Annotated in this window: 55 protein-coding genes (2 of these 55 only partly in view); 20 read left to right on the top strand and 35 right to left on the bottom strand. The window is 64.1% G+C overall.

Annotated elements, in window-relative coordinates:
- Window positions 1-686: the 3' portion of a sigma-54 dependent transcriptional regulator gene (locus GV001_RS04395; RefSeq protein WP_160078434.1), read on the top strand. The gene continues 655 nt to the left of window position 1, outside the view; the window shows 686 of its 1341 coding nt (coding positions 656-1341); its start codon lies off the left edge, out of view; it ends in the stop codon at window positions 684-686.
- Window positions 687-689: 3 nt separating this feature from the next.
- On the opposite strand, the gene thiO is transcribed toward GV001_RS04395, so the two are convergent.
- From thiO to GV001_RS20045, 7 genes are all read right to left on the bottom strand, one after another.
- Window positions 690-1781: a glycine oxidase ThiO gene (gene thiO / locus GV001_RS04390; protein WP_256664864.1), complete on the bottom strand. Its 1092-nt coding sequence runs from the start codon at window positions 1779-1781 to the stop codon at window positions 690-692.
- Window positions 1782-1989: 208 nt separating this feature from the next.
- Complete coding sequence (locus GV001_RS04385) at window positions 1990-2415, bottom strand: type IV pilin protein (RefSeq protein WP_306108810.1); 426 nt, start codon at window positions 2413-2415, stop codon at window positions 1990-1992.
- Window positions 2397-5615, bottom strand: a complete 3219-nt coding sequence (locus tag GV001_RS04380; RefSeq protein WP_160078433.1) for a pilus assembly protein — start codon at window positions 5613-5615, stop codon at window positions 2397-2399. The genes GV001_RS04385 and GV001_RS04380 overlap by 19 nt, the downstream gene beginning before the upstream one ends.
- Before the next feature lie 3 nt (window positions 5616-5618).
- A complete protein-coding gene (locus GV001_RS04375; protein ID WP_256664863.1) occupies window positions 5619-6158 on the bottom strand; it encodes a PilX N-terminal domain-containing pilus assembly protein in 540 nt (179 codons plus the stop codon).
- Window positions 6155-7234, bottom strand: coding sequence for a PilW family protein (locus GV001_RS04370; RefSeq protein WP_160083164.1), 1080 nt, complete (start codon window positions 7232-7234; stop codon window positions 6155-6157). Before GV001_RS04370 ends, GV001_RS04375 begins: the two co-directional genes overlap by 4 nt.
- Before the next feature lie 10 nt (window positions 7235-7244).
- Window positions 7245-7655: a type IV pilus modification protein PilV gene (pilV, locus tag GV001_RS04365; RefSeq protein WP_160078432.1), complete on the bottom strand. Its 411-nt coding sequence runs from the start codon at window positions 7653-7655 to the stop codon at window positions 7245-7247.
- Between the two features lie 9 nt (window positions 7656-7664).
- A complete protein-coding gene (locus tag GV001_RS20045) occupies window positions 7665-8174 on the bottom strand; it encodes a GspH/FimT family pseudopilin (protein ID WP_256664862.1) in 510 nt (169 codons plus the stop codon).
- Between the two features lie 159 nt (window positions 8175-8333).
- Between GV001_RS20045 and GV001_RS04355 the strand changes: the two genes are divergently transcribed.
- The gene (locus GV001_RS04355; protein WP_160078431.1) at window positions 8334-8825 is read left to right on the top strand and encodes a GspH/FimT family protein; all 492 of its coding nucleotides are present in this window, start codon (window positions 8334-8336) and stop codon (window positions 8823-8825) included.
- On the opposite strand, the gene ispH is transcribed toward GV001_RS04355, so the two are convergent.
- The 6 genes from ispH to murJ all read right to left on the bottom strand — a co-directional run bounded on the left by ispH (window position 8820) and on the right by murJ (window position 16214).
- Complete coding sequence (gene ispH / locus GV001_RS04350; RefSeq protein WP_160078430.1) at window positions 8820-9767, bottom strand: 4-hydroxy-3-methylbut-2-enyl diphosphate reductase; 948 nt, start codon at window positions 9765-9767, stop codon at window positions 8820-8822. The genes GV001_RS04355 and ispH overlap by 6 nt on opposite strands.
- An 82-nt stretch (window positions 9768-9849) precedes the next feature.
- The gene (locus tag GV001_RS04345) at window positions 9850-10287 is read right to left on the bottom strand and encodes a peptidylprolyl isomerase (protein ID WP_160078429.1); all 438 of its coding nucleotides are present in this window, start codon (window positions 10285-10287) and stop codon (window positions 9850-9852) included.
- Window positions 10280-10789, bottom strand: coding sequence for a signal peptidase II (gene lspA / locus GV001_RS04340; protein ID WP_160078428.1), 510 nt, complete (start codon window positions 10787-10789; stop codon window positions 10280-10282). The genes GV001_RS04345 and lspA overlap by 8 nt, the downstream gene beginning before the upstream one ends.
- Window positions 10782-13613 carry an isoleucine--tRNA ligase gene (gene ileS, locus GV001_RS04335; protein ID WP_160078427.1) on the bottom strand — a complete coding sequence of 944 codons (2832 nt, stop codon included), beginning with the start codon at window positions 13611-13613 and terminating at the stop codon, window positions 10782-10784. The genes lspA and ileS overlap by 8 nt, the downstream gene beginning before the upstream one ends.
- A 35-nt stretch (window positions 13614-13648) precedes the next feature.
- Window positions 13649-14587 (bottom strand): bifunctional riboflavin kinase/FAD synthetase, encoded by a 939-nt coding sequence (ribF, locus tag GV001_RS04330; RefSeq protein WP_160078426.1) that lies wholly within the window; start codon window positions 14585-14587, stop codon window positions 13649-13651.
- A gap of 82 nt (window positions 14588-14669) precedes the next feature.
- Window positions 14670-16214, bottom strand: a complete 1545-nt coding sequence (gene murJ, locus GV001_RS04325; RefSeq protein WP_160078425.1) for a murein biosynthesis integral membrane protein MurJ — start codon at window positions 16212-16214, stop codon at window positions 14670-14672.
- A gap of 194 nt (window positions 16215-16408) precedes the next feature.
- Between murJ and rpsT the strand changes: the two genes are divergently transcribed.
- Window positions 16409-16681 (top strand): 30S ribosomal protein S20, encoded by a 273-nt coding sequence (gene rpsT, locus GV001_RS04320; protein WP_160078424.1) that lies wholly within the window; start codon window positions 16409-16411, stop codon window positions 16679-16681.
- Window positions 16682-16780: 99 nt separating this feature from the next.
- On the opposite strand, the gene GV001_RS04315 is transcribed toward rpsT, so the two are convergent.
- The 5 genes from GV001_RS04315 to rplU all read right to left on the bottom strand — a co-directional run bounded on the left by GV001_RS04315 (window position 16781) and on the right by rplU (window position 20359).
- Window positions 16781-17242: a CreA family protein gene (locus tag GV001_RS04315; protein ID WP_160078423.1), complete on the bottom strand. Its 462-nt coding sequence runs from the start codon at window positions 17240-17242 to the stop codon at window positions 16781-16783.
- 11 nt (window positions 17243-17253) lie between these two features.
- Entirely contained in the window at window positions 17254-18372 is a 1119-nt protein-coding gene (gene proB, locus GV001_RS04310; RefSeq protein WP_160078422.1) for a glutamate 5-kinase, read from the bottom strand.
- 61 nt (window positions 18373-18433) lie between these two features.
- Complete coding sequence (gene cgtA, locus GV001_RS04305) at window positions 18434-19660, bottom strand: Obg family GTPase CgtA (RefSeq protein WP_160078421.1); 1227 nt, start codon at window positions 19658-19660, stop codon at window positions 18434-18436.
- Window positions 19661-19766: 106 nt separating this feature from the next.
- Window positions 19767-20024: a 50S ribosomal protein L27 gene (gene rpmA / locus GV001_RS04300; RefSeq protein WP_160078420.1), complete on the bottom strand. Its 258-nt coding sequence runs from the start codon at window positions 20022-20024 to the stop codon at window positions 19767-19769.
- A gap of 23 nt (window positions 20025-20047) precedes the next feature.
- Complete coding sequence (rplU, locus tag GV001_RS04295; RefSeq protein ID WP_160078419.1) at window positions 20048-20359, bottom strand: 50S ribosomal protein L21; 312 nt, start codon at window positions 20357-20359, stop codon at window positions 20048-20050.
- 313 nt (window positions 20360-20672) lie between these two features.
- On the opposite strand from rplU, the gene GV001_RS04290 reads away from it, so the two are divergent.
- Entirely contained in the window at window positions 20673-21641 is a 969-nt protein-coding gene (locus tag GV001_RS04290) for a polyprenyl synthetase family protein (protein ID WP_160078418.1), read from the top strand.
- Window positions 21642-21774: 133 nt separating this feature from the next.
- Window positions 21775-22029 carry a hypothetical protein gene (locus tag GV001_RS04285; RefSeq protein WP_160078417.1) on the top strand — a complete coding sequence of 85 codons (255 nt, stop codon included), beginning with the start codon at window positions 21775-21777 and terminating at the stop codon, window positions 22027-22029.
- Between the two features lie 91 nt (window positions 22030-22120).
- On the opposite strand, the gene GV001_RS04280 is transcribed toward GV001_RS04285, so the two are convergent.
- The 8 genes from GV001_RS04280 to GV001_RS04245 all read right to left on the bottom strand — a co-directional run bounded on the left by GV001_RS04280 (window position 22121) and on the right by GV001_RS04245 (window position 29010).
- Window positions 22121-22738, bottom strand: a complete 618-nt coding sequence (locus GV001_RS04280) for an FKBP-type peptidyl-prolyl cis-trans isomerase (RefSeq protein WP_160078416.1) — start codon at window positions 22736-22738, stop codon at window positions 22121-22123.
- Between the two features lie 55 nt (window positions 22739-22793).
- On the bottom strand, window positions 22794-22940 hold the full coding sequence (locus GV001_RS04275; RefSeq protein WP_160078415.1) for a DUF2256 domain-containing protein: 147 nt from the start codon (window positions 22938-22940) through the stop codon (window positions 22794-22796).
- On the bottom strand, window positions 22937-24499 hold the full coding sequence (locus GV001_RS04270; RefSeq protein ID WP_160078414.1) for a cryptochrome/photolyase family protein: 1563 nt from the start codon (window positions 24497-24499) through the stop codon (window positions 22937-22939). Before GV001_RS04270 ends, GV001_RS04275 begins: the two co-directional genes overlap by 4 nt.
- Window positions 24489-24794 (bottom strand): DUF6482 family protein, encoded by a 306-nt coding sequence (locus GV001_RS04265; protein WP_160078413.1) that lies wholly within the window; start codon window positions 24792-24794, stop codon window positions 24489-24491. Before GV001_RS04265 ends, GV001_RS04270 begins: the two co-directional genes overlap by 11 nt.
- A 137-nt stretch (window positions 24795-24931) precedes the next feature.
- The gene (locus GV001_RS04260; RefSeq protein WP_160078412.1) at window positions 24932-25426 is read right to left on the bottom strand and encodes a TIGR00645 family protein; all 495 of its coding nucleotides are present in this window, start codon (window positions 25424-25426) and stop codon (window positions 24932-24934) included.
- A gap of 193 nt (window positions 25427-25619) precedes the next feature.
- On the bottom strand, window positions 25620-25961 hold the full coding sequence (locus tag GV001_RS04255; RefSeq protein ID WP_160078411.1) for a hypothetical protein: 342 nt from the start codon (window positions 25959-25961) through the stop codon (window positions 25620-25622).
- Window positions 25962-26150: 189 nt separating this feature from the next.
- Window positions 26151-28604, bottom strand: a complete 2454-nt coding sequence (locus GV001_RS04250) for a Lon protease family protein (protein WP_160078410.1) — start codon at window positions 28602-28604, stop codon at window positions 26151-26153.
- Between the two features lie 79 nt (window positions 28605-28683).
- Window positions 28684-29010 carry a TraR/DksA C4-type zinc finger protein gene (locus GV001_RS04245; RefSeq protein ID WP_160078409.1) on the bottom strand — a complete coding sequence of 109 codons (327 nt, stop codon included), beginning with the start codon at window positions 29008-29010 and terminating at the stop codon, window positions 28684-28686.
- 280 nt (window positions 29011-29290) lie between these two features.
- Between GV001_RS04245 and GV001_RS04240 the strand changes: the two genes are divergently transcribed.
- The 7 genes from GV001_RS04240 to arcC all read left to right on the top strand — a co-directional run bounded on the left by GV001_RS04240 (window position 29291) and on the right by arcC (window position 36220).
- On the top strand, window positions 29291-29962 hold the full coding sequence (locus GV001_RS04240) for a DUF3313 domain-containing protein (RefSeq protein WP_160078408.1): 672 nt from the start codon (window positions 29291-29293) through the stop codon (window positions 29960-29962).
- Between the two features lie 62 nt (window positions 29963-30024).
- The gene (locus GV001_RS04235; RefSeq protein ID WP_160078407.1) at window positions 30025-30336 is read left to right on the top strand and encodes a DUF2388 domain-containing protein; all 312 of its coding nucleotides are present in this window, start codon (window positions 30025-30027) and stop codon (window positions 30334-30336) included.
- A 471-nt stretch (window positions 30337-30807) separates the two neighbouring features.
- Window positions 30808-31176 carry a DUF5064 family protein gene (locus GV001_RS04230; protein WP_160078406.1) on the top strand — a complete coding sequence of 123 codons (369 nt, stop codon included), beginning with the start codon at window positions 30808-30810 and terminating at the stop codon, window positions 31174-31176.
- A gap of 212 nt (window positions 31177-31388) precedes the next feature.
- The gene (gene arcD, locus GV001_RS04225; protein ID WP_160078405.1) at window positions 31389-32816 is read left to right on the top strand and encodes an arginine-ornithine antiporter; all 1428 of its coding nucleotides are present in this window, start codon (window positions 31389-31391) and stop codon (window positions 32814-32816) included.
- Window positions 32817-32834: 18 nt separating this feature from the next.
- Window positions 32835-34088, top strand: coding sequence for an arginine deiminase (gene arcA, locus GV001_RS04220; protein WP_160078404.1), 1254 nt, complete (start codon window positions 32835-32837; stop codon window positions 34086-34088).
- Between the two features lie 97 nt (window positions 34089-34185).
- Window positions 34186-35196 (top strand): ornithine carbamoyltransferase, encoded by a 1011-nt coding sequence (locus GV001_RS04215; protein WP_160078403.1) that lies wholly within the window; start codon window positions 34186-34188, stop codon window positions 35194-35196.
- Between the two features lie 97 nt (window positions 35197-35293).
- Complete coding sequence (gene arcC, locus GV001_RS04210; RefSeq protein WP_160078402.1) at window positions 35294-36220, top strand: carbamate kinase; 927 nt, start codon at window positions 35294-35296, stop codon at window positions 36218-36220.
- Between the two features lie 102 nt (window positions 36221-36322).
- Here the strand turns inward: arcC and GV001_RS04205 are convergent, their stop codons facing one another.
- Window positions 36323-36922, bottom strand: a complete 600-nt coding sequence (locus GV001_RS04205; RefSeq protein WP_218582984.1) for a YiiX family permuted papain-like enzyme — start codon at window positions 36920-36922, stop codon at window positions 36323-36325.
- Between the two features lie 159 nt (window positions 36923-37081).
- Complete coding sequence (gene ettA, locus GV001_RS04200; RefSeq protein ID WP_160078400.1) at window positions 37082-38749, bottom strand: energy-dependent translational throttle protein EttA; 1668 nt, start codon at window positions 38747-38749, stop codon at window positions 37082-37084.
- A gap of 511 nt (window positions 38750-39260) precedes the next feature.
- On the opposite strand from ettA, the gene GV001_RS04195 reads away from it, so the two are divergent.
- The 3 genes from GV001_RS04195 (at window position 39261) to glyA (ending at window position 46187) form a co-directional block, all read left to right on the top strand.
- The gene (locus GV001_RS04195; RefSeq protein ID WP_160078399.1) at window positions 39261-40265 is read left to right on the top strand and encodes a DUF2860 family protein; all 1005 of its coding nucleotides are present in this window, start codon (window positions 39261-39263) and stop codon (window positions 40263-40265) included.
- Between the two features lie 421 nt (window positions 40266-40686).
- Window positions 40687-44793, top strand: a complete 4107-nt coding sequence (locus GV001_RS04190; protein WP_160083161.1) for an EAL domain-containing protein — start codon at window positions 40687-40689, stop codon at window positions 44791-44793.
- A 140-nt stretch (window positions 44794-44933) separates the two neighbouring features.
- Complete coding sequence (glyA, locus tag GV001_RS04185; RefSeq protein ID WP_160078398.1) at window positions 44934-46187, top strand: serine hydroxymethyltransferase; 1254 nt, start codon at window positions 44934-44936, stop codon at window positions 46185-46187.
- Between the two features lie 60 nt (window positions 46188-46247).
- On the opposite strand, the gene yjiA is transcribed toward glyA, so the two are convergent.
- The 3 genes from yjiA to GV001_RS04170 form a co-directional block, all read right to left on the bottom strand.
- Window positions 46248-47225 (bottom strand): GTPase, encoded by a 978-nt coding sequence (gene yjiA / locus GV001_RS04180; protein ID WP_160078397.1) that lies wholly within the window; start codon window positions 47223-47225, stop codon window positions 46248-46250.
- A gap of 196 nt (window positions 47226-47421) precedes the next feature.
- A complete protein-coding gene (locus GV001_RS04175; protein WP_160078396.1) occupies window positions 47422-47625 on the bottom strand; it encodes a YbdD/YjiX family protein in 204 nt (67 codons plus the stop codon).
- A gap of 56 nt (window positions 47626-47681) precedes the next feature.
- Window positions 47682-49739 (bottom strand): carbon starvation CstA family protein, encoded by a 2058-nt coding sequence (locus GV001_RS04170; RefSeq protein ID WP_160078395.1) that lies wholly within the window; start codon window positions 49737-49739, stop codon window positions 47682-47684.
- 219 nt (window positions 49740-49958) lie between these two features.
- Between GV001_RS04170 and GV001_RS04165 the strand changes: the two genes are divergently transcribed.
- The 3 genes from GV001_RS04165 (at window position 49959) to GV001_RS04155 (ending at window position 52419) form a co-directional block, all read left to right on the top strand.
- Window positions 49959-51335, top strand: coding sequence for a cache domain-containing protein (locus GV001_RS04165; RefSeq protein WP_160078394.1), 1377 nt, complete (start codon window positions 49959-49961; stop codon window positions 51333-51335).
- Window positions 51336-51345: 10 nt separating this feature from the next.
- Window positions 51346-51972, top strand: a complete 627-nt coding sequence (locus GV001_RS04160) for a response regulator transcription factor (RefSeq protein ID WP_160078393.1) — start codon at window positions 51346-51348, stop codon at window positions 51970-51972.
- A gap of 75 nt (window positions 51973-52047) precedes the next feature.
- Window positions 52048-52419, top strand: coding sequence for a PilZ domain-containing protein (locus GV001_RS04155; RefSeq protein WP_160078392.1), 372 nt, complete (start codon window positions 52048-52050; stop codon window positions 52417-52419).
- Between the two features lie 76 nt (window positions 52420-52495).
- Here GV001_RS04155 and GV001_RS04150 read toward each other — a convergent pair whose 3' ends face one another.
- From GV001_RS04150 to GV001_RS04140, 3 genes are all read right to left on the bottom strand, one after another.
- Window positions 52496-52654 (bottom strand): hypothetical protein, encoded by a 159-nt coding sequence (locus GV001_RS04150; RefSeq protein ID WP_160078391.1) that lies wholly within the window; start codon window positions 52652-52654, stop codon window positions 52496-52498.
- Between the two features lie 112 nt (window positions 52655-52766).
- Window positions 52767-54131 carry a DNA repair protein RadA gene (radA, locus tag GV001_RS04145; RefSeq protein ID WP_160078390.1) on the bottom strand — a complete coding sequence of 455 codons (1365 nt, stop codon included), beginning with the start codon at window positions 54129-54131 and terminating at the stop codon, window positions 52767-52769.
- A 60-nt stretch (window positions 54132-54191) separates the two neighbouring features.
- Window positions 54192-55673 (bottom strand): lytic transglycosylase F, encoded by a 1482-nt coding sequence (locus tag GV001_RS04140; protein WP_160078389.1) that lies wholly within the window; start codon window positions 55671-55673, stop codon window positions 54192-54194.
- Window positions 55674-55736: 63 nt separating this feature from the next.
- Between GV001_RS04140 and GV001_RS04135 the strand changes: the two genes are divergently transcribed.
- On the top strand, window positions 55737-56234 hold the full coding sequence (locus GV001_RS04135; RefSeq protein ID WP_160078388.1) for a GNAT family N-acetyltransferase: 498 nt from the start codon (window positions 55737-55739) through the stop codon (window positions 56232-56234).
- A 9-nt stretch (window positions 56235-56243) separates the two neighbouring features.
- Here GV001_RS04135 and GV001_RS04130 read toward each other — a convergent pair whose 3' ends face one another.
- On the bottom strand, window positions 56244-56522 hold the full coding sequence (locus GV001_RS04130; protein WP_160078387.1) for a YdcH family protein: 279 nt from the start codon (window positions 56520-56522) through the stop codon (window positions 56244-56246).
- Between the two features lie 160 nt (window positions 56523-56682).
- Between GV001_RS04130 and GV001_RS04125 the strand changes: the two genes are divergently transcribed.
- Window positions 56683-56931, top strand: the 5' portion of a protein-coding gene (locus GV001_RS04125) for a YdcH family protein (protein WP_160078386.1). 6 nt of this gene lie beyond the right edge of the window; only the first 249 of its 255 coding nucleotides appear in the window; its start codon is at window positions 56683-56685; its stop codon lies beyond the right edge, outside the window.

The raw sequence follows: 56931 nt of genomic DNA, 5'->3' as shown, positions 1-56931 counted from the left end.
ACAAGCAGGGGCTGTTCCAGGCCGCCAATGGCGGCACCCTGTTCCTCGACGAAGTCGCCGACCTGCCGCTGGCGATGCAGGTCAAGCTGCTGCGCGCCATTCAGGAAAAGGCCGTGCGTGCCGTCGGCGGCCAGCAGGAACTGGTGGTGGATGTGCGTATCCTCTGCGCCACACACAAGGACCTGGCCGCGGAAGTCGCAGCCGGACGCTTCCGCCAGGACCTGTTCTACCGCCTAAACGTCATCGAGCTGCGCGTGCCGCCACTGCGCGAACGCCGCGAGGACATCCCGCTGCTGGCCGACACCATGCTGCGCCGGCTCGGCGAAGGAACCGGCCTGGCCCAGCCCCAACTGGCAGCCGAGGCGCTGGAAAAACTCAAGAGCTACCGCTTCCCCGGCAACGTGCGCGAACTGGAGAACATGCTGGAACGCGCCTACACCCTGTGCGAGGACGAACAGATCAAGGCCAGCGACCTGCGCCTGGCCGACGCCAGCGGCGCGGCGGAAGCCGGCGAGGCATCGCTGGCGCAGATCGACAACCTGGAGGACTATCTGGAAGACATCGAGCGCAAGCTGATCATGCAGGCACTCGAGGAAACCCGCTGGAACCGCACCGCGGCGGCCCAGCGCCTGGGCCTGACCTTCCGCTCGATGCGCTATCGCCTGAAAAAGCTGGGGCTCGACTGAGCCTCAGCCCAGCCGGCCAACCGGCGAGTAAGGCGCGGGATCGACTATCGGCTCACGCCCCAGCATCAGATCCGCCAGCAACCGGCAGGAGGCCGGGGCCAGCACCAGACCGTTGCGGTAGTGCCCGCAATTCAGCCACAGCCCCGGGAACTCCGGCACTTCGCCAATAAACGGAATGCCCTCCGGAGAACCCGGGCGCAACCCGGCCCAATGCCCCACCACCTCGGCCTCCGCCAAGGCGGGCAGCAACTGCTGCGCAGAAGCCTGCAGGCTGGCCAGCGCCTCTGCAGTAGGCGTCTTGTCGAAACCGACATGCTCAAGGGTGCTGCCGACCAGCACATGGCCATCCCGCCGCGGGATCGCATAGCGCCCATGGGCCAGAACCATGGCCGGCAGAAAGTCCTCGGCACATTTGTAGAGGATCATCTGCCCCTTCACCGGCTCAACCGGAAGACTCAGCCCCAACCCAGCCAGCAATTCACCACTCCAGGCACCGGCCGACAACACCACCCTATCTGCCGGCAGTTCGCCGTTGGTCGTCAGCAGCCCCACGACCTGCTGGCCACGGCGCAGGAAACCATTGACCCGGACGTGCTCATGCAATTGCACATTCGGCATCGCCTGCAACTCGGCCTGAAGCGCCTGCACCAGGCGTGGATTACGAACATTGGCCAAACCCGGCCAATGAATGGCACTGGTAAAGCCCGCACCCAATGCCGGAACCGCGTCATGAACCTGCGCCATATCGACCCGGGACAAGCCTGCTTTCTGCCGTTGCGCCCAGGCCAATGCATCCGCCTCATCCTGCAGATCCAGCCAATACAAGCCAGTGGCATGGACCTCGGGATCGATACCTGTCGAAGCGAGCAGCTGCCGCCCAAGGTCGGGATAGAAGCTTTGCGACCAGTGCGCCAAAGCAGTGATCGCCGCACTGTAGCGCCACGGATAGAGCGGCGAAACGATGCCACCTCCAGCCCAGGATGACTCGCGCCCTAGGGCGCTGGAGTCCAGCACAGTTACCTGGATGCCCACACGAGCCAACTGCAAAGCGCTCAGCAAACCAATAACACCACCACCAATACAGACTACTTTCACCCGCCGCCCCTCTACAGATAGCGCATACAGCCCCCAAAGGGCATCACCCCAAGCGCCCACAATCAGTCTCTGCTGGAGTCGCGAGTTCCACGCTCCGCCACTTAGGCCAGTCAGTTTACATTCCCAACCGACGGCATGGCCCTCCTATGCGTCAGGAAAAAGCAAGGCAAATAAGAAGGGCCAGATAAGCTGGCCCTTGACTAACAAACTATTTCCAACACTCCCCGGCAGATGTCCCGGTCGCCCCCCTGGCACCCATATTATTGAGGGTCAGGGTCGCGCACTTGGCATCGCCCGCCTGGACTTTTCCAGCAACCGGAGATGCGGTAAGGGTATAGGTGGTCGCGTCGCTTACCACCCCCACCGTATACAGCCCGTCAGACGAGTTGACCGTACCATTGTTCTGCACCGTACAGCCTGCATTGTTGTAGGCGCTGTACTGGGTGAAGCACCGCTCCAGAACCTGGCTAGTCTGCAGCAAGGTTGTTTTGGCATCGGTGCGATTGCCCTTGCGCACGTAATCCATATAGCTAGGATAAGCAATAGCCGCCAATATTCCGACTATGGCCACGACAACCATGAGCTCGATCAGGGTAAACCCCGCCAGGCGCCGACTCATCGCAACTGCCGCCATGACATCCTTCCTTCTTTGGCTGAACCTTTCTCTGTAATCACCAGGATATTACCCGACGACCCCCCTGAGTACTTGTATTCGGTATCACCGGCCGAAACGATACCAGGCGTCTTGATGATCCCCTCACGCGAACGCATGCCACCAGGAGGACAGGTAAGACCATTGCCACAAGAGACATTGTCGGCGCTGTTGAACTCACCATCACCATTGGTATCGAGTACCGCATAGTTGAGATTGCCTCCGGTGAAGGCATCCAGCTCCATCAACCAACTGGTACCGCCAGCCAGGCAAGGATCGGCAGACGGAATTACTGTGGTAAAAATGATTCGCCCAGCCCTCAACAAAGGTAGGCTGACTGCTCGCTCGCCAGAGGCAACGTTACTGCTCCCTGATGGAGAACCCAAGTCCATATACCATCCACGCTTATTCGCCCCTAGCGCTGTCTTACTGAAAGTCCGGTAGTCGCCCGACTCGTACTCAATTCGCTGCATCTGCAACTCACTCCGAGCGCTAACCTCCCAGCCATTCAGGCTATTGCCAGAAGGTACCTTGTCCCAGATGCCATAGAAGCTCTGCATCTGCGGGCTGCTACCAACGGTATTGTCACTGGTTTCGAAATACTTGCCGGTACCAAAGTAAATCATCAACCCACCACTTGGGTTCGAACCAATTTCGAGACCTGAAGTTATAGGCTGAACTTGGTTTGACTCGTTCTTTGCAGTGAACAGTGGCACACTGACTGCACTAGCATTATTCCCAGAAGTCTTGAATACCGCCCAGTTATTCGGATTACTATCGGAAAGATTGAATTTCCACAAATTACCCTTCAAGTCGCCGGCATATACATAGGTAATATAGCGATTGGCATCCACCATAACTGCCGGCGCAGAAAGCCCATTATCGGTATCGGCAGTAGTGTCGGTATCGACGACTATTTTTCGAATAAACTCACCGTTCGCCGCATCCACCACATAGAGAGCTGCACGACCAGAGTTGCTGTCATAACCATTACTGAAGATGGCCACCCAGCGACCGGCTCTGGTGCGGGCAATCACTGGCAGCCCATAGGTATAGCCGAGATCATTCCAGTTATTGCTAGTGTCGCTGGTATCCGGCGCAGTGATTTCCCACAACACATTACTGGCAGAAAAACTCGTCGGCGTGCTGATATCTAGGCCGTAGATGCCCCGCCCGCCAGCCCCAAGGCCACCAACGGCATAGGTTTTCCAGGCTCCGCCCACGTAGACATCGCCCACCCCAATCGGACCGTCCACATAGTATCGATGGGAATAGTTGGCCTTGGTCAGATGACGTAAGCCGGGGGTATCACCCGGAGTGCCGGTACGCTGTTTGAAAATCGATTTCGGCACATAGGCAAACAACTCACGACCGGTTTCCGCATTGAAAGCATGCAACATGCCATCGTTGGCACCGACCATCACCAACTTGGTGGCACCACTGGCACTCTTGCTGTCCAGATACGCCTGATAAGTATCGGCCGGCTCGGTAGCCACAGCTACATCGTTGGGCACGGTGTAGCCGTAGTTCTGCGCACCAACAAAAACCGGGTCCGAGTTGACTATATCGCCAAGCACCGTAGTACGGGCACGCAGTACCTCATTGGTAGACAAGACAGCGCCGGAGCTACCGCCACGTAGCCAGTCAACTACTAGAGCGCCATCCGCGGCATTGGAAACGGCCAAGTCGGTTTGCTGGGTAGAGGCCAGGTTATCCCAGAGGAATACAGCGCCCGCGCTACCTGTGTGGGTAAACACGTTCCGGCTCGCCGCCGCGGGAATGAGACCAGCGGTATTAGTTTGCCAGCGTGCCGAGCCGACCGTGCCATTGCTGTTGATGCCATAAGCGATCAGTTCACCACTCCAGTTACCGCTGTTGAACTTGGCCTGATAGATCAACGTGTCGGTATCGAGACGAGTGGAGTTGGTTGCGATGGCGGCGGCCGAACTGGTCTGGTTCCGGATCGACTGCATCGCTTGGTTTAAGACATTGCTTAACTGCGTTGCGTTGTTGGCCGTAAAGTACTGACCATGGCCATAGGCCGCGGCATCTTGCAGCATCTGGTTGGCTACCGAAAAGCCTACCGTGAAGGTCTGCATGTTCTGTTTGGCAAAGGCCGGATCGCTGTAACTGGCATAACCATCATCACCTGTACGCTTGAAGTCTATGTCGTAGGCAAACTTGGCCACATCGTCCAAATACAACGTATACCCCTCGACAGTCTGATCGGAGCCGGCGGGACGCCATCCATCTGAATGCTGCGGAGCAGGTGTAACCGACGTGGTCTCTGGTGACAGACCATCCCAATCCGGAAGCGCCTTGCTGGTATCCCGAACATCCTCTGGATCATCACTGGGGAATTCCGTGTCATACGTTGGCAGACCATCGGTAATCACCACGCCAAAGTTCTTCTGGCAGCGGTACTGCTGTGGACTGGTATAGCTATCGAGACCGCGCATATAGCGGGTTACTTCATAATAGGCTTCGGCCAATGGCGTAGAGCTGTTCGCACTCAACCCATCAATACTCGACGTTAGCGTTGACTGCGTGGAGCCGACGTCCGCCTCCAGCTCACCCCCAGCCTGGTCATTGAAACTGAACACACCGAGGCGCATTCCAGAGTTATTAGCAACGATACTCTTGGCTGCAGCCTTAAGAACACGCATCCGATAATCATTGGGGACTGCCGCCACTTGGGTCAGATCGGTTCCATCGGCATAGGTTCTGGCTAGATAAGCGGCGTAGTTTTGAACAAACCACGTCCCCCCACTCCCATAAGGATCAGGGAATTTCAAACACTTCTCCGTGACGCTATCAATGCGAAATTTTGAAAACCCTGCCGCACAATCCCCCGCACCCAACCCATTCTTTGTTATATATGTACCACTCTCTTGGGAAAGATCTGCATAGCTATATGTATAGTTACCCCACCAATCCCTGGATGAAGACATGTACTCGACCAGACCGCTACCACCATTCAAGAAATAGTTATAATTATTATTGTAACCATCCGCCCAGATAGCATGTTTCATACTACCGGAGTCATCCAGCAGCAGCATCACGTTGGGGGCCACCGTAGTCGACTGAAACAGTGGCACATCGGCGATATCGAGAGCCCACACGGGAGAGGCCGCATAACCGGCCAGCAATGCTCCCAGCGCAAAAGATTTAACCCTGTTCACGGTCTAGCCTCCCTGCCGACGATAGGTCGACTGCAGAATCACCACCGCATCGGTCGTGCCGCCTTGGGCGCGCGCCGTTACGCGATAGCTCTTGATTTCCTTGAGAGCGCCGAATTTCATACTCTCGCCTGGAGCAGCAAACACCGTAGGCACCTCTTCAACCACATAGCGCGGCGCCGCACTCAGTTCACTGTACGTTGCCGTCGAGGAGTAAGTCCGTGAGTTGGATGGCCAAGGATAAGCCTCCCAAAAGGCCGGATCCCCGGAGCGCAGCCCGGTATAGTTCTTGTTAATCAATCCGGCAGAATTGTTGAATGCCGGCAAGGTAGCCGCCTGCAGATATTTTTCGCCGCCACGCAGGGCCGCTTCAGCCGCTTGGAAGGCCAAGTTACGGTCACGCATATTACCGACCATTTTCTCTTGCAGCGTGGTGTCCTGCATACCTGCCACGCCAATCAGGGTCATGATCAACAGCAACACCAAGGCAACAATTAACGTAGCGCCACGCTCACGACCATAAAGCATTGCGACAGATTGACTCATGGCATCTTCGCCCTCACGCCGATGGTAGAAACAAAAACGTGGCGCAGGCGCTTGTCCGTTGGCGCCACGCTATTAACACTGCCACCATTGAAACTGACGACTTGCGCTGTATCCGTCACATTGTTCTCGACACTACGAACAAGCAACTGTACACGAACAGCCCCCACCTTATCCCAGGCAGCCGCGCTAGTGACTGCTGTGGCGGTATCATATTGATCCGGAACAAAGTCCGTCCCGGTATCCCGGCCATAGAGCAACTGCAGATTCTCCACGCCTTCGAGAATTTCCTGGGCCGTACCAGGCACTATCGCCTGCCAGAGTGCCGGCTGCCCACTTCCCCCGGCACTAGTGGCGATGTAGTAATAAACCGTATTCATCTTGATGATTTCCGAGTCGGTACCAAATTTCTCGGAGTCTGGAGCACTTGCCCCCCCCCAAGAGCTTATGGCGTTCCCTGGCGTCCCAGAAGCGGGGTGGGTCAAGTTGAACTCATTGGGCTGCCCGGTCACCTGAATATTGCCGGTCTGGAAAATCCTGGCCTTGTTGCAGTCCGCCACCATCAAAATATCGCCCTGACAGATACCACTGATCCTGTCAGTACTGTCCGCGCACGCCCCCGCCTCGACGCCCTTTTCTTCGGCAAACAACTGCGCCGAGTTATTGTTCTGGACGACCTTCACACCATCACCCACCGGCCCTTTGAGTATCAAAACATCGGTATTGGGAAGAGGTGCCGGACTCAAGGCAGAGAGATCCGTCGGCACACTGGCACCGACATCATAGCCACGCACCCCCCGGGAAAAGTCGTAATTAATCGTGGCGGCATTATTCAGTGTATTGGTGGTCGAAGAGTAATCGCCGCTGGCACAGCCGGTATAACCAGCCATGCGAATATCACGACCGAGAAACTCCAAGGCCATACGGCCATTTTCCTGGATACGGGCCAACGACTGTTGAAAGCTGTAGGTCTTCTTGCTGTCGACAAATATCTTACCGACACCAGCAATGAGGATCAGCCCGACAACCATGGCCACCATTAATTCAACCAGAGACAAGCCTTTCTGTAGTCTGTACATGGCCCTGTCCTTAGATTTGTGTCTTGTAGGTGAAGCTGTCGTTGGCATCTCGCCCCGCTTCACGCCATTGGATGGTCAAGGTGCAGATATTCGAGGCACAACTCACCGCGCCATCACCCGCCGGCAGTGTTGCCGCAATCAGCGTCAGCCACTGATTCTGATCTGTGGTCACTGTGCTGACCGCCGTTGGTACTCCGTCCGAAATGCTGATGTTGTACAGGTTCGCGCGCGCATCATCCTTGTTCAGGCGCATGCGATCGGCCATGTCATAGGCGAGAATATTGGCCTGCGAACGCAGATAGGCGCCATGGTTGAACTGCAATGAACGCCCCTGCAAAGCAGCCAGACCGAGCAACCCCACCGAAGTAATCAGCAAGGTCACCAGCACCTCGATCAGGGATAAGCCTCTTTCGTGCTTCATTTCGTCTCCTCAGGTGCAGTTCACTTTCTGCACGGAAATCCTGCCTGATGCCGAAAACGAGATAGTCCTGGCATTGGGCCCAGTACAACCGGTGACCTGAACGGTGATGGTCGAGTTTTTCGGGGCAAAGCCCAGACCAGAGAAACGGATAAAGCTCGCGGTACCTGTGGCGGTCGCTCCACCGGACATGCCAGTACGCCGACTGAGAGTTGCCCCGAGCGCCGGAGAAGCAGCCGTGTCGCTTGCTGCCGTGTCAACAAAGACAATCCAGCCGGTTTGCCACGAAGTACCCGAACAGGTGGCACCATCCGAACTAGGACATAGGCTGACACGCGAGCCCCGCTTGACCGCCTCTGTACGAGCCGTATTCAGCGCTGAAACCAGTTCGTTGGCAGCAGCCTGAGAGCGGTTGTTGCGCATCATGTCACTGAAGCCTGGCGCCGCAATCGCCAGCAACACGCCCAAAACGGCGACTGTGACCATCAACTCCACCAAGGAGAACCCTCTGTAAAGCCTCACCCTGCACCTCCAGTCTTCTGTGGCCCGCAGCCTAATCAGCCGCGTCTGGCCTGTCGCCAGGCGACCGACGGCCGCACCATTTTGCTGACAGCAGGTCACTGGCGAGAAAGAACCCGGTGATCTAACGTGAATCACTCCCAGTGCACATGGATGTGTCTTATGGAAAACGGAACCAGCCTGGCCGAATGCCTCGTCGCCTTGGTGATTTTGTCTATCGCTGCCGCAGCGGCCACTCCTGCAGTCGACTCATGGGTCACACAGAGCCGGCTGAATACAGCCACCCAACAGCTCAGGCAGGATCTCGCCTATGCCCGCCATCTGGCAGTCATGCGCCAGCAACCCATAGGCATTCAGCCACTCACGATTAATTGTTGGGGTTGCGGCTGGCGGGTAACCACCAATCCCGCCACCCCTGATATGCGCGTGCTGACGCAGCGCGCCGCAGCAGCCGAGCCACTACGGATACTGAGCAGCAGCACTTGGCGAGCGGGCGCGACCTTCATGCCGGACGGCGCCGCAGTGCAAAACGGCGGGGCTTTTGCCGCGGGGAGTTTTAGTGTTTGTGCGGCGGACAGCGACTACTACTTCAAGGTCATCGTCAGCAAGTCCGGGCGCGCACGCATCACGCGCGAAACGGCGCGCTGCTTATGAAATGGGGGTCAGACGCAGCTCTTTGGGCATCGAGAAGGTCACATTCTCCAGGCGCCCTTCCACTTCCATGACGGCATTAGCCCCCCAGGCCTTGAGCTGCTCGATGACCCCCCGCACCAGCACTTCCGGGGCGGAAGCACCGGCCGTGATGCCGATCAGCGACTTACCGGCAAACCATTCCTGGCGCAGGTCTTCGGCGCCATCGATGAGATAGGCCGGAGTCTCCAGGCGCTCGGCCAGTTCGCGCAGGCGATTGGAGTTGGAGCTGTTTGGACTGCCCACCACCAGCACCACATCGCATTCGGCTGCCAGCTGCTTGACCGCATCCTGGCGATTCTGGGTGGCGTAGCAGATGTCGTCCTTGCGCGGGCCGCCGATGCTCGGGTACTTGGCCCGCAACGCGTCGATGACCCGGCTGGTGTCATCCATCGACAAGGTGGTCTGGGTGACGAAGGCCAGTTGTTCGGGGTTGCGCACCTGCAGCCTGGCAACGTCCGCCTCATCCTCAACCAGGTAGATGGCGCCGCCGTTGGCCGCGTCGTACTGGCCCATGGTGCCCTCGACTTCCGGGTGCCCGGCATGGCCGATGAGGATGCACTCGCGGCCGTCACGGCTGTAGCGCGCCACTTCCATGTGCACCTTGGTCACCAGCGGGCAGGTCGCATCGAACACCTTGAGGCCGCGCGCCTCGGCTTCCTGACGCACCGCCTGGGACACGCCATGGGCACTGAAGATGACGATGACGTCGTCCGGGACCTGCTCCAGCTCCTCGACGAAGATGGCGCCGCGCGCGCGCAAATCCTCGACCACGAACTTGTTGTGCACCACTTCATGACGCACGTAGATCGGCGGACCAAACACTTCCAGGGCGCGGTTGACGATCTCGATCGCGCGATCGACACCGGCGCAGAAGCCGCGGGGGTTGGCGAGTTTGATTTGCATGCTGGCGATCTCGGGAAGTGCGCAAAAAAGGGATGTGGATGCGGAGCCTACGGCCGCACCATGGCGGCGCGGCCAGCCGGCATCAGACCAGGCGAACCTCGATGATTTCCACCTCGAAGTTCAGCGTCTTGCCGGCCAGCGGGTGATTGAAGTCGATGGTCACCTGGGTGTCGTCAAAAGCTTTGACCACCCCAGGCAGCTCGGCGTTGGCCGCATCGTTGAAAATCACCAGCAGCCCTTCGGACAGCTCCATATCCTGGAACTGCGCACGCGGCATCACCTGCACATTCTGCGGATTGGGCTGGCCGAAGGCGTTTTCCGGCTCGACCTGTACCACGCGCTTGTCGCCGGCCTTGAAGCCGAACAAGGCCGCCTCGAAACCCGGCAGCAGATTGCCATCGCCGACCTTGAAGGTCGCCGGCTGCTTGTCGAAGGTACTGTCGACCACGTCGCCATTAGCCAGCTTGAGGGCGAAATGCAGGGTGACTTCCCTGTCCGGGCCAATACGTTGCTCAGTCATGTGCAGGTTCTCCGGACTTCTTGCTCTTGAACATATCCAGCGCCAGCATCACGGCGCCGACGGTAATGCCGCTGTCCGCCAGATTGAAGGCGGGGAAGTAATACTGGCTCTGCCAGTGCACGAGGATGAAGTCGACCACATGACCGAGCACGATACGGTCATACAGATTGCCCAGCGCCCCGCCCAGCACCAGGGCCAGGGCGATGGCCAGCCAGGTTTCATCGGCCTTCAGGCGCTTCATCCAGACCACCAGCACCGCGCTGACGCCCAGGGCGATGGCAGCAAAGAACCAGCGCTGCCAGCCGGACTCGCCGGCCAGGAAACTGAAGGCGGCGCCGCGGTTGTACACATGGATCCAGTCGAAATAGCCATCGAGTACGACCACGCGCTGGCCATACTCGAGTACCTGCAGCACCACCTGCTTGCTGCCCTGGTCGAGGACGAACACCAGCAGCGCCAGCCACAGCCAGGCCAGGCGCCCGAAACGGCTGACCTCAGGCATGCTCACGCACCTCGCCGGCGCCTTCGATGTTGCTCACGCAACGCTCGCACAGCTCGGGATGCGCGGCATGGCTGCCAACATCGGCGCGGAAGTGCCAGCAACGCCCGCACTTGGCATGGGCCGACTTGACGATCTTCAGCTTCAGCCCGGCGACTTCGGTCACCACCGCATCGGCCGGCGCATCGGCCAGTGGTGCCAGCGAGGCAGCCGAGGTGATCAGGGCGAAACGCAGCTCGTCGCCCAGCTTGGCCAGTGCGCCCTGCAGCGCCTCTTCGCCGTACAGGGTGACTTCCGCCTGCAGGCTGCCGCCAATGGCCTTGGCCGCGCGCAGGTTTTCCAGCTCCTTGTTCACCGCGGCTTTCACCGCCATGACCTGATCCCAGTAGGCGCGATCCAGCGCGAAGCCTTCCGGCAGGCGCTGCAGGCCGGTGTACCAGGTATTGAGCATCACCGACTCGTTGCGCTCGCCCGGCAGGAACTGCCAGATCTCATCGGCGGTAAAGGCCAGGATCGGCGCGATCCAGCGCACCAGCGCCTCGGCGATGTGGAACAGCGCGGTCTGGCAGGAGCGCCGCGCCACGCTATTGGCCGCGGTGGTGTACTGGCGGTCCTTGATGATGTCGAGATAGAAGCCGCCCAGCTCCTGCACGCAGAAGTTGTGCACCTTCTGGTAGACGTTCCAGAAGCGGTATTCGCCGTAGGCTTCGATCACTTCGTCCTGCAGACGCGCCGCGGCATCCAGGGCCCAGCGATCCAGATCGAGCATCTGCTCGACCGGCAGCAGGTCCTTGGCCGGGTCGAAGCCGTTCAGGTTGGAAAGCAGGAAGCGCGTGGTGTTGCGGATACGCCGATAGGCATCGGCGCTGCGCTGCAGGATGACCTTGGACACGGCCATCTCGCCCGAGTAGTCGGTGGACGATACCCACAGGCGCATGATGTCGGCACCCAGGCTGTCGTTGACCTCCTGCGGGGCGACCACGTTGCCCAGCGACTTGGACATCTTGCGGCCGTTCTCGTCGACCACGAAGCCGTGGGTCAGCAGGGCCTTGTACGGCGCATGGCCGTCGATGGCACTGCCGGTCAGCAGGGACGAATGGAACCAGCCGCGGTGCTGGTCGGAACCTTCCAGGTAGAGGTCGGCGCGCGGGCCGTGCTCGTGCCCCATCGGGTGCGAGCCACGCATCACGTGCCAGTGGGTGGTGCCGGAGTCGAACCAGACGTCCAGGGTATCGCTGATCTTGTCGTACTGCGCCGCCTCGGCACCCAGCAGCTCCGCGGCATCCAGCTTGAACCAAGCCTCGATGCCTTGCTCCTCGACGCGCCTGGCCACTTCTTCCATCAGCTCGACGGTACGCGGGTGCAGCTCGCCGCTTTCCTTGTGCAGGAAGAACGGGATCGGCACGCCCCAGTTGCGCTGGCGCGAGATGCACCAGTCCGGGCGCCCGGCGATCATGCTGTGCAGGCGCGCCTGGCCCCAGCCCGGGACGAATTCGGTCTGCTCGATAGCGGCCAGGGCGCGCTCGCGCAGGGTCGCACCGTCATTCGGGGTCTTGTCCATGCCGACGAACCACTGCGCGGTGGCGCGGTAGATCAGCGGGGTCTTGTGCCGCCAGCAGTGCATATAGCTGTGCTGGATCGCCTCGTGCTTGAGCAGCGCGCCGACTTCGTCGAGCTTGGCGACGATGGCCGGGTTGGCCTTCCAGATGAACTGGCCGCCGAAGAACGGCAGGTCGCTGACATATACGCCGTTGCTCTGCACCGGGCTGAGGATGTCGTCGTTGCTCATGCCGTACTGCTTGCACGAACGGAAGTCGTCCTCGCCGTAGGCCGGCGCCGAGTGGACGATGCCGGTACCGGCGCCCAGCTCGACGTATTCGGCCAGGTAGACCGGCGCGAAACGCTCATAGAAGGGGTGACGGAAGCGGATGTGCTCCAGCTTCGCGCCCTGGGTGGTGGCCAGCACCTCGCCTTGCAGGCCGTAGCGCGCCAGGCAGCTTTCGACCAGTTCTTCGGCCAGCAGCAGCAGGCGTTCGCCGGTATCGACCAGGGCGTAGGTGAATTCGGGGTGGACGTTGAGCGCCTGGTTGGCCGGAATGGTCCAGGGCGTGGTGGTCCAGATCACGATGCTGGCCGGCTTGCTCAAGTCGGTCAGACTGAAGGCAGCAGCCAGCTTGGCGGCATCCTCGACGACGAACGCCACGTCGATGGCATCGGACTTCTTGTCCTGGTACTCGACTTCCGCTTCGGCCAGCGCCGAACCGCAATCGAAGCACCAGTTGACCGGCTTCAGGCCCTTGAACACGAAGCCCTGCTTGACCATCTCGGCCAGGGCGCGGATTTCCCCGGCCTCGTTGGCGAAGGCCATGGTCTTGTACGGATTGTCCCAGTCGCCCAGCACACCGAGACGGATGAAGTCGGCCTTCTGCCCTTCGATCTGCTCGCCGGCATAGGTACGGCAGCGCTCGCGGGTCAGGTCGGACGGCTGGTTCTTGCCGAAAGTGGTCTCGACCTTGTGCTCGATCGGCAGGCCGTGGCAGTCCCAGCCCGGCACATAGGGGGCGTCGAAACCGGACAGGGTCTTGGAGCGGACGATCATGTCCTTGAGGATCTTGTTGACCGCGTGACCGATGTGGATGCTGCCGTTGGCATAGGGCGGGCCGTCGTGCAGGACGAACTTCGGCCGGTTCGCGCCGAGCTGCCGCAGCTTCTGGTACAGGCCAATGCTGTCCCAGCGCGCCAGGGTTTCCGGCTCGCGCTGCGGCAGGCCGGCTTTCATCGGGAAGGCAGTATCCGGGAGGTTCAGCGTGGCTTTGTAGTCGGTCATCTCAGGCTCTTGGGCTCAATTCAGTCAAGCGGTGATCAATCAAGCGGCTGACCCAGCCAGTAGGCCCGGGCGGCAGCGACATCCGCGTCTATCGCTGCCTTCAGCGCCTCCAGCGAGGCGAAACGCTGCTCATCGCGCAGCTTGTGGTGGAAAATCACCGTCAGGCGCCGGCCATACAGGTCGCCGGCGAAATCCAGCAGATGCACTTCCAGGTGGGGGCGACCATCGCCGGCGACCGTCGGTCGCTGGCCGATATTGGCCACTCCCCGGTAACGCCGGCCATCGACCAGCGCACTGACCAGAAACACCCCGCGCAGCGGCGGCTGGCGCCGCTTGAGCTGCACATTGGCAGTCGGCGTGCCGAGCTGGCGCGCCAGTTTCTGCCCGTGCAGCACCCGCCCGCTCAAGGCGAAGGGGCGGCCGAGCAGACGTTCCGCCAGCTCCAGCTCGCCAGCCTGCAGCGCCTGGCGCACCCGGGTGCTGCTGACCCGATCGGCATCCAGCTCGACGGTCAACGCCGCTTCGACGCTGAACCCCTGCTGCTCGCCAGCCTGCACCAGGAAGGCGAAATCGCCCGAACGATCGCAACCGAAGCGGAAATCGTCGCCGACTTCCAGATGTTTGACGCCCAGGCCGTCGACCAGCACCTGGCGCACGAACTCGGCCGCCGACAGTTCGCGCAGACGCCGGTTGAACGCCAGGCACAGCACCAGATCGACACCCTGCCCGGCCAGCAGTTCGAGCTTCTCACGCAGACGGGTCAGACGCGCCGGCGCCGTATCGGGGCCGAAGAACTCGCGCGGCTGGGGCTCGAAGATCACCACGCAACTGGGCACGCCGAGCTCGATCGCACGCTCGCGCAAGCGCGCCAGGATGGCCTGGTGGCCCCGGTGCACGCCGTCGAAATTGCCGATCGTGGCAACGCATCCCTGGCTCAGGGGTAGCAGATTGTGAAGACCGCGGACCAGCTGCATAGCGCGCTTCTTGCTTACAAAGTGGTCGATTATACGCACAGGCGGCGACGGACAACAGGCAGTGCGTCCGTCATCCGCGCCGTCAGCGCACTGCGCGCCGGGCGAAATCGCGCAAACGGAAGCCCAGCAGCACCAGCACACAGAAATAGACCAGCCCCCCGCCCAGCACCAGCGCCGCAAGACGCAGCAGACGCCAGAGCATGCCGTCATCAGCCCATGGCGGCATGAAATGCATGGCCAGCAGCAGCGCCACGACCATTACCAATAGCGCAAGCGACAACTTGCCGAGGAATAACAGCCAGCCAGCCTGCGGCTGGTACAACCCGCCCTTGCACAACCGCCAATACAGCAGCGCAGCATTCAGGCAGGCGGCCAAGCTGATGGACAGCGCCAGGCCGGCATGCGCCAGGGGAATCACGAAGACGAACAGCACGTTCATCAACTGCGTGGCAAGCAGACTGACAACGGCAATCTTCACCGGCGTCTTGATGTTCTGCTGGGCATAGAAGCCGGGCGCCAGGATTTTGATCAGGGTAATACCAAGCAAACCGACCGAATAGGCGATCAACGCCCTCTGAGTCATATCAGCATCGCTGGCCGTGAACTTGCCGTACTGGAACAGCGAAACGGTTAGCGGCTCGGCCAGCACCGCCAACGCCAGCGCAGACGGCAGCACCAACAGAAAGCACAGGCGCAGCCCCCAATCGAGCAAACGAGAATAATCCTCACGATTGGCACTGGAATAGGTTTTCGACAAGGCTGGCAACAGGATGGTGCCCAGCGCCACCCCCAGCACCCCGGACGGCAGCTCCATCAGACGGTCGGCGTAGTACATCCAGGACACCGAACCGGCGACCAGGAAGGAGGCGAAGATCGTATTGATGATCAGCGAGATCTGGCTGACCGACACGCCGAAGATCGCCGGCCCCATCTGCTTGAGCACACGCCACACGCCGGTATCGCGAAAGCTCAGGCGCGGCAGCACGAGCATGCCGATCTTCTTCAGGTGCGGCAGCTGGTAAAGCATCTGCAGCAGGCCGCCAACCAGCACAGCCCAGGCCAGCGCCATGATCGGCGGGTCGAAATAAGGCGCGAGGAACAGCATGAAGATGATCATGCTGACATTCAGCAAGGTCGGCACAAAGGCCGGCACCGAGAAGCGGTTCCAGGTGTTCAGCACCGCGCCGGCCAGCGATGACAACGAGATCAGCAGGATGTAAGGAAAGGTCACCTGCAACAGATCGACCGTCAGGCCGAAGCGATCAGCCTCATCGGCAAAGCCTGGCGCGGAAATCCATACGATCCAGGGCGCCGCCAGTATGCCGAGCAAGGTGACCAGCGCCAGCACCAGGGTCAGCAGACCCGAGACATAGGCAACAAAGGTTCGCGCCGCCTCGTCACCCTGCTGGGTCTTGTACTCCGCCAGAATCGGCACGAAGGCCTGAGAGAAGGCGCCCTCGGCAAAGATCCGGCGCAGCAGGTTAGGCAGCTTGAAGGCCACCACCCAGGCATCCGAGGCGACTCCGGCACCGAAAATCCGCGCAATCAAGGTATCGCGAACGAAGCCCAGCACCCGGGAAAGCATGGTCAGGGAGCTGACGGCCGCCAGCGACTTGAGCAAATTCATGGAATATTCGACTTCCGCAAACGCGCGCAGTCGCGGACAATCCGCTGCCGCGCAAAGGCGTCGAGTGTAACGGCACGCCACTGGTCAGGCCAGCACACCGGGATGCTAATGCGCTTGACATATGAGCCTCGCCTCGGCATGATTCGCGGCCTTATTTGTTGCTATCCCCCAGTTTTTTCTCGAGGAGCTTGACGGTGGCCAATACACCTTCTGCCAAAAAACGCGCAAAACAGGCTGAGAAGCGTCGTAGCCATAACGCCAGCCTGCGCTCCATGGTTCGTACCTACATCAAGAACGTGGTCAAGGCTATCGACGCCAAGGACCTGGAAAAAGCGCAAACCGCTTACGTTCTGGCTGTGCCTGTAATCGACCGCATGGCCGACAAAGGCATCATCCACAAGAACAAAGCAGCTCGTCACAAGAGCCGCCTGAACGGTCACATCAAGGCACTGGCTACCGCCGCCTAAGATGTACCGCTCATGAAGAACCGGCCTCTGGCCGGTTTTTTATTGCCCGGATTTTGCCTGACAGAAAAAAGCCGGAGCATGCTCCGGCTTTTTATCGACCTACTGCCCCGCCCAGGGCAGGATCGGAATGGCGGTCACCGCGTTCTGCGGACTACCCTCGATGATCCGGTCGCTGTAGACCAGATAGACCAGGGTGTTGCGCCCCTCGTCAAAGAAGCGCACCACCTGCATGGTCTTGAATACCAGCGAGGTACGCTCCTTGAACACCTCCTCGCCATCCTTGAGCTTGCCGGCAAAGCGGATCGGCCCGACCTGGCGACAGGCAATCGACGCCTCGGCGCGATCCTCGGCCAAGCCCAGGCCACCCTTGACGCCACCGGTCTTGGCGCGCGACAGGTAGCAGGTCACCCCCTCCACCTTCGGGTCGTCGAAGGCCTCGACGACAATTTTGTCGTTCGGCCCGACCCACTTGAACACCGTGGAAACCTCGCCAATCTCTTGCGCCGCCGCCATCAGCGGCAACAGCAACAAGCCTCCCAGCAATCCCTTCGCCCGATGCATTGGCACGCTCCTTAGACCAGAATCAGGTTATCCCGATGCACCAGCTCGGGCTCATCGACATAACCCAGCAATTTCTCGATGGCATCCGACGGCTGGCCGACGATCTTCTGCGCCTCCAGGGCACTGTAGTTGGCCAAACCACGGGCAACCTCGCGACCATCCGGACCGACGCACACCACCATCTCGCCACGCCGGAAGCTACCCTGCACTTCCTTGACCCCGACCGGCAACAGACTCTTGTGCCCTTGCAGCAACGCCTTCACCGCCCCGGCGTCCAGGGTCAGCGTACCGCGCGTCTGCAGATGCCCGGCCAGCCACTGCTTGCGCGCCGCCAGCAGGCCGCGCTCGGGCGCCAGCAGGGTGCCCAGGCGCTCGCCCGCCTTGAGCCGATCGAGCACCCGCTCGATCCGCCCGCCGACTATCACCGTATAGGCTCCGGAGCGCGCCGCCAGGCGCGCGGCGCGCAGCTTGGTCTGCATGCCGCCGCGCCCCAGCGCGCCACCGGTACCGCCGGCCACCGCATCCAGCGACGGATCGTCGGCGCGCGCCTCGAAAATCAGCTGGGCATCTGGATTGTGCCGCGGATCTGCATCGAACATGCCATCGCGGTCGGTGAGAATCACCAGCAGATCGGCCTCGACCAGATTGGCCACCAGCGCCGCCAGGGTGTCGTTGTCACCGAAACGAATCTCGTCGGTGACCACCGTGTCGTTCTCGTTGATCACCGGGATGGTGCCGAGCTCGACCAGGGTGCGCAGGGTGCTGCGCGCATTCAGGTAGCGCTTGCGATCCGACAGATCGTCATGGGTCAGCAGCACCTGCGCGGTGTGCTTGCCGTGCTCGCCGAAGCTGGACTCCCAGGCCTGCACCAGGCCCATCTGCCCGACAGCAGCAGCAGCCTGCAACTCATGGATCGCGCTCGGCCGGGACGCCCAGCCCAGACGACTCATGCCGGCCGCCACCGCCCCGGAGGACACCAGCACCAGCTCGACGCCCGCCTCGCGCAGCGCCACCATCTGCTCGACCCACACCGCCATGGCCGCACGATCCAGACCACGCCCGTCCGCCGTCAGCAGCGCACTACCGATCTTCACCACCCAGCGCCGGGCGCCGGTCACCTTGTCCCGCATGTCGTCAAATCCTACTGGCCAGTCAGCACAACGCCGCTATCAAGCGGCGCTGTACGATACCTCAATCGCGAACGTAGATGATCTCCGGACCATCTTCGTCATCTTCGAAATCGTCATCCCAGACATCGTCATCGCCAATGTCGTCGACGCTTTTCAGCCCCGCCTTGCGCAACGCACGCTTGTCGTCCAGCGCCTGCAGACGGGCGCGCGCCTCGTCCTCGATGCGCCGATCCAGCTCGGCCAGCGCCTCGGCATAGGCCGGCTCCTCAGCCTTGCGCACCTCGCGCTCGTCGAGATAGCGCATGATCGCCTGGCTCAGCGCCTCGGTGCCTTCGCTCTCTAGGGCGGAGATGACAAACACCGGACCTTCCCAGCCCAGATGATCGATCACCGCACGCATGCGCTCCTCGCGCTCATCATCGAGCAGCTGGTCGGCCTTGTTCAGCACCAGCCAGCGGTCGCGATCGGCCAGGGCCGGACTGAATTTCTCCAGCTCACGAATGATCACCTCGGCCGCCTCGGCCGGATCGCTCTGATCCAGCGGCGCCATATCGACCAGATGCAGCAGCAGACGAGTACGCGCCAGGTGCTTGAGGAAGCGAATGCCCAGACCAGCACCCTCGGAAGCCCCCTCGATCAAGCCCGGAATGTCGGCGACCACGAAGCTCTTGTAGCGCCCGACACTGACCACACCCAGGTTCGGCACCAGGGTGGTGAAGGGGTAGTCCGCCACCTTCGGCTTGGCCGCCGACACCGAGCGAATGAAGGTGCTCTTGCCGGCGTTCGGCAACCCGAGCAGACCGACATCGGCCAGCACCTTCAGCTCCAGCTTGAGGTCACGCGACTCGCCTGGCTTGCCAGGCGTGGTCTGGCGCGGGGCACGATTGGTGCTGGACTTGAAGCGGGTATTACCCAGCCCGTGCCAGCCACCCTGGGCCACCATCAGGCGCTGCCCCGGCCTGGTCAGATCACCGATGATTTCCTGGGTACTGGCGTCGATCACCGTAGTGCCGACCGGCACCGGCAGGATCAAATCCTCGCCCTTGGCGCCGGTACATTCGGTACTGCCACCCTTCTCGCCATTGCGCGCATTGAAGCGACGCGTGTAGCGGTAGTCGACCAGAGTATTCAGGTTCGGATCGGCCTCCATGAAAATGGAGCCGCCATCACCACCATCGCCGCCGTTAGGGCCACCCTTCTCGATGAACTTCTCGCGACGAAAGCTCATCATGCCGTTACCGCCGTCGCCGGCTTTTACAAAAATCGAAACTTCATCGACGAATTTCATGGGTACGCCTCCCGTCTCGGCGACGGGCTAATGGAACACTGGATACAGGATATACAGAAACAAAAAAGCCCCGTCGCGAGACAGGGCTTTTTCAGCAAGCGCGGACTTAGGCAGCCACGACGCTCACGTAACGGCGACCGAAGGCACCCTTAACTTCGAACTTGACCACGCCGTCGACTTTGGCGAACAGAGTGTGGTCTTTGCCCATGCCAACGCCGTAACCAGCGTGGAATTGGGTGCCGCGCTGACGCACGATGATGTTGCCGGCCTTGATGGCCTGGCTGCCATACATCTTCACGCCAAGGCGTTTAGCTTCTGAGTCGCGGCCGTTACGAGTACTACCGCCAGCTTTTTTGTGTGCCATGAGTCAAATACTCCAGACTGGGATCAGGCTTGGATGCCAGTGATCTTGATTTCGGTGAACCACTGACGGTGGCCCTGACGCTTCATGTGGTGCTTGCGGCGACGGAACTTGATGATGGTCACTTTGTCATGACGGCCTTGGGCGGTCACTTCAGCAACAACCTTCGCGCCTTCAACTACCGGAGCGCCGATTTTGACGTCTTCACCGTTGCCGATCAGCAGAACGCGATCGAAAGTCACGGATTCGCCAGTGGCGACTTCCAGCTTCTCGATCTTGAGGAATTCACCTTCGGCGACCTTGTATTGCTTGCCACCGGTAACAATTACAGCGTACATGGATATCTCTCCGTTAAACCTGCTCACCCGACTCTTTATAGGAAGAGTTATTGGCCGGCATGGCTGCTTGGGTCAGTGTCGAACCCTAGCAATTGCGTAAGGCAGGGAGTGCCCAAAGAAGTTAGGGGCCGCGATTGTACGGAAACCATGCAGACGAGGCAAGCCCCGCCAGCACTTGCCTTGACAGCCCCTACCCCGCCCCCTAGCATGCCGCGCAATCCGCCCGAGCACCGGCCTAGCTGCCGCGCGCACCGCTGATTCCGCGCCCTCGACCGGTACCGGACAGCGCCCAGCCCCAGGAGCCCCGTCAACGATGCAACCCCAGGCCTTCTACAGCGTGGTGGCGGACGATTTCGCCGCCGTCGACGGCATCATCCGCCGCCAGCTGGTATCGCGCGTGCCCCTGGTGGAAAAGATCGGCGACTACATCATCTCCGCCGGCGGCAAACGCCTGCGACCGCTGCTGGTGCTGCTCAGCGGCAAGGCCCTGGGCTACCAGGCCGACGACCTGCGCCTGCTGGCGGCGACCATCGAGTTCCTGCACACCGCCACCCTTCTGCATGACGACGTGGTCGACATGTCCGGCATGCGTCGTGGCCGCGCCACCGCCAATGCGCAGTGGGGCAATGCGCCGAGCGTGCTGGTCGGCGACTTTCTCTATTCGCGCTCCTTCGAGATGATGGTCGAACTCGGCTGCATGCCGGTGATGAAGATTCTCTCGCGCGCCACCCGGGTGATCGCCGAAGGCGAAGTGCTGCAGCTGTCCAAGGTGCGCGACGCCAGCACCACGGAAGAGACCTACATGGAAGTCATCCGTGGCAAGACCGCCATGCTCTTCGAGGCCTCGACCCATAGCGCCGCCGCACTGGCCGGCGCCGACAGCGCACAGAGCGAGGCCCTGCGCCACTTCGGCGACCACCTGGGCATCGCCTTCCAGCTGGTCGACGACCTGCTCGACTACCAGGGCGATGCGGCGACCCTGGGCAAGAACGTCGGTGACGACCTGGCCGAGGGCAAGCCGACCCTGCCACTGATCTACACCATGCGCGAAGGCAGCGCCGAACAGGCCGCCCTGGTGCGCACGGCGATCCAGAAAGGCGGCATCGAGGACCTGGAAAGCATCCGCGCCGCCGTGGCCGCTTCCGGCTCGCTGACCTATACCGCCCAACTGGCCCGCGAGCATGCCGACCGCGCCATCGCCTGCCTCGACACCCTGCCGGACAACAGCCATCGCAGCGCCCTGATCGAGCTGTGCCGCTTCGCCGTGGCGCGCACCCACTGAGCCGCCGAGCCAGGCCAAGAGCCCGTCCCCGCGACGGGCTTTTTATTGCCCGACGAAACGCTGCAATTGAGACTTGCTATTATTTGAATAGGAATTATTCTCACCTCCGAGTTTAAAGACAAGGAGCTGAACCATGACCTATCTGATCGATGCCTGGCTGGATCGCCCGCATCCCTACCTGCGCATTCTCAATCGGGAAACCGGAGCGGTGTGCGCGGTGCTGGAAGAGGAAGCCATCGATGAACTGCGCGACCAGGGCGATCTCGACCTGAACGGCCTGAACTCCAGCGAGCCGAGCGTGCTCAAGGAGCTGGTTCGCAGCCTGTTTCTGTTCTGCTACGCCCGCGCCCTGCGCCCCCATGAGGAACCGCAGCGAGCAACCGACTGACGCCAGGACGCGCCTGGTGCCAGGCAGCTTCTGCAGGGGCTGACCGGGCAGCAGGTGCCCGGGCGCTCAGGACGAGCCCCGGGCATCGTTCTTACAGGATGTCGAGCAGCTCGACGTCGAACACCAGCACGCTGTGCGGCGGGATGCTGCCGACGGCCTGGCCGCCGTAGGCCAGCTCGCTCGGCACATGCAGGCGCCACTTGCTGCCGGTATTCATCAGCTGCAGGGCCTCGACCCAGCCAGCAATCACGCCACCCACCGGAAACTCGGCCGGCTCGCCACGCTCGTAGGAGCTGTCGAACACGGTGCCGTCGATCAGGGTGCCGTGGTAGTGGGTGCGCACGTGGTCTTCGCGCGACGGCTTGGCACCTTCGCCGGCCACCAGCACTTCGTACTGCAGGCCCGACTCCAGCACGGTCACGCCATCACGCTTGGCGTTGTCGATCAGGTAGCTGCGCCCGGCGCCGGCGGCAACTTCGGCCTTGGCCGCGGCTTCGGCCTGCATGATTTCGCGGATCACGCGGAAGCTGGCATTCAGCTCTTCCGAGGACACGCGACTGGCCTGGCCGGCAAAGGCGTCGCGCAGGCCGGCGACCACGGCATCCAGGCTGACGCCGGGCGGCGGGTTGTCGCGCAGCTGGTCACCCAGCTGACGGCCGATGCCGTAGCTGACGCGGCTCTCGTCGGTGGACAGATTGACTTCGGACATGGCTGGGCTCCACTAGCGGGCAAAAAAGGGCGGCCAGACTAGCACAGTGCCCCGCTCAAGACGCGGGCCGGGCCGAGCGATTTCGTCGGCAGCGCTCAGAGCAGTGGCGCACCTCATCCCAGCAGCGTGCCCACTTCTTCCGCCAGCGGAAGGGCAGGCCGCAGACCGCACAATGCTTCAGCGGCAGCTCGGCCTTGCTCACAGCGCCTGCCCGGCGTCCAGGCGCGCCAGCAGCTGCTCGCCACGCTGCCACAGGGCTTGCCGCCTGGCCTCGGGCATGCGTGCGAGGTTCTTGTAGACCATGCCCAGGCGCTGGTTAGCGCCGAGCCGGTCCTGGTGGCGCATGAGGAAGTGCCAGTACAGCGCATTGAACGGACAGGCCTGCTCGCCGGTGCTCTCGGCAACCTTGTAGGCGCAGCCGGCGCAGTAGTCGGACATGCGCTTGATGTACTGGCCGCTGGCGCAATAGGGCTTGGAGCCCAGATAGCCGCCGTCGGCATGCATGACCATGCCCAGGGTGTTGGGCAGCTCGACCCAGTCGAAGGCATCCAGGTAGACGGCCAGGTACCAGTCACACACCTGCTGCGGGGCGATGCCGGCGAGCAGGGCGAAGTTGCCGGTGACCATCAGCCGCTGGATATGGTGGGCATAGGCATGCTCGAGCGTCTGGCCGATGGCCTGGCGCATGCACTGCATCCGGGTCTGCCCGGTCCAGTAGAACTCCGGTAGCGCGCGGGTATTGCCGAAGGCATTGCGCGCGGCGTAGTCCGGCATGTGCAGCCAGTAGATGCCGCGCACGTACTCGCGCCAGCCGATCAGCTGACGGATGAAGCCTTCGGCGGCATTCAGTGGCACGCGCCCCGCCCAATAGGCCGCCTCGACATCCGCGCACAGACGGCGCAGATCGAGCAGGCCGATATTCAGTGCCGCACTGATGCGCGCGTGGAACAGGAAGGGCTCGCCGCTGGCCATGGCATCCTGGTAATCGCCAAAGGCCGGCAGGGCGAAATCGAGGAAATGCGCCCACAGCGCCTCGGCCTCGGCATGTGTTACCGGGTAGTCGAAACGCTCCAGCGTGCCGTAATGATGGCTGAAGCGTGCCGCCACCAGCTCCAGCACTTCGCGGGTGATGGCGTCAGGGGGAAAATGCGCCACCAGCGGCGCCTTGACCGCCCTGGGCAGCGCCTTGCGATTGTCCGCATCGAAGTTCCATGCGCCGCCGACCGGCGTGCCGTCGCCATTGAGCAGCAGCCCGCTCTTGCGCCGCATCTCGCGGTAGAAATACTCCATGCGCAGCTGTTTCTTGCCGCGGGCCCAGGCGGCGAACTCGGCACGCCCACAGAGGAAGCGCCGGTCCGCATGCCACACCAGCGGCAGGCCGGCATCCCGCAGCGCCTGTTCCAGCCGCCACTCGCCGCATTCGCTGACATGCACCTCGCCAGCCGCCAGCCGCGTCGCCCAGCGACGCAATTCGCCAACCAGCGAGCCCGTATTGGCCGCATCATCGAGACGCACATAGTGCACTCGCCAGCCCCGCTCACGCAGTGCCTCGGCAAAGTGGCGCATGGCACTGAAGATCAGCGCGATCTTCTGCGGATGATGCGGCACATAACCGGCCTCCTCCGCCACCTCCGCCAGCAACAGGACATCCTGCGCCGGGTCCAGTGCAGTCAGCAGCGCCAGATCGAAGGACAGCTGATCGCCCAGAACCAGGCCGAGCCGGCGCACCGCGACAGCAGGGGCGCCCGCGCTACCAGGCATTGTTCATCGAGATCGGCACGCGTAGTGGCTGACAGGCCGCCGGCGGCATGCCACACATCTCGTCATGGACCTCGGCATGCACCAGATGGAACGGCAGGCGTGGCAATTGCTGCAGCAGGTCGCGGGCATGCTCGACCGAGCGCAGGTGCAGGATCTTGCCGTGCTCGTCCTTGACCGGCAGTGCCTTGCCATCCATGTGCACCTCCAGCACATAGATACCGCCTTCCAGGGAAACCAGGTTGAGTTCATCCACATGACCAGCATGCGCATGGACCAGCAGATCGTGCAGTTTCATGGAGCACCTCGCCAACAAAGCTGTACAACTATATGTACAAAATATATTCTTGTACATATTCAACTTTGCGCAAGGCAAAACCGCAACCGCCCGTCCGTTCTGCAACGGCCGGGCGGCTGGCACAACATGGCAGCGGATCAGTGGTCGTGCTTGGTCAGCTTGTCCAGGTAACCCATGGCGAAGGCCGACACCACGAAGGTCATGTGGATGATCACGTACCACATCAGGTGATCGGGGTCGTAGCTCTTGGCATCCATGAACACCTTGAGCAGGTGGATCGAGGAGATGGCGACGATGGACGCGGCCACCTTCATCTTCAGCGAGCCGGAGTCCATCTTGCCCAGCCAGCTGAGCTTCTCCTTGCCGTCTTCGATATCCAGCTGGGAGACGAAGTTTTCGTAGCCGGAAATCATCACCATCACCAGCAGGCCGCCGACCAGCGCCATGTCGATCAGCGACAGCAGCTTGAGGATGAGGGTCGCCTCATCCAGGCTGAAGATCGCCGGCATGATGTGGATGACTTCCTGGAAGAATTTCAGCGCCAGCGCCAGCAAGGCCAGCGACAGGCCGAAGTAGATCGGCGCCAGCAGCCAGCGCGAAGCGTACATCGCGTTTTCGATAAAGCGTTCCATGTGCTCTCGCCAAGGTCGGAAAAACTGGCGGCGAGTATACCCAGCCAGCCTGCCCGGACAAAGACGACAAAGCGTTGCCGGATTTATCCCCGTTCGCTGTGGATAACCTTGTGGGTAGGGTCGGGAAACCTGGCTGCAAGACAGCCCCTGCGCGGCAGCGCGCGCATTGCGCAAAAAGCGCGCAACGCCTGGGTTATTTTTCCGGACGGAACAGGTAATCCCGGGAATGCGGGTAGCTCTCGCCGTTGAGCCGGCGCAGCTCGGCCTGCAGGTGCAGGCGCCAGATCGGTAGATCGGCGCACTCGCTGTAGCCCTGCACCGCCAGGCACTGGGCTATCGATTCGAGCACGGACTCGGCTTCCAGACGCCCGTGAAACGGGCCCTGCGCCTTGATCGCCGAGGGTTGCGCGGCCGACATGCCGGCCGCGCAGAGCAGCGTCCACAGGCCGCGATCGCCGGCCAGCGGATGGATCAGGCATTCGATGCGCGTGCTCAGGCCAAGGCACTGACGGGTAAGACAGAGGCTGCGCGGCATGACGGCGATCCTCGCGAGGTCTGGCTCTCAGCCTACACCCGGCAACCGCACTCGGGAAGGATAAAAGTTACCCCCACACACTGTGGATAACTCTGTGGATGGCACGGGGGAAAACCGTTCCGCACGGTGCCCCCTATGGTCGCCCGACAACTGTTCGATGACTGACCAGTTGTCGCTAGACCACGCCCCTCATGGCGCGGGCTTCTTCGCCACCGGTTTGCTCGCCTTGGCCCTCGGCGCCTTGGGCTTGGCCTCCTCCTCTTTCTCCTCTTCCTCCATGCCCATCTCGGCGATGCTGCGCAGGCGCTCGACCACCCGTGCGTTGACGCTGCCGGCCGGGAACTGGCCCTGCTCGTCCGGGCTGCCCGCTGCCTCGCCGACCAGCAGGCTGAGCGCCTCGTCGACCTGGCGCACCGCATAGACGTGGAACAGGCCGCCGCGCACCGCCTGCAGCACACGCTCGTCGAGCATCAGGGTGGTGACGTTGGAGTGCGGGATGATCACCCCCTGCTCGCCGGTCAGGCCGCGCGCCTCGCACAGACGGAAGAAGCCTTCGATCTTCTCGTTGACCCCGCCGACCGCCTGCACCTCGCCGAACTGGTTGATCGAGCCGGTGATGGCGAAGCACTGCTTGAGCGGCGTGCGCGACAGGGCCGAGATCAACGTGCAGACCTCGCCCAGCGAGGCGCTGTCGCCGTCGACGTAACCGTAGGACTGCTCCAGGGCGATGCTCGCGGAGATTTCCAGGGGGAACTCCTGGGCGTAGCGGCTGCCCAGGTAGCCGGTGAGGATCATCACCCCCTTGGAGTGGATCGGCTGGCCGAGGTTGACCTCACGCTCGATATCGACGATGCCCGAGCCGCCCGGATAGACGGTGGCGGAGATGCGCGCCGGCACACCGAAGGCCGAGTCGCCGACCTCCAGCACGGTCAGGCCGTTGCACTTGCCCACGGCGGCGCCGGCGGTGTCGATGAGGATGATGCCGGCCAGCATGTCGTCGATGATCCGCGCCGAAACCCGCCCGGTGCGGGTGGCCTTGGCGCGCAGCGCGCGCTCGATATGGCCGACGTCGGTGACCGTCTCGCTGGCCAGCTGGCGGATGAAGTCGGCCTCGCTGACCAGCTGGAACAGGTCGCCGATGCGCGCCGACAGACGCCCCTGGTGTTCGGCCAGACGCGCGCTGTAGGTCGCCAGGCGCGCCACCGCGGCCGCCGTCAGCGGCGCCATGCCCTCCTCCGAGGTGCGGGTCTTGAGCAGCTGGGCGAACTGCTCCAGGCTGTCGTCGGCCAGCGGGATGTCCTCGTCGAAGTCGACCAGCACGCGGAACATCTCCTGGAAGTCCGGATCGAGGTCCTGCAGGGTGTAGTAGATCTGCCGCGAGCCGATGATCACCACCTTGAGCTGCAGCGGGATCACCTGCGGGGTCAGGGTCACGGTGGCGATGCGCCCCAGATCGCCCAGCGGCGACTCCATCTTCAGCTGGCGCGAATGCAGGGCGCGCTTGAGCGCTTCCCAGACGAAGGGCTCGCCGAGCAGCTTCTCCGCCTCGAGGATCAGGAAGCCGCCATTGGCGCGGTGCAGGGCACCGGGGCGCAGCTGCCGGTAGCTGGTGTAGAGCGCACCCTGGTCGGTGCTGTACTCGATGCGGCCGAACAGGTTGTCGTAGGTCGGGTGCGACTCGAACACCACCGGCGCGCCGCCATCGACGTGATGGCCCACCACCAGGTTCGGGCAGTACTGCTCCTCGAGCGCCTCGCGGCGCTGCACGTCGGGCTTCTCGTCGGCCAGCTGGTCGACCACGGTCTTCAGCAGGTTGACCTGCATCGCCTGCAGGTAGGCGCAGACTCCGGCATTTTCCGCATACTTTTCCGACAGTGGCGCCAGCAGCGGCTGCAGCGCCAGGGTGATGGTTTCCTCGTTGAGCTGGCGCATCTGGTTGCTCAGCTCGCGCTTCCACTGCGGCAGGCCGGCCAGCTCGTCGTTGAGCCGCTCCTCCAGGGCGGAGATGTCGACATGGAAGCGTTCGCGCTCGGCCTCCGGCAACTGGGCGAACTCGGCCTCGTCGAGGGCCTTGCCGTCCTTCATCGGGGTGAAGGCGATGTTGCTGCTGTCGCGGTACAGCGCCACCTCCTTCTCCAGCGCCAGGCGCTCGACCACGTCCAGCGCCTTGTCGTAGCGCTGGTTGAAGATGCGGTCGATGCCGCTCTTCTTCTGCTGGTAGGTCGGCGTCTCGAACACGGCGGGGAAGGTCGACAGCAGGTTGTCGATCAGGTGGCCGATATCGGCGCTGAAGGCCGCCGCGGTGCCCGCCGGCAGCTCCAGCGCCCGCGGCTCGCGCGGCTCGTCGAAGTGATTGACGTAGAGCCGGTCGGCCGGGGTGGCCAGGCGCTTGGCCTCGGCCTTGAGGTAGCGCTTGACGAAGGAGAAGCGCCCGGTGCCTGGCTCGCCCATGACGAACACGTTGTAACCCGGGCGCGGCATCGCCACACCGAACTGCAGGGCCTCCACCGCGCGCTCCTGGCCGAGCACGCCGCGGAAGAACTCCAGGTCGTCGGTGGTGGTGAAATTGAACTGCTCGGGAGCGAAGGGGCGGGTCAGATCATCGGGCGCCAGGTGCAGGCCGGCAGCGAAGGATTCGGGCATCGGAAGTCCTTATCGGGCGGTGCAACACCGCAGGAAGTTGAACTCATTCTGGCGCCGCCCCGACGCCGCTGGCAAGGCATCAGGCGCGCTGCAGATCGGCGCAGCGCAAGCAGAATTCCGCCGCCGGCAGAACGGCCAGACGCGCCGGGCTGATCGACTCGCCACAGCGCTGGCATTCGCCATAGCTGCCCTCGGCCAGGCGCAGGCGGGCCAGGCCAACCTGGCGCAATCCGGCCTCGGCCTCGGCCAGCAGCGCTTCCAGCACCTCATCGTTCTGCCGCTCCTGAGCCTGCTCGGCAAAGTCCGCCTGGTGCGGCAGGCCGAGTTCACGGCGGATCGAGTTGGCGCGCTTGCTGTACTCGGCGAACAGCTGGTCCAGCGCGCCTTGCGGGTCGAACGTAGTCATGACAGAACTCCGTGGCGTTTTTTTCAGTGTGGCTGCTTCTGCGCGCCTTGCACGGATGCCAATCACGCGCCGGGCGGGCAGGCAACACAAACAGGCTTTCGCCACCGCGGCACTTGATACCGGTCAATACGCCGTGTTGTCATCCCAGCAGGCTACAGTCAGCATCTGGCCGAGCGCGGCTCATGCACTAGGCTTGTAGAAACTGCGATAGCACGGCGCCTGCCACCATCGCGATATGGAAAAAAATCGACCCTACCGAGCGATAACCAAGGAGAGCCCCATGACGAAATGCTTCGCTGCATCCCTGCTGGCCACGTGCATGCTGGTCTCGGGGTGCACCAGTACCCTGGTGAAACCCGACCAGTACTCCGGATTCCTGCAGGACTACAGCCGCCTGAGCGAGCAACAGAGCCCCAGCGGGGTCAAGGTCGCGCGCTGGGTCGATCCGAACCTGGACGTCAGCCGCTACACCCAGGTGTACATCGAGCCCAGCAAGTTCTATCCAGCCCCGCAACCCAACTCGCGCATACCGCAAGCCACCCTGCAAGGCATCACCAGCTACTACGACCAGGCCCTGAAACGCGAACTGAGCAAAGTCATACGGGTCAGCAACTCGCCGAGTAACGACACCCTGGTCATCCGCCCGGCCATCACCGCCGTATCGGCGGAAACCGAAGGCCTCAAGCCCTACGAAGTGATCCCCATCGCCCTGGTAGTGGCTGCCGCGACCACCGCCGCCGGCGAGCGCGACCAGCAAGTGGAGATCGCCACCGAAGCCTCCTTCGTCGATGCCAGCAACGGCAAGGTGGTGGCCGAGGTGGTACGCAAGGGCACCGGCACCGACCTGGAAAACAAAAAGCAGGTACTCAGCGCCGATGACGTGAAACCGGTTATCGACAGCTGGGCCAACGACATGCGTCTGTCCGTGGAACAACTGCGCGCCAAACGCTGAAGCCAGGAACCCCACAGGCCGCGCGACCTGTGGGGCTCCCTCTTTCGAAGGATGATGCACACATGAAATTTCAACGTCCGCTTTACCTGGCAGTGCTGGGCCTCTGCTTCAGCCACATGGCCATGGCCACCAGCTTCGTGGTCACCACCGACACCACCATCGAATCGATCGGCGGTACCAGTGACGCCACCTCATCCTCCTTCAAGGACGACAAGATCGTGCTGCAGGCCCGCGACGATGCAGCCAGTTTCGTCGCCAGCCAGGGCGAGATCCGCGGTGCTCTGCTGGAAAACGCCTTGCGTCATGTACGCCTGAATTATCCGACGGGCACGGCCAGCGACATGCAACTGGCACAGGCCATGCTGGCTCGCTGACTGCGCCACAAGCCTCGCCATGTAGCAGCGCCCTGGCGCGAGCGCAGGGGTGCGGTCACACCGAGCAAGCGAGTGCCAAAAACGCAACCGTGCCCCTCACCACTGCCCCGCGGGTGCGGGGAGCCCCCAGCATGAACCCGCGGCGCGACAGCCCGAGCGTCCTCGCTTCGCCGTTGCCCGTCACGGGCAACGCGCAGCCCGTTCGACACGCCCCGCGGGTGCCCCTCGCCCCACGCCACGCCCTCTCCAGCTCTCAAGACTAACAGTCTCCCGATGCGCCCTGGCCGCAACCCGGGAGCCGTTTGACACAGGTCAAGCCCGACTCCGATAGCACACCCGAGCACTTGCTTGTTGGCTATTGCGCGCTACATTTTTAAAGCGAAGGACGACGCATTTTGCCGAAGAAGCAGCCTGCGGCGCCCCTTTCGAGCAATCACTATCCGACCGTTCTGCCGGGCCATGGGGGCTAGCATGTTCAAACCAGGTCATCTGCACCGCACCACTCCAGCCAATATGCCGCACCTGCCGAAGTTCGATATCGACGTGTTCTACGAGGTTCGCAGGGATGCAGCCGAAGGCATGCTGATGCACTTCAAGGTGACGGGCACCATCGAGGGCCGCGAGTTCTGCGAAGAGTTCGACATGCACCGCGATACCGCCTTCAACTTTGCCAGCCTGATCACCAAGGCCGTGACCAAGCACGGCCTGTCGCCCAACGCCAGCCCGATCATGCGCGGGCATGCCGAGTACGACGCCATGTTCAAGGACATCCGCGAACAGCTCGGCGCGCAACCGGGCGAGCCGGTCGACTTCGACCACCTCGACAAGGATGGCCTGTGAGCCCGGGGCTCGCCGGCACAACCACCCTCGACAGTTTTCGCCGGGCGCCAGGCGGCGCCCATCAAGGAGGCAGGATGCACTCCAGCACGCCCCACCGACTCCCCGCCAGCATGTCCGGCCGCGCACGCAGCAGTTCCTGCACGCCCTGTCATACCTTGTTCATTACTACCACTGCCTAATCAAGCCGCTGCCAACACAGCTCTGGAGGCAACATGTCGGACGCAAGCAACAAACTCAAACTGGGGGCATTGATCGCCCTGGTCGTCGGTTCCATGGTCGGCGGCGGGATCTTCTCCCTGCCGCAGAACATCGCCGCCAGTGCCGGCGCAGGCGCCACCCTGATCGGCTGGCTGATCACCGGGGTGGGCATGCTCACCCTGGCCTTCGTGTTCCAAAGCCTGGCCAACCGCAAGCCCAACCTCGACGGCGGCGTGTATGCCTACGCCAAGGCCGGCTTCGGTGACTACATGGGCTTCTCCTCGGCCTGGGGCTACTGGATCAGCGCCTGGATCGGCAACGTCAGCTACATGGTGTTGCTGTTCAGCACCCTGGGCTATTTCTTCCCGGTATTCGGCGAAGGCAACACCCTGCCGGCCATCGTCTGCGCCTCGATAGTGCTGTGGCTGCTGCACTTCCTGGTGCTGCGCGGCATTCACGAGGCGGCGTTCATCAACACCCTGACCACCATCGCCAAGATGGTGCCACTGGCGCTGTTCATCATCATTGCCGCCATCGCCTTCAAGTTGGAGGTGTACAAGGCCGACTTCTGGGGCGCAGGCAACACCGAACTGGGCAGCGTGATGGACCAGGCGCGCAACATGATGCTGGTCACCGTCTGGGTGTTCATCGGCATCGAGGGTGCGAGCATCTTCTCCGCCCGCGCCGAGAAACGCTCGGATGTGGGCAAGGCCACCGTGATCGGCTTCGTCGGCGTGCTGCTGCTGCTGGTGCTGGTCAACCTGCTGTCCCAGGGCATCCTCGCCCAGGCCCAGCTGGCCGGGCTGAAGAACCCGTCCATGGCCGCCGTGCTGGAACACGTGGTCGGCCCCTGGGGCGCCATGCTGATCAGCATCGGCCTGATCGTTTCCCTGGCCGGGGCCCTGCTGTCGTGGACCCTGCTGTGCGCCGAGATCCTCTTCGCCAGTGCCCGCGATCACACCATGCCGGAGTTCCTGCGCAAGGAAAACGCCAACTTGGTACCGGCCAATGCGCTGTGGCTGTCCAACGGCCTGATCCAGCTGTTCCTGATCATCACCCTGTTCAACGACGCCACCTACCTGAAGCTGCTGTACCTGGCCACCTCGATGATCCTGGTGCCGTACTTCTGGTCGGCCGCCTACGCCCTGCTGCTGACCATCCGCGGCGAGAGCTACGAGCAGGAGCCCGGCGAGCGCCGCAAGGACATGCTGATCGCCGTGATCGCCGTGATCTACGCCGTCTGGCTGGTCTACGCGGCCGGCGTGCAGTACCTGCTGCTGTCCGCCCTGCTCTATGCGCCGGGCGCCATCCTGTTCGCCAAGGCCAAGCGTGAACTCAACCAACCCATTTTCACCACGGTCGAAAAACTGATCTTCGCCGTGGTGGTGATCGGCGCCGCTATCGCGGGCTACGGCCTGTACAGCGGCTTCCTCACCCTTTAAGCGAACCAGGAGGTTCTCATGTCCAAGGTCAAACTCGGCGTCCACTCCGAAGCGGGCAAATTGCACAAGGTGATGGTTTGCTCACCGGGGCTGGCGCACCTGCGCCTGACCCCGAACAACTGCGACGAACTGCTGTTCGATGACGTGATCTGGGTCAGCCAGGCCAAGCGTGACCACTTCGACTTCGTCACCAAGATGCGCGAGCGCGGGGTCGAAGTGCTGGAGATGCACAACCTGCTGACCGACACGGTGCAGAACAAGGACGCCCTGAAGTGGATCCTCGACCGCAAGATCACCCTCGACCAGGTCGGCCTCGGCCTGCAGGAAGACGTGCGCGGCTGGATGGAAAGCCTGGAGCCGCGCAAGCTGGCCGAACACCTGATCGGCGGCGTATCGGTGTCCGACCTGATCACCGCCCTGGGCGCCAGCAAGCCGCTGACCATGCTCGGCGACTTCATCGGCTCCAGCAGCTTCATCCTGCCGCCGCTGCCCAACACCCAGTTCACCCGCGATACCACCTGCTGGATCTACGGCGGCGTGACGCTCAACCCCATGTACTGGCCGGCGCGCCGCCAGGAAACCCTGCTCACCAGCGCCATCTACAAGTTCCACCCGGACTTCGTGAATGCCGAGTTCGAGGTCTGGTACGGCGACCCGGACAAGGACCACGGCGCCTCCACCCTCGAAGGCGGCGACGTGATGCCCATCGGCAATGGCGTGGTACTGATCGGCATGGGCGAGCGCAGTTCGCGCCAGGCCATTGCCCAGGTGGCCCAGGCCCTGTTCGCCAAGGGCGCCGCCCAGCGCGTGATCGTCGCCGGCCTGCCCAAGTCGCGGGCGGCCATGCACCTGGACACCGTATTCAGCTTCTGCGACCGCGACCTGGTCACCATCTTCCCCGAGGTGGTCAACCAGATCATCCCATTCAGCCTGCGCCCGGACGAAAGCAAACCGGCCGGCATCGACATCCGCCGCGAGGACAAATCCTTCCTCGACGTGGTCGCCGAAGCGCTCAACCTCAAGCAACTGCGCGTGGTGCAGACCGGCGGCGACGCCTATGAAGCCGAACGCGAGCAATGGGACGACGGCAACAACGTGGTCTGCCTGGAGCCCGGCGTGGTGGTCGGCTATGACCGCAACACCTACACCAACACCCTGCTGCGCAAGGCCGGCGTCGAAGTCGTCACCATCAGCGCCAGCGAACTGGGCCGCGGTCGTGGTGGTGGCCACTGTATGACCTGCCCGATCCTGCGCGACCCGATCGACTACTAACCCACACCCCGGCGGCTGCACCCCAGCCGCCTGCCTCGCCAGCCACCAGCAGTTCTGACGCGGCCAGGTTTCCAGTTGCCTACCAGGAGAAAGAACCATGGCGTTCAACATGCACAACCGCAACCTGCTCAGTCTGATGCACCACAGCAGTCGCGAGCTGCGCTACCTGCTCGACCTGTCGCGCGATCTCAAGCGCGCCAAATACACCGGCACCGAACAGCCGCACCTGCTGCGCAAGAACATCGCGCTGATCTTCGAGAAGACCTCCACCCGTACCCGCTGCGCCTTCGAAGTCGCCGCCTACGACCAGGGCGCCAACGTCACCTATATCGACCCGGGCTCCTCGCAGATCGGCCACAAGGAAAGCATGAAGGACACCGCCCGCGTGCTCGGACGCATGTACGACGCCATCGAGTACCGCGGTTTCAAGCAGGAAATCGTCGAGGACCTGGCCAAGTACGCCGGCGTGCCGGTGTTCAACGGCCTGACCGACGAATACCACCCGACCCAGATGCTCGCCGACGTGCTGACCATGCGCGAATTCAGCGACAAGCCACTGCACGACATCAGCTACGCCTACCTGGGCGACGCGCGCAACAACATGGGCAACTCGCTGCTGCTGATCGGCGCCAAGCTGGGCATGGATGTGCGCATTGCCGCGCCCAAGGCGCTGTGGCCGAGCGACGAACATGTCGCCGCGTGCAAGAAATTCGCCGAGGAAAGCGGCGCGCGTATCACCCTCACCGAGGATGCTAAGGAAGCGGTCAAGGGCGTCGACTTCGTCCATACCGACGTCTGGGTATCCATGGGCGAGCCGGTCGAGGCCTGGGCCGAACGCATCCAGCAGCTGCTGCCCTACCAGGTCAACAGCGAGCTGATGCTGGCCAGCGGCAACCCGCGGGTCAAGTTCATGCACTGCCTGCCGGCCTTCCACAACAGCGACACCAAGGTCGGCAAGCAGATCGCCGAGAAGTACCCGAACCTGAAGAACGGCATCGAAGTGACCGAGGATGTCTTCGAGTCGCCCTGGTGCATCGCCTTCGAGCAGGCGGAAAACCGCATGCACACCATCAAGGCGATATTGGTCTCAACCCTGGCCGACATCTAACTGTCTGCGCCGGCTGACTGGAGCAACGCGCTGCCCGAGAGGATCGGGCTAGCGCCCTCTGATACATGGCCGGCGTGGCCACTCAAGGAGAACAACCATGCGACTAGTCATCGCCCTGGGCGGCAACGCCCTGCTGCGGCGCGGCGAAGCCATGACCGCAGAAAACCAGCGCGACAACGTGCGCATCGCCTGCGAGCAGATCGCCCGGGTCGCGCCCGGCAACGAACTGGTGATCGCCCACGGCAACGGCCCGCAAGTCGGCCTGCTGGCCTTGCAAGGCAATGCCTACGATGCCAAGAACCCCTACCCGCTGGACGTTCTCGGCGCCGAAACCGAAGGCATGATCGGCTACATGATCGAACAGGAGCTGGGCAACCTGCTGCCGTTCGAGGTGCCCTTCGCCACCCTGCTCACCCAGGTCGAAGTCGACCCCGCAGACCCGGCCTTCCAGCACATGACCAAGCCGATCGGCCCGGTCTACCCGAAGGCAGAAGCCGAGCAACTGGCCGCCGAAAAAGGCTGGACCATCGCCCCCGACGGCGACAAATTCCGCCGTGTGGTCGCCAGCCCACGGCCCAAGCGCATCTTCGAGATCCGCCCGCTCAAGTGGCTGCTGGAAAAGGGCACCGTCGTGATTGCCGCGGGCGGCGGCGGCATCCCGACCATGTACCAGGACGGCAAGCTGGTCGGGGTGGAAGCGGTGATCGACAAGGACCTCTGCTCGGCATTCCTGGCGACCGAGCTGGAAGCCGACCTGCTGGTGATCGCCACCGACGTCGACGCCGCCTATATCGACTGGGGCAAGCCGACCCAGAAGGCCATCGCCCAGGCCCACCCCGACGAGCTGGAGCGCCTCGGCTTCGCCGCCGGCTCCATGGGGCCGAAAGTCCAGGCCGCCTGCGAGTTCGCCCGCAACACCGGCAAGGTCGCGGTGATCGGCTCGCTGGCGGACATCGAAGCCATCGTCCAGGGCCAGGCCGGCACCCGCATCAGCACCGCGCAACCGGGGCTGAGCTACCGCTGAGGCTCGACCTGCGCCCCGTCACGCCCGAGACGGAGCGCAGGTTGCCCTGGGGCGCGCCATAGAACCGGCTCGTCCCGCTGCGCATGCCCCCGCGTACCACGCTCACTGCGCGCGAACCTGCACCAGCAGCGGCGAATCGAACATCGCCGCCGGCGAGATCACCCGTTCGTCCAGCGGCACCTGCTCGCCGTAGCGCTCGCGCATCTTGCCGCGCACCGCGGCCGAGTTCAGGTCGAAGTCGCGCACCCGCTGCACAGCGCCGATCTCCAGCCCCAGGGCACGCTGGTAGATCTTCCACACCAGTTCGGAGCAATACAGGCGCTGGTCCGACCACTCGAAGGTCAGGTCGTAGCGGCGCCCGGCGAACGGCGCGGCCTCGGCCCGCAGGCGACGCAGGGCCGCCTCGTCCAGCAGGCGGTCGGCCTCGCGCAGGCGCTTGAGCACGTAGTGGCCGCCTTCGCCGCGGGCGATCCACTCGGCCAGCGGGGTGTACTTGACCCGCGCGCTGGCCTCGTAGACCTGGGGCTGGCCGTCGCGGTAGAGCACCAGGCCCATGTGGCTGTAGCGCGAATGGGTGGCCAGCTGGATCGCCTGGCTCTGCGCCGAGCGCGACTGGTGGAAGATGATGTCGCCTTCGCGCACCGCCTCCAAGGCCAGAGCCTGGCCGGACCAGCAGGCGGCCGCCAGCAGGGCGGCGTGCATTCCGTGCATCCTGTGCATGTCCTTCTCCTTAGCAGGCGCGAGTTACCCGCCAGGCTGGATTATCGCCGCGGCACGCGCCCGCTGCCGCCGACTGCCCGGCGTTTTGCCGCGGCCCAAACAAAAACGGAGCCTCGCGGCTCCGTTTTCATGCAGCAGCGCTTACTGCGCCAGCTTCTTGTAGCGCACCCGGTGCGGCTGGGAGGCCGCATCGCCGAGGCGCTTCTTGCGGTCGGCTTCGTACTCGGTGTAGTTGCCTTCGAAGAACACCACGCTGCCATCGTCCTCATAGGAGAGGATGTGGGTGGCGACGCGGTCGAGGAACCAGCGGTCGTGGGAGATCACGATGGCCGCGCCGGGGAAGTCGAGCAGCGCCTCTTCCAGCGAACGCAGGGTTTCCACGTCGAGGTCGTTGGACGGTTCGTCGAGCAGCAACACGTTGGCGCCCTGCTTCAGGGTCAGGGCCAGGTGCAGGCGGCCGCGCTCACCACCGGAGAGGTCCTTGACGAACTTCTGCTGATCGCCGCCCTTGAAGTTGAAGCGGCCGACGTAGCCGCGCGACGGCACCTCGTAGTTGCCGATCTTGATCATGTCGAAACCGTCGGACACCGCTTCCCACACGCTCTTGCTGCCGTCCAGGTCGTCGCGGCTCTGGTCCACGCAGGCCAGCTGAACAGTTTCGCCGATCTCGATGCTGCCCGAATCCGGGGTCTCCTTGCCCATCAGCATGCGGAACAGGGTCGACTTACCGGCGCCGTTGCCGCCGATCACCCCGACTATGGCGCCTTTGGGCACGCTGAACGACAGGTCGTCGATCAGCACGCGGTCGCCGTAGCCCTTGCGGACGTTCTTGAACTCGATGACCTTGTCGCCCAGGCGCGGACCGGCCGGGATGTAGATCTCGTTGGTCTCGGCGCGCTTCTGGAATTCCTGCGACTGCATCTCCTCGAAGCGCTGCAGACGGGCCTTGGACTTGGCCTGGCGGGCCTTGGCGCCCTTGCGCACCCACTCCAGCTCGTCCTTCATGGCCTTCTCGTGGGCCGACTGCTGCTTGGATTCCTGGGCCAGACGCTCGGACTTGGCTTCCAGCCAGCCGGAATAGTTGCCCTCGTAGGGGATGCCGGCACCGCGGTCCAGTTCGAGGATCCAGCCGGCGACGTTGTCGAGGAAGTAGCGGTCGTGGGTGATCGCCACCACGGTGCCCGGGAAGTCGTGGAGGAAGTGCTCCAGCCAGGCCACCGAGTCGGCGTCCAGGTGGTTGGTCGGTTCGTCCAGCAGCAGCATGTCGGGGGCCGACAGCAGCAGGCGGCACAGCGCCACGCGGCGCTTCTCGCCACCGGACAGGTGCTCGATCTTGGCCTCCCACGGCGGCAGGCGCAGGGCGTCGGCAGCGACTTCCAGCTGGCGCTCCAGGTTGTGGCCGTCAGAGGCCTGCAGGATGGCCTCCAGCTTGGCCTGCTCGGCGGCCAGGGCGTCGAAGTCGGCATCCGGCTCGGCATAGGCGGCGTACACCTCGTCGAGGCGGGCCTGGGCCTGCTTGATCTGGCCCACGGCCTCCTCGACTATCTCGCGCACCGTCTTGCTCGGGTCGAGCTGCGGTTCCTGTGGCAGGTAGCCGACGTTGATGCCGGGCATGGCACGGGCTTCGCCGTCGAACTCGGTGTCGACGCCGGCCATGATGCGCAGCAGGGTCGACTTACCGGCGCCGTTGAGGCCGAGTACGCCGATCTTGGCGCCCGGAAAGAACGACAGGGAGATGTTCTTGAGGATTTCCCGCTTCGGCGGCACTACTTTGCTCAGCCGATGCATGGTGTAGACGTATTGAGCCAAAATGAGGACCTCACTCGAGAATGTAAAAATGACGCGAAGTATATGCCAGCTACCGTTACTAGCTCTATTAGCAGCGTTTGGGCTGGCTTAGCTCCGGGCCGCTTATTGGGCCGCAAGAAACGCCCATAGTCCCATCCTGAGAACTCGGCCTGAGGCCATCCTGGAAGCAGCAGGCCCGCGCCCCGCCGAGGATGCCTTCTCGCCCCTCGCCCCGCGGACCATGCAGGAAGTCCCCCGAGACAAGTGGATCGTTCCTGCGCCCCGAGCAAGAACCAACACCCGACCGTCGGCAGCGAATGAATGCCCCTGCCGCACGCATGCGACTTGCCAAGCCCACGGCGCAGGCTTTACTTCCTGCGAAGCGCCGGACGCGTGCCCGCCGCTTGCTTGCCGACTCGCGATGCCGTCACGTCGATAGCTCAGCCGTGCGCTTCGGCATGCAACACCGAGAGCACTCTCGCCCTGCAGCGAGTGCGACCGGTCCGCATAGAGTCACCATGAGGAGCCCCCCATGAAAAGATCCCTTCTCGCCATCCTCGTCTCGGCGGCGGCCCTCTCGGCCCAGGCCTTTGACCGCATTCCACAGGAAAGCGGCTTTTCCGGATTCGCCTTCGTCGGCGGCGCCAGCAGCTCCCGGGAAACCAACATGATCGCCACCGTCGGCGGCACCGAGGTGGCCGACGAACGCATCGACTCCCTCACCGACGGCCCAGACAGCACGGACTATGGCAGGCTGCTGCTGGACTTCGGCCTCAACTACACCTTCGCCGAGAGCCGTACGCAGATCTTCGGCGGCACCGAACTGGAAGACTTCCTGACCCAGGACAGCACCTTCGGCATCGGCGTGCGCCAGGGCATCGGTGGCGCCGGCAATCTGGTCGTCAGCGCCATCGCCTCGACCCCGGTGGAAACCTGGGAAGACCCCTACCTGATAGGCGCCGACCGCCAGGAAACCGATGTCTCGAGCGGAGGCGGGCGCCTGGGCTGGGAACACATCTTCGGCAGCGGCCTGGAGATCATCTACACCGCACGCTCCATCGAACTGGACGACGAACTGAGCGGCACCTTCCTCGGCCTGTCCCCGGGCGAGCAAGACCTGCTCGACCGCGAGGGCGATCTCAACACGCTCAAGCTCGCCTACGTCTGGCAACCTTCCAGCGATCACCTCATCACCCCCAGCATTTCCGGGGTCGAGCATGACCTGGACGGCGACGCCATGGCCATGGACGGTTACCAGGCCGAGCTGAACTATGCCTACACCGGCCTGCAGAACTGGGAGCTGGTGGTCAATCTGGTGGCCGGCACGTTGGAAAGCGACGATGAAAACCCCATCTATGGCGAGACCGCCGACGTCGACCGCATGGGCGTGTCGCTGGGAGCCTCCTACAAGGAACCCTTCGGCCTGCAGAACTGGCGCGCTCGCGGCGCCATCAGCTATGGCGAGGAAGACAGCAACATCGACTTCTACGACACCAGCATCGGCAGTATCAGCCTGGGCATGATGTACAGTTTCTAAACGCCCTAGGCACAAGCGCCAAGGCCACCTGCGGGTGGCCTTGGCATTTCAGGTGGGCGCCCCGGCACCCCGCGCAGGACCGCCTAGCCCAGCCTGGTGCAGCCCTGCCGCCGACACGATCCGGGTGACAACGGCCAGACCACGCCGCGGATGTGGGCATTCGCCCGCACGGCGGTGACGCCCGGAGGCGTCAGAGCGGGCAAAGTGCCGCGACGGGCTGCAATGGCACTTTGCCTGGTATCAAGGCATGCTAGGGGGTTGTGATTGCCTGGCTTACAGTCCGCAGACAGGCAGTAGTATCAGCAGGATTGTTTGCGTGCCTAAACCGCCCTCCCACCGCTCAAGCCGCTCCCCGGGTGACCCGTTCGCCAGCCCCTCGCGCGGCTCACTGAAGGGTGCCCTGGCGCTGCTGGTGGCGCTGATGCTGGGCCTGCTGCTGTGGCAGCTGCAGCAGGAATTCCAGCAACAGGAAGACAGCCTGCGCCAGCGCAGCCTGGCGCACAGCACGCAACTGGCCGAGCACCTGGGCCTGGCGATGAGGCTCAAGGCCGAAGCCGGCCAGGCGTTCCTGCAGCTGAACGCCCCGCAGCCGCTGGCCGGCAGCGAACTGACCAGCCTGCTCGGCAGCCTGCGCGGCCTGTACCCGGCCCTGCACAGCCTGGCCTGGCTCGACGAAGCGGGGCAGATCCAGGGCGACAGCGCGCCGTCCGCCGAAGATGCCGAACTGCTCCGGCAACTGAGCCGCGCCCCGCACCAGCCCTACCATTTCGCCTTCGGCCCGCGCGAACAGGGCCTGCTGTACGTGGTCCTCCGCAGGCCGCAGGGCAATGCCGGCTGGCTCCTGCGCCTGCACCCGGCGGCGCTGCGCAACTGGCTGCCGGGCAGCCGCTCGCCCCAGGCCTGGCTGCTGCAGGACAGCCGCAGCGGCGCGGTGATCCTGCGCCAGCCGCCCGCACCGGCCCTGAGCACCCGCGAGCTGAGCGCCGCCGAACGGCGCCAGAGCATCCTGCAACTGCCGGTGGCAGCCAGCGACTGGCAACTGCATGCGCTGTTCGATGCCAACCGGGTGCGCGCCGAACTGCTGCCGCCGCAGGCCGGCAAGCTGCTGCTGTTCATCCTCTGCGCCGCCCTGGCCCTGCTCGCCCTGTTCGGCCTGCTGCGCGAGCAACGCAGCCTGCGCGAATCCCACGCCCTGTCGCGGCGCTCGCTGGACGATGCCATCGCCGCCCTCGGCGTCATCGAGGAGCGGGTGCTGGTGACCCAGGCCGACGGCCTGATCAGCTACCTCAACCCGCGCGCCGAGCAGATGTTCGGCCTGAGCAGCACCGCCGCGCACAGGCTGCACCTGCTCAAGCTGCTGCCGGCCCTCGGCCCCTGGCTGGACAGCCCGGCCCAGGCCCAGGCGCAGCCGGTGGAAATTCTCCAGGACGGGCACAAGCGCCTGTACGCGGTGACCAGCCACGCCCTGGTCAGCCACAACCAGCCTGGCGGTCGGGTCTGGGTGCTGCGCGACATCACCGAGCAGCACAAGGCCATGGAAGTGCTGCAGGACACCCGCCGACGCTACCAGGACATCTTCGAGGGCAGCGGCGTCGCCCTGTGCGTGATCGACCTGCGCGGGCTGAAGGACTTCCTCGCCGAACAGGGCCTGCGCCACAGCAGCCAGCTGCCGGACTGGCTGCAGCAGCACCCCGAACTGGGCCAGCAGATGCTGCGCCGGACGCGCCTGACCGAAATGAACCGGGTGGCCATGGACCTGCTCGGCGTCGACACGCCCCAGCAGGCCTGGGAGCACCTGGTCGGCAGCCGGCCGCTGCGCCCCGGCGGCTCGCGCTACGCCCTGGTGGCCGCGCTGCTCGACGGCGACCAGAACATGATGATCGAAAGCCGCATGCGCACTCCGCACGGCCACGAACGCTACCTGTGGCTGACCCTGCAGCTGCCCAAGCGCGAGGCGGATCTGAGTGCGGTGACCCTCAGCGTGCACGACATTACCAGCCGCAAGCGCGTCGAGCTGTCGCTGGTGGAGCGCGAGCGCTTCTGGTCCGAGGTGCTGCGCGCGGTGCCGGACACCCTCTACGTGCACGACATGAGCAACCAGCGCGTACTGTTCAGCAACAACCGCCTGGGTCCGGACCTGGGCTACAGCAAGGACGAGCTGCGCCAGCTGGGCGACAAGCTGTGGGAGAAGATCCTCCACCCCGACGATGTCGAGCTGTACCAGCGCGTGCGCAATCTGCAGAAGGTGGTCGGCAAGGGCCAGCAGCTGCAGTTCCAGCTACGCTGGCGCCACCGCGACGGCAACTGGCACTGGTTCGACGTGCGCGAGCACGCCCTCAGCCGCGACCCACAAGGCCGGGTCAGCCGCCTGATCGGCGTGGCCAAGGACATCACTCTGGAGATCACGTCCAAGGCCAGCCTCAGCGAAAGCGAGCGGCGCTACCGCCTGCTGGCGGAAAGCATCAGTGACCTGATCCTCTCGACCGACAGCAACCTGCAGCGCAACTATGTCAGCCCCTCGGTCCACACCATCTTCGGCTACAGCCCGGAATGGATGCTGGAGCATGGCCTGCTCAGCACGGTGACCAGCCCACACCAGCTGGACAGTCTGGAAAGCCTGCTAGCCGAGGCCCGCATGGCGCGTGGCAGCCAGCAGCGTCTGAACCAGTTGCAGGCACGCCTGAACAGCAGCACCTTCATATTCGACTGCCTACGCGCCGACGGACGCAAGATCACCGTGGAAATGCGTCCAATGCTGATGTGGGACGAACAAAACCACTTCGAAGGCGTGCTCAGCGTTGTCCGCGACATCAGCCAGCAGCGCCGCGCCGAGCGCGACCTGCGCATGGCTGCCACGGTATTCGAGCACTCCACGGCGGCGATCATGGTCACCGACCCGGCCGGCTACATAGTGCGCACCAACGAGACCTTCCAGCGCATCAGCGGCTTTGCCACCGAGGAAGTGCTCGACCAGTTGCCCAACATGCTCACCGCCGATCGCCAGCAGGCCGGCCAGCTCACCTATATCCTCAACCAACTCAACCAGAAGGGCAGCTGGGAAGGCGAGCTGTGGCTCAAGCGCAAGCACGGCGAGCAGTACCCGGCCTGGGTCGGCATCACCGCGGTGCAGGACGACGAGGGCGACCTGGTCAGCTACGTGTGCTTCTTCAACGACATCAGCGAGCGCAAGGCCAGCGAGCAGCGCATCCACCGCCTGGCCTACTACGACGCCCTGACCCTGCTGCCCAACCGCACCCTGTTCCAGGACCGCCTGCACACGGCCCTGCAGCACGCCGAGCGGCACGAGGAGTGGGTGGTGCTGATGTTCCTCGACCTCGACCGCTTCAAGCCGATCAACGACTCCCTCGGCCACGCCGCCGGCGACCGCATGCTCAAGGACGTGGCCGTGCGCCTGGCCGCCTGCGTCAACGAGGACGACACCGTGGCGCGCATGGGCGGCGACGAGTTCACCCTGCTGCTGCAGCCGCGCGACAGCCGCGAGGGGGCAATGAACCGGGCCATCCACGTGGCCGAGCAGATTCTCGCCAGCCTGGCCAGGCCGTTCGCCCTGCAGGGTCGCGAGTTCTTCGTCACCGCCAGCATCGGCATCGCCCTGGCCCCACAGGACGGCGACGAACTGAGTCAGCTGATGAAGAACGCCGACACTGCCATGTACCACGCCAAGGAACGCGGCAAGAACAACTTCCAGTTCTACCAGGCGGACATGAACGCCACCGCCCTGCAGCGCCTGGAGCTGGAGAGCGACCTGCGCCATGCCCTCGAGCAGGACCAGTTCAGCCTGTACTACCAGCCGCAGTTCAGCGGCGACGGCAAGCGCCTGACCGGGGTCGAGGCGCTGCTGCGCTGGCGGCACCCGCAGCGCGGCCTGGTGGCACCGGGCGAGTTCATTCCGGTGCTGGAAGAGCTCGGCCTGGTGGTGCAGGTCGGCGACTGGGTGATCGAGGAGGCCTGCCGCCAGCTCAAGGCCTGGCACGCGGCCAAGGTGCGGGTGCCGAAGGTCTCGGTCAACCTGTCGGCCCGCCAGTTCGCCGACGGCCAGCTGGGCGCGCGCATCTCGCGCATGCTGGCCGAAAGCGGCGTGCCGCCGGCCTGTCTGGAGCTGGAACTGACCGAAAGCATCCTGATGCGCGACGTCGACGAAACCCTGCAGATCCTCGTCAGCCTGAAGAAGCTCGGCCTGTGCATCGCGGTGGACGACTTCGGCACCGGCTACTCCTCGCTCAACTACCTCAAGCAGTTCCCCATCGACGTGCTGAAGATCGACCGCAGCTTCGTCGACGGCCTGCCCGAGGGCGAGCGCGATGGCCAGATCGCCCGCGCCATCATCGCCATGGCCCACAGCCTGGGCCTGGCGGTGATCGCCGAAGGCGTGGAAACCCAGGCCCAGCTCGACTTCCTGCGCGAGCACGGCTGCGACGAGGTGCAGGGCTACCTGTTCGGCAAACCCATGCAGGCCAGCCAGTTCGCCGCCCAGTTCAGCGGCGCCGCGCTGTTCGTCCTCAACTAGGCGGCGAAGCCGGCGCGGCGTGGCCTGCAGGCCCGGGTGAACGCCACTTGTCCGCCACATGACTGCCTTTCATATGCCAGTACCAGGCGTATGGGTTAGAATGCGCACCTTTTTCCCGCACCGCTCCGCAGAGGACCGCCATGTTCAGCCGTGATTTGACCCTCGCCCGTTTCGACGCCGACCTGTTTGCCGCGATGGAGCAAGAAGCCCAGCGCCAGGAACATCACATCGAGCTGATCGCCTCGGAGAACTACACCAGCCCGGCGGTGATGGAAGCCCAGGGCAGCGTGCTGACCAACAAGTACGCCGAAGGCTACCCGGGCAAGCGCTACTACGGCGGCTGCGAGTACGTCGACATCGTCGAGCAGCTGGCCATCGACCGCGCCAAGCAGCTGTTCGGCGCCGACTACGCCAACGTCCAGCCGCACGCCGGCTCCCAGGCCAACGCCGCGGTGTTCCAGGCCCTGGTCAAGCCGGGCGACACCGTGCTGGGCATGAGCCTGGCCCACGGTGGCCACCTGACCCACGGTGCCAGCGTCAACTTCTCCGGCAAGATGTACAACGCCGTGCAGTACGGCATCACCGACGCCGGCCTGATCGACTACGACGAAGTCGAGCGCCTGGCTGTCGAGCACAAGCCGAAGATGATCATCGCCGGCTTCAGCGCCTACTCCCAGGTGCTGGACTTCGCCCGCTTCCGCGCCATCGCCGACAAGGTCGGTGCCTACCTGTTCGTCGACATGGCCCACGTGGCCGGCCTGGTCGCTGCCGGCGTGTACCCGAACCCGGTGCCGTTCGCCGACGTGGTTACCACCACCACCCACAAGACCCTGCGCGGTCCGCGTGGCGGCCTGATCCTGGCCAAGGCCAACGAAGAGATCGAGAAGAAGCTCAACTCCGCCGTCTTCCCGGGCGGCCAGGGCGGCCCGCTGGAGCACGTCATCGCCGCCAAGGCCGTGTGCTTCAAGGAAGCCCTGCAGCCCGAGTTCAAGGCTTACCAGCAGCAGGTGGTGAAGAACGCCCAGGCCATGGCCGCGGTGTTCATCGAGCGCGGTTTCGACGTGGTTTCCGGTGGCACCCAGAACCACCTGTTCCTGCTGTCGCTGATCAAGCAGGACATCACCGGTAAGGACGCCGACGCCGCCCTGGGTCGCGCCTACATCACCGTGAACAAGAACAGCGTGCCGAACGACCCGCGCTCGCCTTTCGTCACCTCCGGCCTGCGTATCGGTACTCCGGCCGTGACCACCCGTGGTTTCGGCGAAGCCGAGTGCCGCGAGCTGGCCGGCTGGATCTGCGACATCCTGCAGAACATGGGCGACGAGTCGGTGGTCGACGCCGTGCGCGAGAAAGTCAAGGCCGTCTGCGCCAAGCTGCCGGTGTACGGCAACTAAGCGCCAGCGCGACAAGAAAAAGCCCGGCATCCGCCGGGCTTTTTCGTTTCTGCCGTTTCCTCACCCCGACTGCTCGACGGCGGCGAAGCCGGCGCGGATCTCGTCCTCCGGCAGGTTGTCGCCGATGAACACGATCACGCTCGCGCGCGTCTCGCCCACCTGCCACGGGCTGTCGAAGTCGAAGCCGTACAGGCGCAGCACGCCCTGAAACACCATGCGCCGCTCCTCGTCGGCGATGTTCAGCACGCCCTTGTAGCGCAGCAGCGAGTTGCCGTGCTGCTCCAGCAGGTTTTCCATGAAGGCGCTGAGCCGGCCCAGATCCAGCGGCTTATCGCTTTGCAGCACCAGGGTGGCGATGCGGTCCGGCGCGGCCGCTGCGGGCAGCAGCGGGCGCAGGCTCGGCGCCGGGGCGATGTCGGCATTGAGGTTGAAGCCGCGGATATCCAGCAGCTCGGCCAGGTCGATGCACCCGTGCTCGACCCGCCGAATCGGCGCGCGGCGGTTGATCCGCTGCAGGCGCCTGCTCAGCGCCTCGATGTGGGCGGCATCCACCAGGTCGGTCTTGCTCAGCAGAATGCGGTCGGCGAAACCGACCTGGGCCTGGGCGATGGTTTCCTGCAGGTGGCGCTCGGCGTTGGCCGCATCCACCAGGGTGAGGATGCCGTCCAGCACATAGCGTTCGCACAGCTCGGCGTCGGCGAAGAAGGTCTGCGCCACCGGCGCCGGGTCGGCCAGGCCGGTGCACTCGATCACCAGGCGGTCGAAGGCCAGTTCGCCGGCATCCAGCTTGTCCAGCAGCAGGTACAGGGCCTTTTCCAGTTCGACATGGATCGAGCAGCAGACGCAGCCGTTGGCCAGGGTCATGACCTCCACCGGCGCGCCGCCGAGCAGCTGGCCGTCGATCGGCGTGGCGCTGTACTCGTTCTCGATCACCGCCAGTTTCAGGCCATGTTCGGCCAGCAGCAGATGCTTGAGCAGGGTGGTCTTGCCGGCACCGAGAAAGCCGCTGAGCACGGTGACGGGGATGGGTTGGGACATTACGACTCCTGAAGACGAAGCGCGCCACGACTGGCGTGGCGCGTGGTGTATTTCCGCCGGTTAGGCCGTAGGTTGGGTCGAGCGCAGCGAAGCCCAACGAGCGAATCGCCAGGCACCGACAATAGCTTGCTCCGTGCTGGCGTTGGGCTTCGGCGCTGCGCGCCTCAACCCAACCTACGCGCTTACGCCCCGCAGGCTAGCAACAGCGCACCGGGCGCCCCTTGCCACCGCCATACCGGGCTTCCTGGCGCTCACGGAAGAACGCCTCGTAGCTCATCACCGGCTGGTCCGGGTGCTGGGCCTGCATGTGTTCGACATAGGTGTCGTAGTCGGGCATGCCCACCAGCATGCGCGCGGCCTGCCCGAGGTACTTGCCCATGCGGCTGAGATCATTGAACACGCGACACCTCCTTTTGACGCTGCCGGGCCAGCCCGCAGGCCCGGCGCGCCAAGCACTCAGACGTCCGGCATGGCCTTGAACGCGGTTTCCTTGTCGCTGCGGTCCGGACGAATCCAGGCCGCGCGGCCGACTTTCAGCGCATAGAACAGCACGCTGAACACCACCACCAGGAACAGCACGCTGAGCCCCGCGTTGGTGTAGGCGTTCATGATCACGTTCTGCATCTGCGCCAGGTCCTTGGCCGGCGCCAGCACCTGGCCGGTGGCCAGGGCCGCCTCATACTTGCTGGCCAGGGCCAGGAAGCCGACGGCCGGGTTGGCATCGAACAGCTTGATCAGGCTCGCCGTGGTGGTGCAGATCAGCAGCCAGGCCGCCGGCAGCAGGGTGACCCAGACGTACTGCTGGCGCTTCATCTTGATCAGCACCACGCTGCACAGCATCAGGGCGATGCCGGCCAGCATCTGGTTGGAGATGCCGAACAGCGGCCACAGGGTGTTGATGCCGCCCAGCGGGTCGATCACGCCCTGATACAGCAGGTAGCCCCACAGCGCCACGCAGCCGGCGGTGGCCAGCACGTTGGCGCCCCAGGACTCGGTGCGCTTGAGCGCCGGGACGAAGGTACCGAGCAGGTCCTGCAGCATGAAGCGCCCGGCACGGGTGCCGGCATCCACCGCGGTGAGGATGAACAGCGCCTCGAACAGGATGGCGAAGTGGTACCAGAAGGCCATGGTGTTCTCACCCGGCAGCACCTGATGGAGGATCTGCGCGATGCCCACGGCCAGGGTCGGCGCGCCGCCGGCACGGGCCAGGATGGTGGTCTCGCCGATATCGCGGGCCACGGTTTCCAGCGCCTCCGGGGTAATGGCGAAGCCCCAGCCGCTGACCGCCGCAGCCACGCTGGCGACATCGGCACCAACGATCGCCGGCGGGCTGTTCATGGCGAAGTACACACCCGGCTCGATGATCGAGGCGGCGACCATGGCCATGATCGCCACCATCGATTCCATCAGCATGCCGCCGTAGCCGATGTAGCGCGCATGGCTCTCGCTGGCCAGCAGCTTGGGCGTGGTGCCCGAGCTGATCAGGGCATGGAAGCCCGAAACGGCGCCACAGGCGATGGTGATGAACAGGAAGGGGAACAGCGCGCCTTTCCACACCGGGCCGCTGCCGTCGGTGAACTGGGTCAGCGCCGGCATCTTCAGCTCAGGGGCGAGGATCAGGATGCCGATGGCCAGGGCGACTATGGTGCCGATCTTGAGGAAGGTCGACAGGTAGTCGCGCGGCGCGAGGATCAGCCACACCGGCAGCACGGCGGCGACGAAGCCGTAGCCGACCAGCATCCAGGTGATCTGCTCACCGGTGAAGGTGAATGCCGCCGCCCAGTACGGGTCCTGGGAGATCACCCCACCCAGCCAGATCGAGGCCAGCAACAGCACCACGCCGATCAGCGAGATCTCGCCGATCCGCCCGGGGCGCAGGTAGCGCATGTAGATGCCCATGAACATGGCGATGGGGATGGTCGCGATCACCGTGAACATGCCCCAGGGGCTGTGCGCCAGGGCCTTGACCACGATCAGCGAGAGCACCGCGAGGATGATGATCATGATCAGGAAGCAGCCGAACAGGGCGATGGTTCCCGGGATGCGGCCCATCTCCTCGCGCACCATGTCGCCCAGCGAGCGGGCGTTGCGCCGGGTGGAGAGGAACAGGACCATGAAGTCCTGCACCGCACCGGCCAGCACCACCCCGGCGATCAGCCACAGGGTGCCGGGCAGGTAGCCCATCTGCGCGGCGAGCACCGGGCCGACCAACGGGCCGGCGCCGGCGATGGCGGCGAAGTGGTGGCCGAACAGCACGTGTTTGTTGGTCGGCACGAAGTCCAGACCGTCGTTGTTGAGCACCGCCGGCGTGGCCCGGTGCGGGTCCAATTGCATCACCTTGGTGGCGATGAACAGGCTGTAGTAACGGTAAGCGACCAGATAGAGGGCCACCGCGGCCACCACTATCCACAAGGCGTTGATCGCTTCGCCGCGGCGCAGGGCGACGACGCCCAGGGCGCTGGCGCCCAGCACCGCCAAGGCAAACCAGCCGATCTGACTGAGCAAACGAGGCATTTAAGTTCTCCTGCCGTCGGGCCGGGTCGGCCTACGGCGCTATTGTTATTGGAGTGCGCGCTCCGCAGACGGAGCCTTGCTACTATCCGCGCAACACCCAGCCAGCGGTATTCGCAGAGCTACTCAGGGCCACTACGTAGCACTACGTAGCCGCGCCAGCGGCCAGCTGCGCCGGTACTGCCAGCCATCCCTCCGGCGCCGTTTCCACGAGGAGCCCCTATGCAACTCAAGCACAAGATCGTCGCCCTCGGTATCTTGCCGATGCTGCTGGCCGTGGCGGTCATCTGCGCGCTGGTCATCGTGCAGAACCAGAGGCTGGGCGAGCAGCAGGCGCAACTGATCGAAAGCGCCATCCTTTCCAGCAAGCGGGCCGAACTGAAGAACTACGTCGCCCTGGCGCTGAGCGTCATCGCCCCGCTGCATGCCGGCGGCCGCGGCGATGCCCGGGCGCAGCGGCAGGCCCTGGAGACGCTGGCCAAGATCAACTTCGGCCAGGACGGCTACTTCTTCGTCTACGACGCCAAGGGCCGCAACCTGATGCACCCGCGGCAGGCCGAGCTGGTGGGCAAGGACCTGTGGAGCATGACCGACGCCCACGGCCTGCCCGCCGTGCAGGCGTTGCTGAAAAGCGCCACGAGCGGGGACGGCTTCCAGCGCTATGCCTGGCGCAAACCCTCCAGCGGCCAGGAGACCGACAAGCTGGCCTACGTGGTGATGCTGGAGGGCTGGGGCTGGATGCTCGGCACCGGCATCTACCTGGAGGATGTCGAGCGCGCGACCAGCCAGGTGCGCGCCGAGGTCGAAGGCGGCATCTTCACCACCATGTGGGCCATCGCCAGCGTGGCGCTGATCGCGGTCCTGCTGGTGTTCGGCGGCGGCCTGACCCTGAGCATCGAGGAGCACCGGCTGGCCGACAGCAGGTTGCAGGCGCTCAACCAGCGCCTCATCAGCCTGCAGGAGGAGGAGCGCTCGCGGGTTTCCCGGGAGCTGCACGACGGCATCAGCCAGCTGCTGGTGTCGATCAAGTTCCAGTTCGAGCTGGCCGAGCATGAGCTGGAAACAGGCAGCGCCAGCGGCCTCGCCACCCTGCGCCAGGCCACCGAGCGCCTGGGTGGTGCCATCGGCGAGATCCGCCGCATCTCCCACGACCTGCGCCCCTCGCTGCTCGACACCCTCGGCCTGCCGGCCGCCATCGGCCAGCTGGCCACGGAATTCGAGCAGCGCTGCGGCCTGGCGGTGATCTACCGCAACCGGCTGGCCGCTGCCCAGTTGCCCGACGCCACCGCGGTCGCGCTGTTTCGCATCGTGCAGGAGGCACTGACCAATATCGAACGGCATGCCCGGGCCAGCACCGTGCATATCGACCTCGACGCCGACGCGCTGGGCGTGCAGCTGCGGGTACAGGACGACGGTGTCGGCTTCAACCCGCGCAAGATCGAGCAGATGCCTGGCGGCATCGGCCTGCGCAACATCCGCGAGCGGGTCGAGCACCTCGGCGGCCAGTTCAGCCTTTCGTCCAACTCTGGGCAGACCGGGATGCGTGTACTATTGCCCGTCCCGGCCAGCCGCGCCGCCGAACTGTCGCTCCCGACCTAAGGGCCGCCCTATGACCTCCGCCCCCCCGACGCGGATCGCCCTCGTCGACGATCACGCCCTGATCCGTGACGGCATCCGCGCCCTGCTCGGCGTGATACCGCAGTTCGAGGTGGTGGGCGAAGCACAAAGCGCCGCCGAGGCCCTCGACCTACTCGAACGGGTACAGCCGGACGTGCTGCTGGTCGACATAGGCCTGAAGGACAGCACCGGCCTGGAGCTGACCCGCACCCTCAGCCAGCAGCACCCCGGCGTCCGGGTGCTGATCCTCAGCATGTACGACAACCTCGAGTACGTGCGCAGCTCGATCCGCGCCGGCGCCCGCGGGTATGTGCTGAAGGATGCCCCCTCGCGGGAAATCATCGCCGCCATTGCCGCCATCGCCGCCGGCGGCACCTTCTACAGCTCGGACATCGCCCGCCGACTGGCCGACCAGAGCCAGGAGTCGCACAGCCTCAGCCCGCGCGAGGTGCAGATCCTGCAGATGCTCGCCCGCGGCCTGGACAGCAAGGCCATGGCCCGCGAGCTCGAGATCAGCGTGCGCACGGTGGAAACCCACCGGCTGAGCATCCGCCGCAAGCTGAACATCGACGGTTCGGCGGCGCTGATGAAGTACGCGCTGACCATCACCCAGCCCTGAGCACCGGGCTCATCTACTGGCGGCACCGAGGCGCAGGCTTGGCTATAGTGGACAAAACCGCAGAGGAATCCCGCAATGAGTGACACCCGTACCGAGCGTCGGCGCTTCCAGCGCATCGCCTTCGACGCCGCCACCGAGCTTGCCCAGGGCGAGCGGCGGTGGACGGTGGAACTGCATGACCTGTCGCTCAAGGGCCTGCTGGTGAAACGCCCGCGCGACTGGAACGGTGATCCGGACCAGCCGTTCAACGCCACCATCAGCCTCGACAGCGAAACCCGCCTGCAGATGGAAGTGGTGCTGACCCGCACCCGTGACGAGCTGCTTGGCTTCGTCTGCCGGCATATCGACCTGGAGTCGATCAGCCACCTGCGCCGCCTGGTGGAGCTCAACCTCGGCGACGAGAGCCTGCTGGAGCGCGAGCTGGCCGCGCTGGGCGAGGGAGACTAGAGCTGAGATTTCAATGCAAAGGGCGCCAAACGGCGCCCTTTGCATGTCTGGCCCGGATGCACGCCGGGCTAAGTTATCAGTGCTTGCGCGCGACCTGCTGCGCCTGCTGGTGCGCCCGCCGGGTCAACACCCGCCGCGACACTATGCTCGCTTCACGGCGCTCCTCGGCACGATCGCAAGGCTGCGCCGAGTCGCTGTTGAGGGTTCTGGCGAAAAAGTCGAAGAACAGGAACATGGCAACATCTCCATTAAAAACATGGCCCCATGCTCCTCCTCGCCTGTTAGCGAAAGATTGATCTGCGACAAGCGCGCTCGGCCACCCCCAGCGACAGAGCGCCGCAGGGGCATCACTCGAACAGTGCATCCAGCGCCTGCTCCAGGCGCGTCACGGCAATCACCTGCAAACCGGCCGGCGCCTCCTTGGGCGCATTGCCCTTGGGCACGATGGCGCGCTTGAAGCCGTGCTTGGCCGCCTCCTTCAGCCGCTCCTGGCCGCTCGGCACCGGGCGGATCTCGCCGGAAAGGCCGATCTCGCCAAACACCAGCAGATCGTGGGGCAGCGGACGGTTGCGCAGGCTGGAAATCACCGCCGCCATCAGCGCCAGGTCCGACGCCGTTTCCAGCACCTTGACCCCGCCGACCACGTTGAGAAACACGTCCTGGTCGTAGGTGGGGATGCCGCCGTGGCGGTGCAGCACGGCCAGCAGCATGGCCAGGCGGTTCTGGTCCAGGCCCAGGGTGACTCGTTTCGGGTTGGCCATATGGCTGGTGTCGACCAGCGCCTGCACTTCCACCAGCATCGGCCGGGTGCCTTCCCAGGTGGCCATCACCACGCTGCCGGGCACCGCTTCCTGGGCGCGGGTGAGGAAGATCGCCGAGGGGTTGGTGACCTCCTTGAGGCCCTTGTCGGTCATGCCGAACACGCCCAGCTCGTTGATCGCGCCGAAGCGGTTCTTCACCGCGCGCAGCAGGCGCAGGCGGCCGTCGGACTCGCCCTCGAAATACAGCACGGTGTCGACCATATGCTCCAGCACCCGCGGGCCGGCCAGGGCGCCTTCCTTGGTCACATGGCCGACCAGGAAGATCGCCGTGCCGCTCTGCTTGGCGAAGCGCACCAGCAGCGCCGCACTCTCGCGGACCTGGGCCACGCCGCCGGGGGCGGACTGCAGCTGCTCGGTGAAGATGGTCTGGATCGAGTCGATCACCATCACCTTGGGCTGCTCACGCCGCGCCACCTCGATGATCGACTCGATGCAGGTCTCGGTCATCACCTTGAGCCGGTCCTGCGGCAGTTCCAGGCGCCGCGCGCGCATGGCCACCTGCTGCTGGGATTCTTCGCCGGTGACATACAGGGCCGGCAGGCGCTGGGCGATATTGCACAGGGTCTGCAGCAGGATGGTCGACTTGCCGATGCCGGGGTCGCCGCCGATCAGCACCACAGAGCCGTCCACCAGGCCGCCGCCGAGCACCCGGTCCAGCTCGCCGGAAACGGTGGAGAAGCGCGGCACTTCCTCGACGCTGACCTCGGCCAGGGTCTTGATCTGCGCCTGCTGCCCGGCCCAGCCGCCGCGCCCGCTGGGGGTGGCTGCGCCGCTTTCCAGCACGGTTTCGACCAGGGTATTCCAGGCCCCGCACTCGCCGCACTGCCCGGCCCACTTGGGAAAGGTGGCGCCGCACTCGGTGCAGCCATACATGCGCTTGGCCTTGGCCATGGAGATCTCCGCCCACAGGAAAAGCGTCGATGATAACGCGCCTGCTGTCCCGCTGGGTGCTCAGGAGTCCTTGGCCTGGCTGGCGGCTTGACGCTCGCGCTGCTTCTGCGCGGCCAGTTTGTAGACCACGTAGTACTTGTAGATGTTGCCCACGTAATCCACCGTCTCGCGGCCGATGATGCGGGCGGCGGCCTGCTCGACGTTGCCGAACCAGACGTTCGGATCGAGCCCCGACTTCTCCGCCAGGCGGCGGAACTTCATCAGGTTGCCGGGGCCGGCGTTGTAGGCGGCGAAGCTCAGCAGCAGGCGATTGACCGGGGTGATCTCCTCATCCTTGAGGTAGGTATCGGAGATCAGCCGCAGGTACTTGCTGCCGGCCTCGATATTGCGGTCGGCGCTGCTCTCGACACCGCTCACGCCGATTTCCTTGGCGGTGCTCGGCAGCAACTGCATCACCCCCACCGCCCCGGCGCGGCTGCGCGCGCCCTGATCCAGCTGCGACTCCTGGAAGCCCTGGGCCATCAGCAACAGGTGATCGAATTCATAGATGTCGGCGTGCTTCTCGAACAGGTCTACGAGAGCGTTGAACTTGCGCATCTCGCCTTCGGAGGTGGCGTTGAGCACGCGCTTGCTGTTCTTGAAGTAGCGCCGCAGCATGATGTTGCCGAATTCGCTGCCGATCTTGTGCTCCTTGTTGAAGGCATTCAGCGCCTGCAGCAACTGCGGGCTGTTCTTGCGCAGCGCCCAGCCCAGCTTGCCGCCGGTGTGCAGGTAGAACCCCTCGTGAATCTTCAGGTCGCTGTACAGCGGCTGCCACAGCTGGGCGATATAGCGATCGGCCACGGTGATGCCAAACAGCCCGGCATTGACCATCTGCAGCAGATCCTCGGTCTCCAGGTTCTCGTTGGCCGGCATGATCTTTACCGGTTCCAGCCCCTGCTCCTTGAAGCGCCGGTTGAGCTCGACCAGGTGTTCGAAGTAACTGCTCGACGGCCGCGCGTAGACTTCCTGCCCGGCCAGATCCTCGATGCGCTCGAGCTTGGGCGCGCCCGGCCCGGTGACGATGGCCTCATGCACGTCGCCATAGGCCGGATCGCTGAAATCCACCGTCTGCAGCCGGCCCTCGGTCTGGGTCAGGCCGCCGGCAGCGATGTCGCCGTGCCCGGCCAGCAGCTTGGGCAGCAACTCGTTGCGCGCAGTGGGGATGAACATCACCTGCCAGCGCTGCGCCTTCTGGTCCAGCGCGCGGTGCTGGTTGAGCCACTTCTCGAAAGCCTTGCCGTACTCATAGACCACTCCTTCCTGATGGCCGCGATCGACCAGGTAGAACGTCTTGCTGTAGGGCACCAGGATGCGCACGGTGCGGCTGGCGCGCATGCCATCCAGGTCGCCGATCCAGGCCGGCGGCACCGGCAGCACCATGGCGTCCACCTCGGACTTCTCCGCGGCGCTCAGCTGGGCCGGCGGCAGCACATCCTCAGCACTCTGCGCCAGCACCGGCCAGGCCAGCAGGCACAGCAGCCCAAGCACAATCCTCTTCATCGCCGTTCTCCCCGGGGTAAGCGCAGCGGGTGATAATGGCCCTATTGAGCGAGGGCCCGCACTTTGCAGATCGAACTCCTACCTACCAGCATTGACCAGCTACCGCTGATCGCCAACCTCTACCAGTTCTACGCCTACGAGTCCTCGGACTGGGAGCAGGAGGATGTCGAGGTCGACGGCCGCTTCTATATCCATGCGCCGCACCTGCAGCGCTACTGGCAGGAGGCCGACTGGAGCGCGCAGCTAATTCTGGTGGACGGTTTCATCGCCGGTTTCCTGCTGATCGAGCGCAGCGAGCTGCCGGGCGTCGATGCCCTGGAGTTCGCCGACCTGTTCATCCTCAAGAAGTACCGCCGCCTGGGCATCGGCCGGGCTCTGGTGGAGCAGGTGATGGTCGCCGGCGGAGGCAGCTGGGTGGTCAGTTTCTACCAGCAGGACAGCATGGCCCGGCAGTTCTGGCACAAGGTGCTGAGCCAGCTGCCGCTACGTGCCGTCATGCAGGCAGCAGACCCGGCACAGCCAGGTCTGCTGACCTATCGACTCGAACAGCAGCGGCATTGACCCAGCAGATCAGGCGCCGCAGCCGTTGCCGCAGCCGCAGCACTGCCCGGCGGCGATCTTCAGCTGGCGCGCCAGGTCGTCCTTGAGCGCGACCCGGCCCTGCTTGAGCTGGTTCAGGGCCGCGTCGTCGAGCAGCTCGATGCCGTCTTCGATGCGGCAGATGCGCTTGTCCAGCGCCTCATACTCATCGCTCTGGCGCGAGAAATGCTCATCGTCCTGGCGCAGGCGCTGCAGCTCGGCGCGCAGTTCGGGGAAATCCTTGATCAGCGGGTGGTGATCGACATGCATGAACAACGCTCCTCAGTTGGGGACCTCTACCCTAGCGGGCCGGCGCCCGGCGGCCATTGACCCCGGTCAACGGCACATCGGGCGTCCCGCCGGGCGGCCACCTGCGCCGCGGCCACTGAGCTAGTCTGAAAAGACGAACCCTCAACCGGGAGTGACCGCCATGCCCCTCGAACACCATCCCCTGTCCCGCGAGTTCCCCGAATACCGCCAGCAACTGCAGGCCCTGCATGCCAGCGACGCCCAGTTCGCGCAAATGGCGCAGAACTACGAGGCACTGGACAAGCGCATCTATGAAGTGGAAGACGGTCGCCAGGCGACGGATGACCTGGCCCTGCAAGCCCTGAAGAACCAACGGGTCATCCTCAAGGACCAGATCGCCGAGCGCCTGCGCAAGGCCAACGGCGCCGCG

This window comes from Pseudomonas sp. 8AS (assembly GCF_902506505.1).
In the GTDB taxonomy this organism is placed as follows: Bacteria; Pseudomonadota; Gammaproteobacteria; order Pseudomonadales; family Pseudomonadaceae; genus Aquipseudomonas.
Note: the sequence above shows the minus strand (reverse complement) of the source record. Positions and strands in the feature narration are given on the sequence as shown.

Excerpts from the sequence above, each read along its gene's own strand:
- GV001_RS04140 (WP_160078389.1), bottom strand. The coding sequence starts at position 55,673 with ATGAAGAGGATTGTGCTTGGGCTGCTGTGCCTGCTGGCCTGGCCGGTG.
- GV001_RS04315 (WP_160078423.1), bottom strand. The coding sequence starts at position 17,242 with ATGCATCGGGCGAAGGGATTGCTGGGAGGCTTGTTGCTGTTGCCGCTG.
- GV001_RS04290 (WP_160078418.1), top strand. The coding sequence starts at position 20,673 with ATGCAACCCCAGGCCTTCTACAGCGTGGTGGCGGACGATTTCGCCGCC.
- glyA (WP_160078398.1), top strand. The coding sequence starts at position 44,934 with ATGTTCAGCCGTGATTTGACCCTCGCCCGTTTCGACGCCGACCTGTTT.
- GV001_RS04280 (WP_160078416.1), bottom strand. The coding sequence starts at position 22,738 with ATGTCCGAAGTCAATCTGTCCACCGACGAGAGCCGCGTCAGCTACGGC.
- ispH (WP_160078430.1), bottom strand. The coding sequence starts at position 9,767 with ATGCAAATCAAACTCGCCAACCCCCGCGGCTTCTGCGCCGGTGTCGAT.
- GV001_RS04270 (WP_160078414.1), bottom strand. The coding sequence starts at position 24,499 with ATGCCTGGTAGCGCGGGCGCCCCTGCTGTCGCGGTGCGCCGGCTCGGC.
- GV001_RS04385 (WP_306108810.1), bottom strand. The coding sequence starts at position 2,415 with ATGGCGGCAGTTGCGATGAGTCGGCGCCTGGCGGGGTTTACCCTGATC.
- GV001_RS04265 (WP_160078413.1), bottom strand. The coding sequence starts at position 24,794 with ATGAAACTGCACGATCTGCTGGTCCATGCGCATGCTGGTCATGTGGAT.
- pilV (WP_160078432.1), bottom strand. The coding sequence starts at position 7,655 with ATGAAGCACGAAAGAGGCTTATCCCTGATCGAGGTGCTGGTGACCTTG.
- GV001_RS04260 (WP_160078412.1), bottom strand. The coding sequence starts at position 25,426 with ATGGAACGCTTTATCGAAAACGCGATGTACGCTTCGCGCTGGCTGCTG.
- GV001_RS04370 (WP_160083164.1), bottom strand. The coding sequence starts at position 7,234 with ATGTACAGACTACAGAAAGGCTTGTCTCTGGTTGAATTAATGGTGGCC.
- GV001_RS04345 (WP_160078429.1), bottom strand. The coding sequence starts at position 10,287 with ATGACTGAGCAACGTATTGGCCCGGACAGGGAAGTCACCCTGCATTTC.
- radA (WP_160078390.1), bottom strand. The coding sequence starts at position 54,131 with ATGGCCAAGGCCAAGCGCATGTATGGCTGCACCGAGTGCGGCGCCACC.
- GV001_RS04160 (WP_160078393.1), top strand. The coding sequence starts at position 51,346 with ATGACCTCCGCCCCCCCGACGCGGATCGCCCTCGTCGACGATCACGCC.
- GV001_RS04245 (WP_160078409.1), bottom strand. The coding sequence starts at position 29,010 with ATGACTACGTTCGACCCGCAAGGCGCGCTGGACCAGCTGTTCGCCGAG.
- GV001_RS04170 (WP_160078395.1), bottom strand. The coding sequence starts at position 49,739 with ATGCCTCGTTTGCTCAGTCAGATCGGCTGGTTTGCCTTGGCGGTGCTG.
- arcC (WP_160078402.1), top strand. The coding sequence starts at position 35,294 with ATGCGACTAGTCATCGCCCTGGGCGGCAACGCCCTGCTGCGGCGCGGC.
- GV001_RS04190 (WP_160083161.1), top strand. The coding sequence starts at position 40,687 with ATGCTGGGCCTGCTGCTGTGGCAGCTGCAGCAGGAATTCCAGCAACAG.
- GV001_RS04235 (WP_160078407.1), top strand. The coding sequence starts at position 30,025 with ATGAAATTTCAACGTCCGCTTTACCTGGCAGTGCTGGGCCTCTGCTTC.
- GV001_RS04285 (WP_160078417.1), top strand. The coding sequence starts at position 21,775 with ATGACCTATCTGATCGATGCCTGGCTGGATCGCCCGCATCCCTACCTG.
- GV001_RS04165 (WP_160078394.1), top strand. The coding sequence starts at position 49,959 with ATGCAACTCAAGCACAAGATCGTCGCCCTCGGTATCTTGCCGATGCTG.
- GV001_RS04150 (WP_160078391.1), bottom strand. The coding sequence starts at position 52,654 with ATGTTCCTGTTCTTCGACTTTTTCGCCAGAACCCTCAACAGCGACTCG.
- GV001_RS04355 (WP_160078431.1), top strand. The coding sequence starts at position 8,334 with ATGGAAAACGGAACCAGCCTGGCCGAATGCCTCGTCGCCTTGGTGATT.
- GV001_RS04195 (WP_160078399.1), top strand. The coding sequence starts at position 39,261 with ATGAAAAGATCCCTTCTCGCCATCCTCGTCTCGGCGGCGGCCCTCTCG.
- rplU (WP_160078419.1), bottom strand. The coding sequence starts at position 20,359 with ATGTACGCTGTAATTGTTACCGGTGGCAAGCAATACAAGGTCGCCGAA.
- GV001_RS04205 (WP_218582984.1), bottom strand. The coding sequence starts at position 36,922 with ATGCACGCCGCCCTGCTGGCGGCCGCCTGCTGGTCCGGCCAGGCTCTG.
- ribF (WP_160078426.1), bottom strand. The coding sequence starts at position 14,587 with ATGCAGCTGGTCCGCGGTCTTCACAATCTGCTACCCCTGAGCCAGGGA.
- ileS (WP_160078427.1), bottom strand. The coding sequence starts at position 13,613 with ATGACCGACTACAAAGCCACGCTGAACCTCCCGGATACTGCCTTCCCG.
- GV001_RS04250 (WP_160078410.1), bottom strand. The coding sequence starts at position 28,604 with ATGCCCGAATCCTTCGCTGCCGGCCTGCACCTGGCGCCCGATGATCTG.
- arcA (WP_160078404.1), top strand. The coding sequence starts at position 32,835 with ATGTCCAAGGTCAAACTCGGCGTCCACTCCGAAGCGGGCAAATTGCAC.
- arcD (WP_160078405.1), top strand. The coding sequence starts at position 31,389 with ATGTCGGACGCAAGCAACAAACTCAAACTGGGGGCATTGATCGCCCTG.
- GV001_RS04215 (WP_160078403.1), top strand. The coding sequence starts at position 34,186 with ATGGCGTTCAACATGCACAACCGCAACCTGCTCAGTCTGATGCACCAC.
- cgtA (WP_160078421.1), bottom strand. The coding sequence starts at position 19,660 with ATGAAATTCGTCGATGAAGTTTCGATTTTTGTAAAAGCCGGCGACGGC.
- GV001_RS04155 (WP_160078392.1), top strand. The coding sequence starts at position 52,048 with ATGAGTGACACCCGTACCGAGCGTCGGCGCTTCCAGCGCATCGCCTTC.
- GV001_RS04375 (WP_256664863.1), bottom strand. The coding sequence starts at position 6,158 with ATGAGTCAATCTGTCGCAATGCTTTATGGTCGTGAGCGTGGCGCTACG.
- rpmA (WP_160078420.1), bottom strand. The coding sequence starts at position 20,024 with ATGGCACACAAAAAAGCTGGCGGTAGTACTCGTAACGGCCGCGACTCA.
- GV001_RS04230 (WP_160078406.1), top strand. The coding sequence starts at position 30,808 with ATGTTCAAACCAGGTCATCTGCACCGCACCACTCCAGCCAATATGCCG.
- lspA (WP_160078428.1), bottom strand. The coding sequence starts at position 10,789 with ATGCCTGAGGTCAGCCGTTTCGGGCGCCTGGCCTGGCTGTGGCTGGCG.
- murJ (WP_160078425.1), bottom strand. The coding sequence starts at position 16,214 with ATGAATTTGCTCAAGTCGCTGGCGGCCGTCAGCTCCCTGACCATGCTT.
- GV001_RS04240 (WP_160078408.1), top strand. The coding sequence starts at position 29,291 with ATGACGAAATGCTTCGCTGCATCCCTGCTGGCCACGTGCATGCTGGTC.
- GV001_RS04255 (WP_160078411.1), bottom strand. The coding sequence starts at position 25,961 with ATGCCGCGCAGCCTCTGTCTTACCCGTCAGTGCCTTGGCCTGAGCACG.
- proB (WP_160078422.1), bottom strand. The coding sequence starts at position 18,372 with ATGCGGGACAAGGTGACCGGCGCCCGGCGCTGGGTGGTGAAGATCGGT.
- yjiA (WP_160078397.1), bottom strand. The coding sequence starts at position 47,225 with ATGTCCCAACCCATCCCCGTCACCGTGCTCAGCGGCTTTCTCGGTGCC.
- GV001_RS04130 (WP_160078387.1), bottom strand. The coding sequence starts at position 56,522 with ATGCATGTCGATCACCACCCGCTGATCAAGGATTTCCCCGAACTGCGC.